Source organism: Pseudomonas sp. Irchel 3A5 (genome assembly GCF_900187575.1).
Classification (GTDB): Bacteria; Pseudomonadota; Gammaproteobacteria; order Pseudomonadales; family Pseudomonadaceae; genus Aquipseudomonas; species Aquipseudomonas folii.
Map to the genome: position 1 here is coordinate 57,181 of NZ_FYDU01000018.1, position 57,671 is coordinate 114,851.

The following is a 57,671-nucleotide window of genomic DNA, read 5'->3' on the forward strand; positions in this document are numbered from 1 at the left end:
CAGTTAACTTTGTCCAAGGAGATACACCATGTCTAATCGCCAAACTGGTACCGTTAAGTGGTTCAACGATGAAAAAGGCTTCGGCTTCATCACTCCACAATCCGGTGACGACCTGTTCGTGCACTTCAAAGCTATCCAATCTGACGGCTTCAAAAGCCTGAAAGAAGGCCAACAGGTCTCTTTCATCGCTACCCGCGGTCAGAAAGGCATGCAAGCTGAAGAAGTTCAAGTTATCTAACTTGTACTTATTCGCTTAAAGAACCCCGCTTCGGCGGGGTTTTTTTATGCCTGTAGGAAATGCCTGCTGATTTCCGTAGGACCGGCTTTAGCCGGGAGGGCGGCAGTGCGGCCGATATAATTGCATTGCGTACCGGCTCCCTCCCGGCCAAAGCCGGTCCTACAGCATAATTAGAGCGCTACATGCTAATCGTCGCTGACAGAAATACTCGGCATCGCCGGGCTGGCCGCTTCCTGCAGCACAATCCGTGCACCTACATGTCGCGCCAGTTCCTGATAGACCATCGCGATCTGACTTTCCGGCTCAGCAATAACCGTCGGCTTACCACCATCGGCCTGCTCGCGGATCAGCATCGACAACGGCAATGAGGCCAGCAGCTCAACGTCATACTGCGAGGCCAGCTTCTCGCCACCGCCCTCACCGAACAAATGCTCAGCGTGACCGCAGTTCGAGCAGATGTGTACAGCCATGTTTTCCACGACGCCAAGCACCGGAATATTGACCTTGCGGAACATCTCGACGCCTTTCTTCGCGTCCAGCAGTGCAAGATCCTGAGGCGTGGTGACGATCACAGCACCTGCGACCGGGACTTTCTGGGCCAGCGTCAGTTGTATATCACCGGTACCCGGCGGCATGTCGATGACCAGGTAATCCAGATCATTCCACGCCGTTTGCGTAATCAACTGCAGCAATGCACCGGAAACCATAGGACCGCGCCACACCATCGGCGTGTTGTCATCGGTCAGAAAGGCCATGGACATCACTTCGACACCGTGGGCCTCGATCGGCACGAACCATTTCTGATCCTTGATCTTAGGCCGCGTACCTTCTGCAATACCGAACATCACGCCCTGACTCGGACCATAGATATCAGCATCCAGAATGCCGACCCGCGCACCTTCGCGAGACAACGCCAACGCCAGATTCGCCGCCGTGGTGGATTTGCCAACGCCGCCTTTGCCGGACGCTACGGCGACAATGTTCTTCACATTGGCCAGACCCGGGATCTGCCCTTGCGCCTTGTGCGGCTCGATCACGCAGGTGATATCCACTTTGGCCAAGGTCACACCCTCCAGGCCTTCAATGGCAATTTGCAGCATCTGCGCCCAGCCACTTTTGAACAGACCGGCCGCGTAACCCAGTTCAAGCTGGACACTCACGCGCTCGCCGTGAACCTCAATGGCACGCACGCACCCGGCGGTGACGGGGTCCTGATTCAGATAAGGATCGGTATATTGGCGAAGAACGGCTTCCACCGCTGCGCGATTAACAGCGCTCATGGGCTACTCCCGAATAAAGACAGACTAAAACAGGCGGCTATCCTAACGCTTCTGCGCGCCACCGGCATGGTTTCGCTGGAATCATCATTCCCGTAGGAGCGCACTTGCCCGCGATAGCGTCAGACCGGGCGGTAATATTTCGACTGAAATACCGCAATCGCGGGCAAGCGCGCTCCTACAGGCGATGCGCAAGGATTCAAAGCGCACATTCCTACAGTCAGCACAGGATGAAAAAAATCACTCAGACCTTTATAGTGGCCGACCTCCGTTTCACTTCAAGTAGCCGAGCCCCATGTCCGAGCCACGCAAGATCCTCGTTACCAGCGCCCTGCCCTATGCCAATGGTTCGATCCATCTTGGCCATATGCTTGAGTACATCCAGACCGATATGTGGGTGCGCTTCCAGAAGCACCGCGGCAACCAATGCATTTATGTCTGCGCGGACGACGCTCACGGCTCGGCAATCATGCTGCGCGCAGAAAAGGAAGGCATCACCCCGGAACAACTGATCGACAACGTCAAGGCGGAACACAGCGCCGACTTCAGTGATTTCCTGGTGGACTTCGACAATTTCCACTCGACGCACTCGGATGAAAACCGCGAGCTGTCGAGCATGATCTACACCCGCCTGCGCGATGCCGGGCATATCGCTACTCGCTCTATCACCCAGTATTTCGACCCGGAAAAGAAAATGTTCCTGGCCGACCGCTTCATCAAGGGCACGTGCCCGAAATGCGGCACTGAGGATCAGTACGGTGACAACTGCGAAAAGTGCGGCGCGACCTACGCCCCCACTGACCTGAAGGACCCGAAATCGGCGATTTCCGGCGCTACGCCTGTCTTGAAAGACTCGAAGCATTTCTTCTTCGACCTGCCAGCCTTTGACGCCATGCTCAAAAGCTGGACACGCAGCGGCACCTTGCAGGATGCCGTGGCAAACAAGATTGCCGAATGGCTGGATGCCGGCCTGCAGCAGTGGGATATCTCCCGCGACGCGCCTTACTTCGGCTTCGAAATCCCTGATGAGCCGGGCAAGTACTTCTACGTATGGCTGGACGCTCCTGTCGGTTACATGGCCAGCTTCAAGAACCTTTGCGCGCGCCGTCCGGATCTGGATTTCGATGCATTCTGGGCCAAGGATTCGACCACCGAGCTGTATCATTTCATCGGCAAGGACATCGTCAACTTCCACGCCCTGTTCTGGCCAGCAATGCTTGAAGGTGCTGACCTGCGCAAGCCGACCGGTATCAACGTACACGGCTACCTGACCGTCAATGGCCAGAAAATGTCGAAATCGCGCGGCACGTTCATCAAGGCCCGCACCTATCTGGATCAGCTGTCGCCGGAGTACCTGCGTTATTACTACGCAGCCAAGCTCGGCAAGGGTGTGGACGATCTCGATCTGAACCTCGACGACTTCGTACAGAAGGTCAACTCGGACCTGATCGGCAAGGTCGTGAACATTGCCAGTCGTTGTGCCGGCTTCATTCACAAAGGCAATGCCGGTGTCATGGTGGCTGAAAATGCAGCCCCGGAATTGACCGACGCATTTCTGGCCGCAGCGCCTGGTATCGCGGAAGCCTATGAGGCACGCGACTTCGCCCGCGCGATGCGCGAAATCATGGGTCTGGCGGACCGGGCCAATGCCTGGATTGCCGACAAGGCTCCCTGGTCGCTGGCCAAGCAGGAAGGTAAACAGGATGAAGTGCAGGCGGTTTGCGCACTGGGCATCAACCTGTTCCGGCAATTGGTGATTTTCCTCAAGCCGGTATTGCCACTGCTGGCTGCCGACGCCGAGAAATTTCTCAACGTTGCGCCACTGACCTGGGATGATCACAAGACGCTGCTGAGCAATCATCAGCTCAACCCGTTCCAGGCCCTGATGAGCCGCATCGATCCAGCCAAGGTTGAAGCCATGACTGCCGCTTCGAAAGAAGACCTGACGGCCAGCGCAACCGATACCGGTGCAGCCCCCGAGGGTAACGGTGAGCTCGTCAAGGATCCGCTGTCTGCCGAGATCGATTTCGATACCTTTGCGGCAGTTGACCTGCGAGTCGCCCTGATCCTCAAGGCTGAGCATGTTGAAGGGGCAGACAAACTGCTACGCCTGACGCTGGATATCGGTGACGAGCAGCGCAACGTGTTCTCCGGCATCAAAAGCGCCTACCCGAACCCGGCCGAGCTTGAGGGTCGTCTGACCATGATGATCGCCAACCTCAAGCCGCGGAAAATGCGCTTCGGCATCTCGGAAGGCATGGTGATGGCCGCAGGCCCGGGTGGTGAAGAAATTTACCTGCTTAGCCCTGATAGCGGTGCCAAACCCGGCCAGCGCATCAAGTAAGACATGAGCCTTACCCGATAACAGCCTTGTATGCTGTTATCGGGTTTATGCTTTTTGCAGTAACCGAACGCTCGTCAGAGAGCGCTTTACCCACTTCATTGCTCACCGCCTGTTCGCCTATTCGCCTATTCGCCTATTCGGCAAAACCATGAACCTCATCCAAAGCATCGACGCCCTGCTGCCCCAGACCCAATGCGGAAAATGCGGGCATCCCGGCTGCAAGCCTTACGCAGAAGGAATAGCCCAGGGCGAGGCGATCAACAAATGTCCGCCGGGTGGCGATGAGACCGTTGCGGCTCTGGCGCAGTTGCTCAGCGTTCCCGCCCTGCGCGTCGATCCGCAGCGGGGTTCGGCGCCAGCACAAGTCGCGTTTATCCGGGAAGCTGAATGCATTGGCTGCACCAAGTGCATTCAGGCCTGCCCGGTCGACGCTATCGTCGGCGCAGCAAAGTTCATGCACACCGTCATCGTCAACGAATGCACCGGTTGCGACCTGTGTGTCGCCCCCTGCCCGGTGGATTGCATTGACCTGCTGCCGCTGCCTTCTACCGTCATACCTATCGTCAGCGGGCACGCGACGACTGTGCCAGAGCAAGAGAATCGCAGCCACAAGCGAAACCAGGCACGACGTCGCTTCGAGTCCCGCAACGCGCGGCTGCGACGTGAAGAGGAGCGTCGGCACGCTGAGCGACTTGCGCGTACGCAAAGGGCAACAGCAGCGCCTGACGCATCTCGCTTACCCGTGCATTCAGCAATGGAGCGCACAAACACGCAAAGCGTTGCCGTCGATGACGAAGCATTGAAAAAAGCCCGCATCAACGTGGCAATGAGCAGGGCTCAACTCAATAAATCCCTGAAGGCATTCGGTCACCCTCCCATCGCCGAGCAGGCAGCACGTCTGGTTCAACTGCAGCAGGAATACGAAACGGCCGAACAAGCGCTTAACAGCCTTCAATCCGCGCAGCCAGGCCCAATCGCGACTCCAATGCCGCGGATGGACAACAGCGGGGTCAAACGTGCAAAAATCCAACTGGCCATGGCCCGCGCTGCCTTGAAAAAAGCGCAAACGAGCGAGGCCTCTTCAGAGCAGATCGCGAGCCTGACGACTGAGCTTCAACATGCCGAACAGGCGCTTGAGACCGCAGAACAGAGTCTGTCGGCCAACCCGCAAGCTATCGCCCCCAAGGAAAACCCCGGTTCATGAATGCTGCAAAACGTCAGGAAATCTTTCGTCGCCTTCACGAAGACAACCCGGATCCAAAGACTGAACTGGCCTACACCACGCCATTTGAACTGCTTATCTCTGTGATCCTTTCAGCACAGGCAACCGATGTCAGCGTGAACAAGGCCACCGCACGGCTTTATCCTGTCGCCAACACCCCACAGGCGATCTATGACCTTGGCGTGGAAGGTTTGTCCGAGTACATAAAAACCATCGGTCTCTACAACAGCAAGGCTAAAAACGTTATAGAAACGTGCCGAATGCTCATGGAGTTGCACGGTGGAGAAGTGCCACAGACACGCGAAGCACTTGAAGCCTTGCCCGGCGTCGGGCGCAAGACAGCCAATGTGGTGCTCAATACCGCATTTCGCCAAATTGCCATGGCGGTAGACACTCACATATTTCGTGTCAGCAATCGTACCGGCATCGCACCAGGTAAAAACGTGGTTGAGGTAGAAAAGCAGTTGATGAAGTTTGTACCCAAAGATTATTTGCTGGATGCCCACCACTGGCTGATCCTGCTCGGCCGCTACGTTTGCCAGGCTCGAAAGCCACGCTGCGGCAGCTGCATGATAGAAGACCTGTGCGATTACAAGCACAAGACCTCGGACGATTGAGCGATAGGGCCTCGAACGACTGATCGATTGAAAAAATCTTTTTTACCCGCTCGCAGATACTCGCTATAAGGTGCGCCAACGACAGCCTAAGTCTGGAGTCACCTTATGAGCACCGACAAAGAGCAATTGGACGTAGACGACGATTTCATTGCGGTTGAATCAGATGATGCAGAACCTGCACCTGTTGAACCGGCCAAGACCAATCTCAGCAAACGGCGCACGATCGACAACATGCTTGAAGAAAGACGCCTGCAGAAGCAACTGGCTGATTACGACTACGATCTTTGATCGCTACGACCGCGTCACCCGCCATTCAAAGCCTCTCATGTGCGAGAGGCTTTAGAGCTCAGCGCCAAACGCGGTGGCGCAATGTCATGATTCCCTCCCGACGAAAACCGCAAAGCCCCCTCAGACCAGACCATTACGCTGAGCAAGCTCGATAAGATCGACCAGCGAATGAGCATTCAGCTTGAGCAGCAGCCGAGTTTTGTAGGTGCTGACTGTTTTATTGCTCAAAAACATTCCATCTGCAATTTCCTTATTGGTTTTGCCTCGAGCCAATTGCTGCAACACCATCATTTCCCGACCAGAAAGACGATCGACCATGTCAGCTTCGCTGGCATTGCCCATGCTTGAGCGAACGGTATGCAGCGCCTGGTTAGGGAAATAACTGTAGCCCGACAATACGGCCTTGATCGCACTCAACAATTCGGTGAGGTCTTGCTGCTTGCACACATATCCAGCTGCCCCGGCCTGCATGCAGCGCATTGAGAAATGCCCAGGTGCCTGAGAAGTAAGGATCAGCACCTTGAACGGCAGCGTCATGGCAGACAGACGCGCAATGACTTCAAGGCCATCCAGCTTTGGAATGCCTATGTCGAGAATCACGATATCGGGCAAATGCTCACGAGCCAGTTGCAGGGCATCCACTCCATTATCCGTCTCCGCAATGACCTCATAGCCATGGCGCTCCATCAGCATACGAACAGCAAGGCGAATGACGGGATGATCGTCCACGATCAGCACTTTATTCATGGGCAGTCCAATTTTCGCTTTTCGAAGTTTCAGAGTCAGCACAATAGCTTAGTCGTTTAGTGCTTTGCATGGCGCACCCCCCTTGGGACTGACAGCCAAAGACCATTCCCACAACCACAGCAGAAGTTTCCTACAAATATGAGTCTAAATGACGCTACATAAGAGGCCATCACAAGTCTGCCTGCGCTGAAAAAGAGAAATTAACTGCTTTGTACAAAATAGAGATAAAGGAGCGTGAATCAACTAATAGAATTATTATGTTCGGGTCAAGCATTTTTCAAATATCCCTTTGGACTAATAAACATGCGTTACACCGGTTTGGTCGATCCTGAAGCCATCGACAACTGTGACAAGTGGTCGAGCGCTCAGTCTAGATAGCTTCTAGCCATCACCAGAAACGATGCTTTGATACTCCCTTCATACGTCCCCGAAATTTCCGGGCCTCACGAGCAAAAAATATACTGTTACATTGCTGATACACAGGCCCTGCGCATCGGCGACGGCATCCAATATGTCAGAACACCGGCACATTAAGCGTCAAGGTTGTGCCAACAGAATATTTCAGGCGCCCCCTCCGCGACGTTTAAAAAATACACACTTTGCGGCGTTCATTTTGTAAATATATATATTTTGCGAAAATTCCTACTTAGGTTTCGGAAACGACTGAACTCTCAAGAAAGCTTGACCGCCTTGCTCATTCAAATGTGCGGTATTCATGCACCGCACAACTCATAAAAGCAGATAACCTGAACTCAATGGAAAAATCTACAAATAGTGCATGACTTTTCTGACGGAGACTGGTTCAAGGCAGCCAACCGGCTGAAAGCTAATACTATATCCCCGCTCAAATCCATACACCCTTGCCCAAAGAGGAAATGTACTACAACACTAACAGACGCTGAAAATTGCCATGTAAGAAAAGTAATTGCGTCATAAATCAATCCATCTAGCTAAAGCTTTTTTACTTGCAAATTTTATTACCAGTCGTTACTTTTTCAAGAGCCCTTCCACTAATCACTCATAAAAACATGCAGGACTACATGAAACCCACTTAACAAATGATGCCAATTTGACCATCCAGAAAGCGTAGCTTTATATGGACCCTCCCTCACTAAAGAGCCGAAGGGATTCGGGCAGCATGAACATGACCCATCCGGACTAGTCTTCGCTGACCGCGCCCTGATAAGGACCGACGATTCTTTTTGAATGGGCCCTGTGTAAAACCATGTTCAAAAAGGGATATATCATGAACAACAAAATCTCCAGTGCCTGCCCTCAAGATGCAGACTCTCTGGATCTTGCGGCAGCCGTTGAACACTTCGTGGCTCAGGGCGGCGTTATTGACATCGTCTCGCACACTGCACATCAGGCAGCCACATTGAACACCCCCAGTGCAAAGTCAGAGTCTGAAATTGCAGCATTTGAAAAGCCTGGAAAGTTGGAAACTCTGAAGGCGCTGGTGGCGAAAGGTGCCGGAATTAATGCACTGCAGTACTCGCTGAGGATGAACAGGAAAGATATCAAACAGATGGCCTCGGAACACGGTGTGAAAATCGCGTTCAGCCGCCCTGTCGGCGACACTGGCAAGGCCTACCGCTCTGAAATGTCAGACATTGATGACACTGTGGCCGGGCATGCAATGCATTATTCAAGCCTTGGATACTCCGCCCACGAGATTGCCAACATTCTGGGTTTGAGCGTTCGCCAAGTGTGGAACATAGGAAAAGCGTATCGGTTCGAATTCAAAATAAACGAAGGTGACCCCTCCCCCTGAAACAATCAGAAGAAGCAAACTAACCCCAACAGAAGATTAACGAACTTTCCAGCTGTACTGCACAGCTTCGAAAGTCCGCAAAATCTACCCTCTCACTCCATTAAAGGTCTTATTTGAGAAGAACACCATGAAACTACTACCGCGTCTTATCAACCCCATTAGCATCATTGCGATGTTTGCCGCCCTGTGCGAGGCATCAGCAACAACGGTACTCCCTCACCTTGACGACGAGAACCGTCAAATCTATATATGGTTTCTTATTGCGTTTCCCTCTGCGCTCGTCGTGTTATTTTTCCTGACGCTCAATTTCAACAGTCGGGTTCTTTACCCTCCTGTCGAACCCACAGAGAAATAGCCTGAATGTTATCAAGGCGTTAGGAACCTCATAATATGCCCGCACCTGCCCGGCCTTCCCGGTAAAGCCAGTAGTGGCCACAACGGTCCAGACAAACTTTTGCCGGTTTAACCATTCGGTCGATTATTGAATGCAGAACTTATGAGGGAATTGAATCAAAAAACTCATGACGCTTTTGAAACGTCACAACAAAACACTGGCAGATTCATCCTTGCGTGAAAGGCACCACCGCATTTATACGGCACCTGTGGCGGCCGGTAAGCCACCTGAACGGGCTGCAGGAGCGCTATGCAGGCAGCAAGTCTCAGTCTTATTTCAGATGCAGCACCCGAAAGGTGCTGCATCTTCATTTCAGAACGCGTAATTAAAACAGTTTACGGCCCTTGTTAGCAGCAATGCGCATGCGCAGCGCATTGAGCTTGATGAAGCCTGCTGCGTCTGCCTGGTTGTAAGCGCCGCCATCTTCCTCGAAGGTCGCAATGTTGGCATCAAACAGGGACTCGTCTGACTTGCGACCGGTTACGATCACGTTGCCTTTATACAGTTTGAGACGCACAACACCATTCACGTGAGCCTGGGAAGCGTCAATCATCTGCTGCAGCATCTGACGCTCAGGGCTCCACCAGTAACCGGTGTAGATCAGGCTCGCGTACTTAGGCATCAACTCATCCTTGAGGTGAGCAACTTCGCGGTCCAGAGTGATCGACTCGATGGCGCGGTGAGCGCGCAGCATGATGGTGCCGCCTGGCGTCTCGTAGCAGCCGCGGGACTTCATGCCCACGTAACGGTTCTCGACGATGTCCAGACGACCAATACCGTGTTCGCCACCGATACGGTTGAGCGTTGCCAACACAGTGGCAGGCGTCATCTCAACGCCGTCCAGTGCAACGATGTCGCCGTTGCGGTAAGTCAGTTCCAGGTATTGTGGGGTGTCCGGAGCCTTCTCGGGGGAGACGGTCCAACGCCACATGTCTTCTTCATGCTCGGTCCAGGTGTCTTCCAGCACGCCGCCTTCATAGGAGATGTGCAACAGGTTGGCATCCATGGAATACGGGGACTTCTTCTTGCCGTGGCGCTCGATCGGGATCGCGTGCTTCTCGGCGTAGTCCATCAGCTTCTCGCGGGACAGCAGGTCCCATTCGCGCCAAGGGGCAATCACTTTCACGCCAGGCTTGAGCGCATAGGCGCCCAGTTCGAAACGAACCTGATCGTTACCTTTGCCGGTAGCACCGTGGGAAATGGCATCAGCACCGGTTTCGTTGGCGATTTCGATCAGGCGCTTGGCAATCAGCGGACGAGCGATGGAAGTACCCAGCAGGTACTCGCCTTCGTAGACAGTGTTGGCGCGGAACATCGGGAACACGAAATCACGCACGAATTCTTCGCGCAGGTCATCGATGTAGATTTCTTTGACGCCCATGGCTTTTGCCTTGGCGCGTGCGGGTTCGACTTCTTCGCCCTGACCCAGGTCAGCGGTAAAGGTCACTACTTCGCAGTTATACGTATCCTGCAGCCACTTGAGGATTACCGAAGTATCCAGGCCACCGGAATACGCGAGAACTACCTTGTTTACGTCCGCCATGCCATCACTCCACCGGGTTGTACGGAAAACCGGTGATTCTACCGCTCAAACGGTGGGATTTACAGTAGCGCGACAGCTTCTGACGATGAAGCGACAGATTATGTCGATCTGGCGACGGGTGGCGAGCCTTCGTCAGATCTTCGCGGGAGCCGTGTTCAGCGCAACAGGAGCGGGCCTTTCATCCGGCGCAATGCGCTCCAGATGGATGTTTACCCGACGGTTGCGTGCACGGTTGGCGTTGTTGGTATTAGGCACCAGCGGATAGCGTTCACCGTGGAAGCGCAGCGTGATCTGCTCTTCGGGAATGCCTTGAGCCTTCAGAAAATCCATGACAGCCAGTGCGCGACGTCGAGACAAGTCACGATTGGTCAGGCGATTGCCACTGTTATCTGAATGCCCGTCCAGTTCAACATGATTAACCGTGGGATCGGCCTTGAGGTAGGCCACGATGGTCTGCAAACGAGCCTTGGCTTGCGCATCCAGATCGATGCCACCGCCCGGAAAACCGACTTCACCCTGCTTGACCTGATCGTAATTCATCGGCAACAGCTTGCTGACACACTGCTGATAGTCACCGAAGGCTTTGTTGAATTTGACGGGTAACAGGCGCACTTCGGTGGTCCCGGCAGCATCACGAGAGTAATGGCGTATCACCGGGCTGCGGCCTTCCATCAGACCGCTGATCAGCCGACCGGCCTGGACCTGCGAGCTGCTGAACGGAAATTCACCGTTATTGACTTTGACTGAACCCAGATTGATATCGCCGCGCCCCGGCTGCCAGGGTGCAGCCGCCGCCAATAACGTCGCCGAGCCTCCGCCCGTCATGCCACCGGCCGACTTGATCCGGAATGTAGCCTGCTCACCCGCACGGCGCACAAACTCACCCGCACCAAAATCGGTGATGGGTTGGCTGAGGCGACACTCGAACTGATCGCCTTCCACTTTCCATTCAATGCTTTCCAGACGGGTCTGAAAAGTCATGGCCATGGCAGGGAAGCTGGCGAACACGCTGAGCAGGGCTAGATATCGCTGGCGCACGGGAGGCTCCACTAAAAAAATGACCGCATAACAAATGACTTCCTACAACGGGCTATCGGTAACTTCCTACAAAACTTGATAGCGGGTGCCTGAGAGAGTCTTTTCCGGTAGCATTCCCAGCGAGTTTGACCCGCCTGGAATCCCCAATGTCCGACCTCCTGACCCTTTTGCGTCCCGACGACTGGCACATACACCTCCGCGATGGAGCTGTTTTGCCCCACACCGTTGCTGACGTTGCGCGCACTTTTGGCCGCGCAATCATCATGCCTAACCTGGTACCGCCCGTTCGCAATGCTCAGGAAGCCGACGCTTATCGTCAGCGCATCCTGGCAGCTCGCCCGTCCGGCAGCCCATTCGAACCGCTGATGGTGCTTTACCTCACCGACCTGACACAGCCGCAAGATATCCGCACGGCCAAGGCCACAGGCTTTATCCATGCTGCCAAGTTGTACCCGGCCGGAGCGACCACCAACTCCGACTCGGGCGTGACCAGCATCGACAAGATCTTCCCGGTTCTGGAAGCCATGGCCGAAGTCGGCATGCCGCTGCTGGTACACGGCGAGGTGACCCGCGGCGACATCGACGTCTTCGATCGCGAGAAAATCTTCATTGATGAACACCTGACGCGTGTCGTCGAGCGTTTCCCGACGCTCAAAGTGGTGTTTGAACACATCACCACCGCCGAGGCCGTGCAGTTCGTCAATCAGGCTTCGGCCAACGTCGGCGCCACGATCACCGCGCATCACCTGCTCTATAACCGCAACCACATGCTGGTGGGCGGGATTCGTCCGCACTTCTATTGCTTGCCGATCCTGAAGCGCAATACGCACCAGACCGCTCTGCTCGATGCAGCGACCGGCGGGAGCACCAAGTTTTTCCTCGGCACCGACTCGGCACCCCATGCCCAGCATGCAAAGGAAAACGCTTGTGGCTGTGCAGGCTGCTACACCGCCTATGCCGCGATCGAGATGTACGCTGAAGCTTTCGAGCAACGTAATGCACTGGACAAGCTGGAAGGCTTCGCCAGCCTTCACGGTCCGGCGTTCTACGGCCTGCCTGCGCCTCAAGACACCATTACGCTGGTCCGTGAAGAATGGACCGCGCCCACCAGTCTGCCGTTTGGCGAGCTGTCCGTAATACCGCTGCGCGCCGGTGAAAAACTGCGCTGGCGTCTGCTGGAGAAACATGCGTGAGTGAAGATCATTTCGACGACGAACAGGAAGGTCAAGGCGGCGGTTCGCGTCACCCCATGGCGGCCCGTTTTCGCGGCTACCTGCCTGTCGTCATCGATGTAGAGACCGGTGGCTTCAATTGCGCTACCGACGCCCTGCTGGAAATTGCGGCAGTGACCATCGGCATGGACGAAGACGGTTTCGTGTTCCCGGAGCACACGCACTTCTTCCGTGTGGAGCCGTTCGAGGGTGCCAACATCGAGGCGGCTGCCCTTGAATTCACCGGTATCAAACTTGATCACCCATTGCGTATGGCAGTCAGTGAAGAAACCGCACTGAATGACATCTTCCGTGGCGTTCGCAAGGCGCTGAAGGCCAATGGCTGCAAGCGCGCGGTGCTGGTCGGCCACAACGCCAGCTTTGATCTGGGCTTTCTGAACGCAGCGGTCGCGCGACTCGACATGAAGCGCAACCCGTTTCACCCCTTCTCCAGCTTCGACACCGCGACGCTGGCCGGGCTTGCTTACGGCCAGACCGTTCTCGCCAAGGCCTGTCAGGCAGCCGGCATCGACTTCGACGGCCGTGAAGCGCACTCAGCGCGCTACGACACCGAGAAAACCGCCGAGCTGTTCTGCGGCATCGTCAACCGCTGGAAACAGATGGGCGGTTGGGAAGACTTCGGCGATTGATGACGTGGGACCGGCTTTAGCCGGGAAGGCGGTATTTCTGCAGATAAAGATTCAGCGTCTGTTCCGGCCTTTTCCCGGCTAAAGCCGGTCCCACGTCAGCGTTTCCTTTGGAAGGCTTGCCCGCGAAGGACACCCCATAACTAACGCCACATCTCACATCGCCCACCGTCGCTTAGTGTATTTTTGCCACTCGTCGGTCCCGAGAGAAACCTTCTCAATGAGTTTTGACAAGCATTCTCATTAACATTAGTATCCCCGGCAACGAGAAATTACAGCGACGGTTCTCATTTATGTATGTCTGCCTCTGCCAAGGTGTTACCGACGGTCAAATCCGAGATGCAATCTTCGAGGGTTGCTGCAGCTACAAAGACGTTCGTGAAACGCTGGGTGTCGCCACCAAATGTGGTAAATGCGCCTGTCTAGCCAAGGAAGTGGTACGCGATACCCTTACCGAATTGCAAAGTAGCCAGGCTGCACTGGCTTATCCGGCAGATTTTTATCCTGCCTGATTTAACAGAATTTGAAGAACCGGACCTCGCGTCCGGTTTTTTTATGCCTGTAATTCAAACGCTTAGCGTCAAGATGCGGAACACAAACATTCTTATTCCTATTTAATTTCACTTATTATTCAATAACTTAGGTTTGACAGACTAATACGCGCAGCTCAAACTCGCGTTTTATATATACAAGCCATTGGCAGGACCTCAAAAATGAAAGGCGACATTACAGTCATCCAGCATCTCAACAGGATCCTCGGAAACGAGCTGGTCGCGATCAATCAGTACTTCCTGCATGCCCGCATGTACGAAGATTGGGGCCTGAACAAGCTGGGCAAGCACGAGTATCGCGAATCCATCGACGAGATGAAGCACGCTGACAAGCTGATCAAGCGCATCCTGTTCCTGGAAGGCCTGCCTAACCTGCAAGAGCTGGGCAAAATCCTGATTGGCGAACACACCAAGGAAATGCTTGAGTGCGACCTGAAGATCGAACACAAAGGCCTGGTCGACCTCAAAGCCGCCATCGCTCACTGCGAAGTCATCGGTGACTTCGGTAGCCGCGAAATGCTGGAAGACATCCTCGAGTCCGAGGAAGAACATATCGACTGGCTGGAAACCCAATTGGGCCTGATCGAGAAAATCGGTATCGAGAATTACCTGCAATCACAGATGGGCGAAGACTGATTCGTCTGATCTGCTGATAACAGAAAAGCCCCGCTTTCTCCCGAAAGCGGGGCTTTTCTTTGTCGCTACGCTTATGCGGTATGCACATCAACCGGCAGGAGCGAACTTGTTCGCGAGGCGTCAGGTCAGGCAACACATCTGCCAACCGATCAACCGCTTCGCCAACAAGTTGGCTCCTACCGTGCGCGGCTCGTATCAGGCTTCGGTGTTACCCGCAGCAGCCTTGGCAGCAGCGCCTTTCACCAGCTCTTGCAACGAGCCGTCAGCCTGCATTTCGGTGATGATGTCGCTGCCGCCGACCAGCTCACCGGCCACCCACAGCTGTGGGAAAGTTGGCCAGTTGGCGTACTTTGGCAGGTTGGCGCGGATTTCAGGGTTTTGCAGGATATCGACATAAGCGAATTTTTCGCCACATGCCATCAATGCCTGGGAAGCTTTTGCCGAAAAGCCGCACTGCGGGGCATTCGGAGCACCTTTCATGTAAAGCAGAATGGTGTTGTTGGCAATCTGGTCTTTGATCGTTTCGATGATATCCATGGAGCACCTCGGCTTAACTTTTCCGACTCAGTTGTCGACACGGTGGCGCATTGTAACGGAAACCCGAGCGCTACGCTCAGCCTTACCATACGCCGACAATCATGCCGCAGCGACCTGAACGCTTACGCCATTGAGCACCGCGTTACCGGAAAGGCTATCAAGTTCTCGCTCATCGGTCAGGTCGTTGGCGCTCTCTCCAGGCTGCTGCGCGGCAATGTCCATCCGCACACCGGGCTTTTTATGCCCCCAACCATGAGGCAGGCTGACCACGCCAGGCATCATGTCCAGACTCGCTAAAACCTGCACCTCAATAACGCCCACTCTGGAACTCACCCGCACTCGCTGACCGTCGCTCAAGCCGCGGCTCACCAAATCATCAGGATGCATCAACAGATGATGACGAGGTTTACCCTTAACCAACCGATGATAGTTATGCATCCACGAATTGTTGCTACGGACGTGGCGGCGGCCGATGAGCATTAACTCACCCGCGACTGGCGCGCTAACCTGCGCAAACCGCTCCAGATCAGACATGACAACGTCGGGCGCCGCCTGAATGCGACCATTGGCGGTTTTCAGCCGCGGGGCGAGATTAGGCTTCAACGCGCCCAGGTCCAGACCATGGGGATGCTCCCGCAAGGTATCCAGCGAAAGCTTGTAGTCCGAACCATCGCCGTACCGTCCGGCGCGCAGGCCACGATCAATCATCTGCGCCGGCGGCATCGTCGGCTTCAACTCTCGCCCCGCCCTTTCGGCGAAGGCCTTCGCCAGCCCGACGAAGATTTCCCAGTCGTGCAGCGCACCCTCGGGCTTGGCCAGAATGGCCCGATTGAAGCGCGTGACATTCCGCACTGCAAAGGTGTTGAACGTCGTGTCGTAATGATCATTTTCCAGCGCCGAGGTGGACGGCAGAATCAGATCGGCATGGCGCGTGGTTTCATTGATGTAAAGGTCGATGCTGAGCATGAACTCCAGCCCCTCAAGCGCCCGATCAAGTTGGCGGCCATTGGGCGTCGATAAAACCGGATTGCCTGCGACCGTCACTAAAGCCTTGATCTGCCCTTCCCCTTCACTGAGCATTTCTTCAGCCAATGCCGCGACCGGCAGCTCACCGGCGTATTCCGGCAATCCTGAAACGCGACTTTGCCACTGATTGAAATGGCCACCCGACGTTGCGCCCACCAGATCCACCGCAGGCTCGGTACAGAGCACGCCGCCCACCCGATCGAGATTGCCTGTGACCAGATTGATCAGCTGCACCAGCCAATGACACACCGTGCCGAACACCTGAGTGGAAATACCCATTCGCCCGTAACACGCAGCCTTGTCAGCAGCGGCGAAGTCTCGGGCCAATTGGCGGATTTGCCCGGCAGGCACCCCGCAACGGGGGCTCATGGCTTCAGCACTAAAATCGGAGATAGCGACCCGCACCTGATCCAGACCGTCCACCGGCAAGTGACTGTCGCGGGTGAGGCCTTCCTCGAACAACGTATTCAGCAGACCAAACAGTAAAGCTGCGTCTCCACCGGGTCGCACGAACAAATGCTGATCGGCGATCGCAGCTGTTTCAGTGCGCCGAGGATCCACTACGACTACTTTTCCGCCGCGGGCCTGAATAGCCTTCAGGCGTTTTTCGACATCCGGCACCGTCATGATGCTGCCATTGGATGCCAGCGGATTCCCGCCCAGAATCAGCATGAAATCGGTGTGATCAATATCAACGATGGGCAGCAGCAAACCATGGCCATACATCAGGAAACTGGTCAGGTGGTGGGGAAGCTGGTCGACAGAGGTGGCGGAGTAGCGATTGCGGGTCTTCAGCAAACCCAGAAAGTAGTTGCTGTGGGTCATCAATCCGTAATTGTGCACGCTCGGATTGCCCTGATAAACCGCGACAGCGTTCTGCCCGTGGCGCTGCTGGATATCCAGCAACCGCTCGGCGACCAGGTCAAATGCCGCCTGCCATTCAATGGGCCGCCACTGATTGCCCACGCGCTGCATAGGCTGGCGCAGCCGGTCAGGATCATTCTGGATGTCTTGCAGCGCTACCGCCTTGGGGCAGATATGGCCGCGGCTGAACGAGTCCAGCGGATCGCCCTTGATCGAAGTGATCGACACCTGATTTTCGGCACTGGTGGTGGTTTCGATGCTCAAGCCACAGATGGCTTCACAAAGATGGCAGGCACGGTGATGGAGGGTCTTGGTCATGGCCAGCCTCATATTTTTGTCATGACGACCTGAAGCGATCGCTCAAACGAAACTATGGGGCGTGGCTCGCGACTGCGCCAGAGACGTTCGTCTCATGAATCGGCAGGCATCAAGCGGGCCGATGACGAAAAAAGATCAACCGCCGATAGGGGTGATTTTGCGCTGCAGCTGGATTTCATGGACCGTTTCGATCTGCTCTTGAGCCAGATGGACGCCGGTCAACTCACCGATCAGACGCCAGTGCTCGTCGAGGCCGGAACTGATTGTCGCCATTCGGTCGATCATGTGCCGCCCGGCAGCCCGGGTGACTTCATCATTGCTGCGCAACAGCTCGAAGGACATGGACGTCATCGAAGCCGTCAGGTGCGTAAGGGTACGAGCCGTGAGCCCGAGTAATTCCGTCAGCTGCTTTTCTTTAGATTCCATTCCCCACCCCCTCATACGCGATGCGCAGTTATAACCTACGGCGATTATTTATGGAACGGGCTAACAGCGCACCGCGTGAAGCAGATCGCATAAGCCAACGATATGACCGCTCGAAAGTAAAACTGTTGCAGAAACCGCACCAATTGCAATGTCATATCACGGCAGTGTACAAATACCTGCCTCAGGTGTCCGGAAATGGCCAGTTGCCGCCACCTAGAGCATTGTCTGTCTGTAAGGTCAGCCAAACTCTCAATGCAAAAAATGCCTGTGTTGCGAATAAAAAACATTCGACCATGAGCATCCTGTTGGTAAGAAGCGACATTTTTTTATACCATCGCGCCTTTCCTATTCGTCGCCCCGTGCGGCCTCCGCCGCAGGTCTCGCCCGTTTTCCCGATAAAACCCGGCTTTGAGCATCTGCGGTCTGTTGCAAAAAAGGTAGTTAATAATGAACGCCAGGCACTTTCTCTCGATGATGGATTACAAGCCAGAAGAACTCCTGCGCTTGATCCGTCGAGGCGTAGAGCTCAAAGACCTGCGAAACCGAAGCGTGCTTTTCGAACCGTTGAAAGGTCGGGTTCTGGGCATGATCTTCGAGAAATCTTCGACTCGGACCCGTGTTTCGTTCGAAGCCGGCATGATCCAGCTGGGCGGTCAGGCCATCTTTTTATCACCTCGCGACACCCAATTGGGTCGTGGCGAGCCGATTGCCGATTGCGCGAAAGTGCTTTCGAGCATGCTTGATGCCGTGATGATCCGTACGTTTGCCCACAGCAATCTGACCGAGTTCGCCGCCAATTCCCGTGTGCCTGTCATCAATGGCCTGTCCGATGACTTGCACCCCTGCCAATTGCTGGCCGACATGCAGACCTTCCTTGAGCATCGCGGCTCGATCAAGGGCAAGACCGTTGCCTGGATCGGCGACGGCAACAACATGTGCAACAGCTATATAGAAGCGGCGATCCAGTTCGACTTCCAGTTGCGCGTGGCTTGTCCTGAAGGCTATGAGCCAAATCCGGAATTTCTGGCGCTGGCGGGTGATCGCGTGACTGTCCTGCGTGACCCGCGGGCGGCAGTGGCGGGCGCGCATCTGGTGAGCACTGATGTGTGGACCTCCATGGGCCAGGAAGAAGAAACCGCCAAGCGCATTGCCTTGTTTACCCCGTTCCAGGTCACCCGCGCCCTGCTCGATCTTGCCGACAAGGACGTGTTGTTCATGCACTGCCTGCCAGCACATCGCGGCGAAGAAATCAGCGTTGACCTGCTTGATGACCCGCGCTCGGTCGCGTGGGACCAGGCTGAAAATCGTCTGCACGCACAGAAGGCGCTGCTGGAGTTTCTGGTTGCGCCCTCCTGCCAGCCCGCATGAGTTCGCCACTGCTGCTGAACCTGCGCAATCTGGCCTGTGGGTATCAGGAACAACGCGTGGTGCAGGATCTGAACCTGCACCTCAACGCAGGTGATATCGGCTGTTTGCTGGGTTCATCGGGCTGTGGCAAAACCACGACCTTGCGCGCGATTGCCGGGTTTGAGCCGGTTCACGCCGGGGAAATCACCCTGGCTGGCGAAGTCATCTCCAAACCGGGATTTACCCTGCCTCCTGAGAAACGCCGGATCGGCATGGTGTTCCAGGATTACGCACTTTTCCCGCATTTGAGCGTTGCCGAGAATGTCGCCTTCGGCATTCGCAAACATCCACGCCTCAAGCAAGTGACCGATGAGCTATTGGAGCTGGTCAATCTGGGCGCTTTAGGCAAACGCCTGCCCCATGAGTTGTCCGGCGGCCAACAGCAACGCGTCGCGCTGGCACGAGCCTTGGCACCGGAGCCGCAGCTGCTGCTGCTCGACGAACCGTTTTCGAACCTGGATGGCGAATTGCGCCGCCGCCTCAGCCACGAGGTGCGCGACATCCTAAAAGCCCGAGGCACCAGTGCGATACTGGTTACCCACGATCAGGAAGAAGCCTTCGCGGTCAGTGATCATGTGGGTGTCTTTAAGGAGGGTCGCCTGGAACAATGGGACACGCCCTATAACCTGTATCACGAACCGCTGACGCCTTACGTCGCCAGCTTTATCGGTCAGGGGTATTTCATCCGCGGCGTGATGATCGATCCACAGACAGTCCAGACTGAGTTGGGCGTTCTGCAAGGCAACCGCGCTTACTCCAGCACCAAAGGCAGCGCAGTAGACGTGCTGTTGCGACCGGATGACATCGTCTTCGACGCCAATAGCAATCTTAACGCCCGCGTCACCAGCAAAACCTTTCAGGGCGCAGCAACGCTGTATCGCCTGCAGCTGCCGACCGGCAGCCAACTGGAAGCAGTCTTCCCCAGCCATGCGGACTATCAACCCGGCGAACAGGTGGGTATTCGGGTGTTGGCAGAGCATCTGGTGCTGTTCCCGGCGGCAGGTAGCGTGGCGGTGCAGCAGGCGGTTTAGCCTGGATGAATGTGGGAGCGGTGCTTGCCCGCGATAAGGCTGGACGCGATCTAAAGTGAATCGCGTCCAGCCTTATCGCGGGCAAGCACCGCTCCCACATAAGATCGCATTCCAACTGGAGGCCGCATGATTCAGCCCAGGCTAACCATCAACGTCCCGCTCGCCACCAGCGTGGCATGCCCGCCTATCTTCACCCGATCCCCTTCCAGCCGACAGAACAACGCGCCGCCTCGTTCAGAACATTGATAAGCATTGAGCACATCCTTGCCCAGTCGCCCGGCCCAGTACGGAATCAAAATACAGTGCGTCGACCCGGTTACCGGATCTTCGGGAATGCCAATTGCCGGAGCGAAATAGCGCGAGACGAAGTCAGCGTGCTCACCCTTGGCAGTCACGATGACGCCAGGCCAAGGCAACCGCGCCAGTGCCGCCATGTCAGGCTTGCACTCACGCACCGCCTGTTCGGACTCAAGCACCACCATCAACTCCGCCGACCCCAGCGCATCAACAATACTGGTGTCCAGGGCACGCTCGAGTTCAACGGTAACGCCCACTTCATGAGGGATCATCGCCGGGAAATCCAGCAGCAAAAGGCCCTCCTCACGCGTGACGCTCAGAGCACCTGACTTGCTGAAAAAATCGAGCTGCTCCGAAGGCTCGCTGAACACAGTAAACAGCACATGGGCAGCAGCCAGCGTCGCATGCCCGCACAAAGGGACTTCAGTCCTGGGCGTGAACCAGCGAATGTGCCAACCGTGCGCTTCACGAACCACGAACGCGGTTTCCGCGAGATTGTGTTCGGCGGCAATGCGCTGCATCAACTCGTCAGCCAGCCATGCATCAAGACGGTAAACCATCGCCGGATTGCCACTGAACGGGTGGTCACTGAAGGCGTCGACCTGATGGAATTCGAGATACATAAGTGATGCTCCAGTGCGATTGATGCATTGCACAATGCCTGCCTGCAGCCGTGTTCACCAGAGACAGATGGCCCGATAACCGACCATACATCCACAGCGCAAGACGAAAGGTTTGATCCTTTCAAACAAAACGCGCTCTTCCGATATGGCCCAAATCCTGTAGGAGCTCACCGAGGTTACGAGGCCAGCGATCGCGGAGTGTCAGACAAACCGCTATCGCGGCCTCGCGGTGCTCGTGCGCTCCTACAAATCCAATGTTTGCTGCGAGACAGCGCGCAGCTTTCAGCCTCGTCCCACCGGCGCAAACATCGCGCCGGTATGTTCAGCAAGTACCGTCGGCGCTAGCTCTACCTCAAGACCACGACGTCCGGCGCTGACGTAAATCGTCGTGAATTGCTCAGCGCTTTGATCAATAAAAGTACGCAGTCGCTTCTTCTGGCCTAACGGACTGATGCCGCCCAGCAAGTAACCAGTCGAACGTTGCGCTGCAGCCGGGTCAGCCATTTCGGTTTTTTTGGCCTTCGCAGCGGTCGCCAGCGCCTTGAGGTCCAGGGTGCCGACAACCGGCACCACGGCGACCAGTAACTCACCTTTTTCGGTACTCGCCAGCAGTGTCTTGAAGACCTGCGCCGGTTCGAGCCCCAACTTTTCCGCCGCCTCAAGGCCGTAGGAGGCAGCTTTCGGGTCATGTTCGTAACTGTGTATACGGTGTTCAGCGCGAACTTTTTTCAATAGATCCAGTGCAGGTGTCATGCAGCGCTCCAAGGCCAAAGCGACCAATCCAGGTGGATTATTCTAGGCGATCAACCGTCTGTACACCCCGTCTTTACCGGGCAAAACGTGAAGCGCTGAAAAAAACCAAAGAAGGTGTACACAACATCGATCAATCCGCGTAAAAAGCCCTGCGCCTTGCATCGCCTGCAGGTTCGCTTCCACTATCAACCACATTCGTTCCTGTTTATTTTTTTTCGTTTGCGAATATTCACTGGAACTTTAGTTCCATTTAAGGTCGAATCCAGAGGTCGAGGATGGGGTTTCCTCGAGCTCGTTAAAAGACGCGCACTGGTGGATTTCACACAGAGCCGCACAAGAACAAAAAAGAGGTTTCCATGACAAATGCACTGCAAGAACCAACGCTGAAAGGTCAATGTGTGGCCGAATTCCTGGGCACTGCCCTGATGATTTTTTTCGGTACCGGCTGTGTCGCAGCGCTCAAGGTTGCGGGTGCCACGTTCGGACTTTGGGAAATCAGCATCATCTGGGGTCTGGCAGTCGCCATGGCCATCTATCTGAGCGCAGGCGTTTCCGGGGCGCACCTCAATCCGGCCGTCAGCATCGCGCTGAGTATCTTTGCCGGTTTTGAAAAACGGAAATTACCCTTCTACATAGCCGCACAAATCGCAGGAGCCTTCTGTGGTGCCGGTCTTGTTTATCTGCTGTACACGAGCCTGTTCTTCGAATTCGAACAAACGCACCAGATGATTCGTGGTTCAGTTGCCAGCCTCGAACTCGCATCAGCATTTTCCACTTACCCCAACCCGGCCATCTCCGTAGGTCAGGCTGCGCTGGTGGAGTGTGTCATCACCGCGATTCTGATGTGCGTCATCATGTCCCTGACTGACGACAACAACGGCCTGCCACGGGGCGCGCTCGCGCCACTGCTGATCGGTTTGCTGGTTGCACTGATCGGCGCATCGACTGCCCCACTGACCGGTTTCGCAATGAATCCAGCTCGTGATTTTGGTCCTAAACTGATGACATTCCTTGCAGGCTGGGATGAAGTCGCGTTTACCGGTGGCCGTGACATACCGTATTTTCTGATTCCGATTTTCGCGCCGATTCTCGGTGCGTGCCTCGGTGCCGCTGGCTACCGCGCGCTGATTGCGCGCCATCTGCCACGCGCCGTTCCTGCTGTAGAGACTGTGGCTGTAAAAGACGCTGACGTTGTTCCAGGCAAAGCCCAGATTTCATCTTGAATCTCGCGCGTCTGCTTTTAACTTCACCCATTAGCACAAGGCAATCGACATGACCGACTCACAGAACAAGAACTACATCATTGCCCTCGATCAGGGCACGACCAGCTCTCGTGCAATCATCTTTGACCGCGACGCCAATGTGGTCAGCACCGCGCAAAGCGAATTCGTTCAGCATTACCCGCAAGCGGGTTGGGTTGAACATGATCCTATGGAGATCTTCGCCACTCAAACCGCGTGCATGACCAAAGCACTGGCTCAGGCTGATCTACACCACAATCAGATTGCCGCCATCGGTATCACCAACCAGCGTGAAACCACGGTTATCTGGGAAAAGGACACCGGTCGCCCTATTTATAACGCCATTGTCTGGCAGTGCCGTCGCAGTACCGAAATCTGCCAGCAGCTCAAGCGTGACGGCATGGAAGAATACATCAAGGACACCACCGGCCTGGTGATCGACCCGTACTTCTCGGGCACCAAGGTCAAGTGGATCCTCGACCACGTGGAAGGCAGTCGTGAACGCGCCCGCAAAGGCGAGCTGATGTTCGGCACCATCGATAGCTGGCTGATCTGGAAATTCACTGGCGGCAAGGTGCACGTCACCGACTACACCAACGCATCGCGCACGATGCTGTTCAACATCCATACCCTGGAATGGGATCAGCGCATGCTCGACGTGCTGGACATTCCTCGTGAGATGCTGCCGGAAGTGAAAAGCTCTTCCGAAGTTTATGGTCAGAGCAAAAGCGGTATTCCGATTGCAGGTATCGCAGGCGACCAGCAAGCTGCGCTGTTCGGTCAGATGTGTGTTGAGCCAGGCCAGGCGAAAAACACTTATGGCACCGGCTGCTTCCTGCTGATGAACACCGGCAAGAAAGCCGTGAAATCCGCTCACGGTATGTTGACCACCATTGGTTGCGGTCCGCGTGGCGAAGTGGCGTATGCCCTTGAAGGCGCTGTTTTCAACGGTGGCTCAACGGTGCAATGGCTGCGTGACGAGCTGAAAATCATCACTGATGCCGTCGACACCGAATACTTCGCGGGCAAGGTCAAAGACAGCAACGGTGTTTACCTGGTCCCGGCATTTACCGGTCTGGGTGCTCCGTACTGGGACCCGTATGCCCGTGGTGCATTGTTCGGTCTGACACGCGGCGTGAAAGTCGATCACATCATCCGCGCAGCGCTGGAGTCCATCGCTTACCAGACCCGCGACGTTCTGGACGCCATGCAGCAGGATTCCGGCGAACGCCTGAAATCGCTGCGGGTTGACGGCGGCGCAGTGGCCAACAACTTCCTCATGCAGTTCCAGGCCGACATCCTCGGCACGACGGTTGAACGCCCGAAAATGCGTGAGACGACTGCGTTGGGTGCCGCCTATCTGGCCGGTCTGGCCATTGGTTTCTGGAGCAGCCTGGACGAGCTGAAGAATAAGGCGGTTATCGAGCGCGAGTTCGAGCCGCAATGTGCCGAAGAAGAGAAGGAAAAGCTCTACGCCGGTTGGCAGAAGGCCGTCGCACGTACCCGCGACTGGGAACCGCACGACAACAACGAGTAACCGCCACGCTCGCGACGGGGCGCAGGATCATGGGGGAGTGAGTTTCCGGCTGACAGGCACTACACGCCTGCGGCATCATGGGCCGCATTTGGCAGCCTGAAGGACACTCCCTAATAATGAACCTGCCTCCCCGTCAGCAGCAGATCCTCGAACTGGTCCGCGAACGCGGCTACGTCAGCATCGAGGAAATGGCCACGCTGTTCGTCGTGACCCCGCAGACCATCCGCCGCGATATCAATCAGCTTGCGGAATCGAACCTGTTGCGCCGCTACCATGGCGGCGCAGCTTATGACTCAAGCATCGAAAATACCGCTTACGCCATGCGTGCGGATCAGATGCGCGACGAGAAACAGCGCATTGGCGAAGCCATCGCCGCGCAAATCCCGGATCACGCTTCGATATTCATCAATATCGGTACGACGACCGAGTCGATCGCCCGCGCCCTTCTCAACCACAACAACCTGAAAATCATCACCAATAATCTGCACGTCGCTTCGATGCTCAGCGCCAAAGAGGACTTCGACGTCCTGCTGGCGGGCGGCAACGTGCGCCGCGACGGCGGTGTGATGGGTCAGGCCAGCGTGGATTTCATCAACCAGTTCAAAGTCGACTTCGCACTGGTGGGCATCAGCGGGATTGACGAGGACGGCAGCCTGCTGGATTTCGATTATCAGGAAGTACGCGTCTCCCAGGCGATCATCGCCAACGCCCGGCAAGTCATCCTGGCCGCCGACTCCAGCAAGTTCGGCCGCAATGCCATGGTGCGCCTCGGCCCGATCACCCTGATCGACTGCCTGGTAACGGATCAAGCCCCCGCTCCGGCGCTGGTGCAGTTGCTGGCGCAGAACAAGATTCGGTTGGAAGTGGTTTAGTTAACTTTCCTGAAAACACACATTTCCTTGTGGGAGCGGTGCTTGGTCTGGGCGGCATTCCGACGATAAGGCTGGACGCGATTCACTTCAGGTCGGGGTGTTCTTATCGTCGGAATGCCGCCCAGACCAAGCACCGCTCCCACAGGAACAGCGCCTCCCTTCCCCTCCGCGCACCTCATCATGTTCACTTTTGTTCCTTTCTCTCTTCCCAATCAGTATTTTCAATGACAACTGACTGGAAGGCCCTGCGTTATTGAGCTATGATTTTCGGAAATGAACATTAATGTTCGAATTCGTTATCCGAACAATAAACTCAGGAGGCCACCGATGCCCCATTCCAACGTGTCTACACCGCCACTTTCCGAGGTCTACGACATCGCCGTTATCGGTGGTGGGATCAATGGTGTCGGGATCGCAGCGGATGCCTCCGGTCGCGGCCTGTCGGTTTTCCTGTGTGAAAAAGACGACCTGGCCAGCCACACCTCTTCTGCCAGCAGCAAATTGATTCACGGTGGCCTGCGCTACCTGGAACATTACGAATTCCGTCTGGTGCGTGAAGCATTGGCAGAACGTGAAGTGCTGTTGGCCAAGGCACCGCACATCGTCAAACCGATGCGCTTTGTCTTGCCACACCGCCCACACCTGCGCCCCGCGTGGATGATCCGCGCCGGTCTGTTCCTTTATGACCACCTGGGCAAGCGCGAGAAGCTGCCGGGTTCCCGCAGTCTGCGTTTTGGCAGTGACAGCCCGCTGAAATCGAACATTACCCATGGTTTCGAATACTCCGACTGCTGGGTCGACGACGCCCGCCTCGTGGTGCTCAACGCCATGGCTGCTCGTGAGCAAGGCGCGCACATCCATACTCAGACGCGCTGCCTGAATGCCCGCCGTACCAACGGCCTGTGGCACCTGCACATGGAGCGCGCCGACGGCACGCTGTTCTCGATCCGCGCCAAGGCGCTGGTCAATGCTGCCGGTCCATGGGTGGCCAAGTTCATTCGCGATGATCTGAAGCTGGATTCGCCTTACGGCATTCGCCTGATTCAGGGCAGCCACTTGATCGTGCCGAAACTGTACGAGGGTGAAAACGCGTTCATCCTGCAGAACGAAGACCAGCGCATTGTGTTCGCGATTCCTTATCTGGAACGCTTCACCATCGTCGGCACCACGGACCGCGAATATCAAGGCGATCCGAACAAAGTCGAAATCACCGACGGCGAGATGGACTACATGCTCAAAGTGGCCAACGACCACTTCAAGAAGCAACTGAGCCGCGATGACGTTCTCAGCACATGGTCCGGTGTTCGTCCGCTGTGCAATGACGAGTCTGACAACCCTTCCGCCATCACCCGCGACTACACCTTGTCGCTGTCCGGTGGCGGTGATGAAGCACCGATCCTTTCGGTATTCGGCGGCAAGCTGACCACCTATCGCAAGCTGGCAGAGTCGGCGATGGCGCAACTGGCTCCATTCTTCAAACAGATGAAGCCGAGCTGGACAGCCAAAGCCAGTCTGCCAGGTGGTGAAGACATGACCACCCCGGCCGAACTGGCTAACCAATTGACCAGCCGCTTTGCCTGGCTGCCTGGCGAAATCGCACAACGCTGGTCTCGCACTTACGGGAGCCGCACCTGGCGCCTGCTGGAAGGCGTACAGAGCATTGCCGACCTGGGTGACAATTTGGGCGCAGGCTTGTACACCCGGGAAGTCGATTACCTGTGCAGCACTGAATGGGCGACGACTGCCGATGACATCCTGTGGCGCCGCAGCAAGCTCGGCCTGTTCATGACCGCTGAAGAGCGCGAAGGCGTTCAACGGTATCTGGACACCGTAACCCATAATAAAGGCGCGTTCGCAGCGGCTTGATAAGCGCTTTCTGTTTTTTGCTTGTTGGCGAAGCGTTATATCTGTGTACGCAGGTTTAACGTCTCGTCACTCTCATTAACCAGCATGCAAACTACAGGATTGAAATGCATTTTCTGTAGGAGCTGCCGAAGGCTGCGAATCATTTATCCTGACACACCGTGATCGCAGCCTTCGGCAGCTCCTACAGTTGCTATGTTTGCCACGCGACAGAGCGGTGCCAATTGCGACGCGGTTTCAAAACCCAGAGACTTCGCCCCATTCGGATTTCCGAACACCCCTCCCCCATTAGTTCGGCATCCCGGACGCCAGCCACTACCCCGCCAAACACGACGCCTTGTTAAAACCTTACAAATCAAGACGTTAACCCCCAATAAACAGCTTGGCACGCCTCCTGCTCTGTAATAAGCAGTCGATCGCTTTGACCGTAGCCTGTTTCCTGTCGGCCGCTGTTGGAGCATGGACCGAAGAGGCGGCCGCCAGGTAGCAGGCCCCATAAAAAAAATAATCCGAGGTATAACCGATGCGCATCGTTCCCCATCTTCTGGGCGCAGCAATTGCTGCTGCTCTGATCAGTTCTCCAGTTTTTGCCGCCGAATTGACCGGTACCCTGAAGAAAATCAAAGAGTCCGGCACTATCACCCTCGGTCACCGCGACGCTTCGATCCCCTTCTCCTACATCGCTGACGCTTCCGGCGTGCCGGTTGGCTACTCCCACGACATCCAGCTGAAAATCGTCGAAGCCATCAAGAAAGACCTGGACATGCCGGACCTGAAGGTCAAGTACAACCTGGTCACTTCGCAAACCCGTATCCCGCTAGTGCAGAACGGCACTGTTGACGTTGAATGTGGCTCGACCACCAACAACGTTGAGCGCCAGCAACAGGTCGACTTCTCGGTCGGCATTTTCGAGATCGGTACCCGTCTGCTGTCCAAAGCGACTTCGGAATACAAGGATTTCGATAACCTGAAAGGCAAGAACGTCGTGACCACCGCGGGCACCACGTCCGAGCGCATCCTCAAGTCCATGAACGCTGACAAGCAAATGGGCATGAACGTGATCTCGGCCAAAGACCACGGTGAATCCTTCCAGATGCTGGAATCGGGTCGCGCAGTAGCGTTCATGATGGACGACGCCTTGCTGGCCGGTGAAATGGCCAAAGCCAAGAAGCCGACTGACTGGGCTGTCACCGGTACGCCTCAGTCGTACGAGATTTACGGCTGCATGGTGCGTAAAGGCGATGAGCCGTTCAAGAAAGCCGTCGATGACGCCATCGTTGCGACCTACAAGTCGGGCGAGATCAACAAGATCTACGAAAAGTGGTTCCAGGCTCCGATCCCGCCAAAAGGCTTGAACCTGAACTTCCCGATGAGCGACGAGCTGAAAAAACTGATCGCTGAACCGACTGATAAAGCGGCTGACGACAAAAAGGCTTAATCGCCAATAACCTAATCGTCAATAAAAAAGCCTGAGACCGCAGCGCGCGGTTTCAGGATGCCGTGCATGCATCTGGATCGATCAGAGGGGAGACCCTGATGAATTACAACTGGGACTGGGGCGTATTCTTCAAGTCCGCTGGCGTTGGCAACGAAACCTATCTGGACTGGTTCATCTCGGGTCTGGGCTGGACTATCGCCATTGCTGTCGTTGCCTGGATCATTGCCCTGCTGCTGGGCTCCGTGCTCGGTGTCATGCGCACTGTGCCGAACCGTGTGGTGGCTGGCATTGCCACGGTCTATGTGGAAATCTTCCGTAATGTGCCGCTGCTGGTGCAGCTGTTCATCTGGTACTTCCTGGTACCGGACCTGCTGCCTGAAGGTATGCAGGAGTGGTACAAGCAAGACCTGAACCCGACGACCTCCGCATTTCTCAGCGTAATCGTTTGTCTGGGTCTGTTCACCGCTGCACGAGTGTGTGAACAAGTGCGCACCGGTATCGAAGCGCTGCCTCGCGGCCAGGAGTCTGCGGCCCGCGCCATGGGTTTCAGCCTGCCGCAGATCTACTGGAACGTGCTGTTGCCACAGGCGTACCGGATCATCATTCCGCCGCTCACCTCCGAATTCCTCAACGTGTTCAAGAACTCGTCGGTGGCATCGTTGATCGGCCTGATGGAATTGCTCGCGCAGACTAAACAGACCGCCGAGTTCTCCGCCAACCTGTTCGAAGCCTTCACCCTGGCGACACTGATCTATTTCACCCTGAACATGAGCCTGATGTTGCTGATGCGCCTGGTCGAGAAGAAAGTCGCTGTGCCCGGACTGATCTCCCTGGGGGGCAAATAATGGATATGGACTTCTCTGGAGTCGTTCAAGCCATTCCCGGCATGTGGAACGGCATGGTCATGACCCTGCAATTGATGGTCATGGGGATCATCGGCGGTCTTGTGCTGGGCACCATTCTGGCCTTGATGCGCTTGTCATCGAGCAAGTTGCTGGCCAACGTGGCCGGTGCCTACGTCAACTACTTCCGCTCCATTCCGCTGCTGCTGGTCATCACCTGGTTCTATCTGGCGGTGCCGTTCGTGCTGCGCTGGATTACCGGCGAAGACACGCCCATCGGCGCGTTCACCTCCTGCGTCATTGCGTTCATGATGTTCGAGGCAGCCTACTTCTGCGAAATCGTCCGCGCCGGTGTGCAGTCGATTTCCAAGGGCCAGATGGGTGCAGCCCAGGCGCTGGGCATGACCTACGGGCAGATGATGCGGTTGATCATCCTGCCTCAGGCCTTTCGCAAGATGACCCCGTTGCTGTTGCAGCAAAGCATCATCCTGTTTCAGGACACCTCGCTGGTTTACACCGTAGGCCTGGTGGACTTCCTCAACGCCTCGCGGGCCAGTGGCGACATCATTGGCCGCGCCAATGAGTTCTTGATCATCGCCGGTCTGGTGTACTTCACGATCAGCTTTGCCGCCTCGTTGCTGGTGAAGCGTCTGCAAAAAAGGTTCGCCGTATGATTTCCATCAAAAACGTTAACAAGTGGTATGGCGACTTCCAGGTGCTGACTGATTGCAGCACCGAGGTCAAAAAAGGCGAAGTGGTCGTCGTCTGCGGCCCGTCGGGCTCCGGCAAATCGACCCTGATCAAGTGCGTGAACGCCCTGGAACCGTTCCAGAAAGGCGACATCATTGTGGACGGCACTTCGATTGCCGACCCGAAAACCAACCTGCCGCAATTACGCTCCCGGGTTGGCATGGTGTTCCAGCATTTCGAACTGTTCCCACACCTGAGCATCGTTGAAAACCTGACGATTGCGCAGATCAAAGTGTTGGGGCGCAGCAAGGAAGAAGCGACTGAAAAAGGCCTGAAGCTGCTGGATCGCGTCGGTCTTTCCGCCCACGCCAACAAGCATCCCGGCCAACTGTCCGGCGGTCAGCAACAGCGTGTGGCGATTGCCCGCGCACTGGCCATGGACCCGATCGTGATGCTGTTCGACGAACCGACCTCGGCACTCGATCCGGAAATGGTCAACGAAGTCCTCGACGTGATGGTGCAACTGGCTCAGGAAGGCATGACCATGATGTGCGTGACCCACGAAATGGGCTTCGCTCGCAAAGTGGCCAATCGCGTGATCTTCATGGATCAGGGCCAGATCGTTGAAGACTGTGAGAAAGAAGAGTTCTTCGGTGATGTCAGCGCCCGTTCCGAACGTGCGCAGCAGTTCCTCGCCAAAATCCTTCAGCACTAAAAGCGACACCTGGCGGCGGCCCGGTGCTTTGACGCATCGGGCTGCTGTTCGGCTCAGGACGACTGTGATGAAATGCGACCCCAATCTTTATCGCGCCGCGCCGCCATCACTTGCCGTGAAACCCCGTCTGATTCGTCACCTGTTTCTGCCGCCGTTGATCATCGTGCTGATGTTCGGACTGGGCTACGTCGCCTATTTGATCAGTGAACACTACGGCATCAAGACCCTGAGCGAGAGCGGCGAACGCCAGCTTGAGCTGCACGCCCGCACCCTCGAAAGTGAAATCAACAAATACACTTATTTGCCCAGCGTGCTGGAGCTGGAGTCCAGTGTTTCAGCACTGCTCAACGACCCAACGCCCGAGCTGCGCAGTGAGGTCAACGATTACCTCGAAGGCCTGAACCGCCGCAGCCGTAGCCGGGCAATTTACGTACTCGATACCTCTGGCCGGGTACTGGCCACCAGTAACTGGCGCGATGCCGACAGCTATCTGGGTGAAGACCTGTCATTCCGCGCCTATTTTCAGGATGCCGTGCGCGGCTTGCCGGGACGCTTCTACGGTATCGGCAGCACCACCGGTGAACCTGGTTATTACCTGGCGCACGGCCTGGAAGAGAAAGGCAAGATCGTCGGCGTGGCGGTGATCAAAGTGCAGCTCGAAGCCTTGGAGCAACGCTGGCAACGTGCGCGACTGGAGGCCTTCGTCAGTGACGAGAATGGCATCATCATTCTCTCCAGCGACCCGGCCCGCCGTCTGAAATCGGTACGCCCGCTCACGCCGGAAATCAAAGAGCGCTTGGCCCGCAGCCTGCAATATTACTGGTGGCCACTCAACGAACTGGTGCCGCTGGAGCGCGAGTTGCTTTCGGAGGGAGTGGAGAAGCTGACCTTCCCCGCCAACGTCAGCGTTGACCTTGAACACAAACAGGTCAGCTATCTGGCCCAGACCCGCCAGCTCAGCGATACACCCTGGCACCTGACATTGCTGACGCCCCTCGAAGACCTGCGCCGCGAAGCCGGTAGCCAGGGCATGCTGGTCGCAGTGGCCTGTGCATTAGTCGCGTTCCTGCTGATCGCCTGGAATGAGCGTCGCAAAGTCCTTTCGACGCGACTTGCCGCACGGGAAGCGCTGCAGGCGGCCAATGACGAACTGGAGCGCAAGATTGCCGAACGCACCGAGCATTTGCGCGCCAGCAACGAACGCCTCAAGGGTCAGATTCGCGAACGTCGGCAGGCTGAAGACACCTTACGCAAAGCTCAGGACGAGCTGGTTCAGGCTGGCAAGCTGGCGGCGATCGGGCAGATGTCCACCAGCATTGCCCACGAGCTGAACCAGCCGCTCGCCGCGCTGCGCACCTTGTCCGGCAATACCGTGCGCTTCCTCGAACGGGGCGCGCTGGATACCGCCAGCACCAACTTGCGCACCATCAACGATCTGGTCGACCGCATGGGCCGCATTACCGCCAGCCTGCGCGCATTCGCCCGTCGAGGCGATGACAAGGGCCAGGCGAAGCTGAGCAAAGCTATCGATGCGGCGCTGCAACTGCTGGCGCCCCGCCTGGAAAACTTTTCTCTTGAATTGCACCAGCTGTGTGCCGACGCCGAGCTGATGATTGACCAGACCCGACTTGAGCAGATACTGGTCAACCTGATCGGCAACGCCCTGGACGCCATGCACGCGCAGCCTTTGCCGGAGATCTGGCTTGAAGGCTCAGTGATCGAAGGTCGTTACTGCCTGCGGGTCCGGGACAACGGCCACGGCATAGATGACGAAACCCGCAAGCATCTGTTCGAACCGTTCTTCACCACCAAACCCGGCGAACAAGGTCTGGGACTGGGCCTCACCCTCTCCGCCAGCCTCGCTGCAGCAACCGGTGGCAGCCTGAGCGCTGAACAGCCGGAGAGTGGCGGTACCGAGTTTGTGTTGTGGTTGCCGGTGGTGGCTGGATGATCGCCGCGAACCTGTGGGAGCGGTGCTTGCCCGCGATAAGTACGCTGCGGTCCAAAGTGAATTGCGTCCAGCCTTATCGTCGGAATGCCGCCCAGACCAAGCACCGCTCCCACAGGGCATCATTCCAATCAAAAATTTTCGTCGCGCCTGATGAGACCTTCAAATGACCACTGACCTGACCGTACTCATCGTCGAAGACGACCCTCACGTCTTGCTTGGCTGCCAGCAGGCGCTGACGTTGGAGGACATTCCCAGCGAAGGCGTGGGCAGTGCCGAAGAAGCATTGGCACGGATCGGCGATAACTTTGCCGGAATTGTGATCAGTGATATTCGTCTGCCGGGCATCGACGGACTGGAGCTGCTCAGTCGTCTCAAGGCCCGCGACCGCAGCCTGCCGGTGGTGTTGATCACCGGTCATGGCGATATCTCCATGGCAGTAAATGCCATGCGCGACGGCGCTTACGATTTCATGGAGAAACCCTTCTCCCCTGAACGCCTGGTAGAGGTCACCCGGCGCGCCCTTGAGCAACGGGGTCTGGCGCGGGAAGTCTGGTCCCTGCGCAAGCAACTGGCCGAGCGCGATTCCCTTGAAGGCAAAATCATCGGCCGCTCCCCCGCCATGCAGAATCTGCGCGCCTTGATCGCCAACGTTGCCGATACCTCCGCCAACGTGCTGATCGAAGGTGAAACCGGCACCGGTAAGGAACTGGTCGCCCGCTGCCTGCACGATTTCAGTCGTCGTCATCAGCAACAGTTCGTCGCACTCAACTGCGGTGGTCTGCCGGAAACACTGTTCGAGACGGAAATCTTCGGCCACGAATCCAATGCCTTCACAGGCGCGGGCAAGCGGCGCATCGGCAAGATCGAACACGCGCACAACGGCACGCTGTTTCTCGATGAAGTGGAAAGCATGCCGATCAACCTGCAGATCAAGTTGCTGCGGGTGTTGCAGGAGCGAACGCTGGAACGTCTCGGCTCCAATCAGAGTGTCGAAGTGGATTGCCGGGTGATCGCTGCCACCAAATCCGATCTCGATGAGCAAAGCAAAGCGGGACAGTTTCGCAGCGACCTGTATTACCGGCTGAACGTGGTCACGCTGGAATTGCCGCCGTTGCGGGAGCGTCGTGAAGACATCCTGCAACTGTTTGAACATTTCCTGCAGTTGTCGGCGTTGCGTTTTGATCGCGAGACACCGGAGCTGGACCCGCATACGTTATCGAGCCTGATGAGCCACGACTGGCCGGGCAACGTGCGGGAATTGCGTAACGTCGCCGAGCGCTACGCCCTGGGGTTGCCCGCTTTCAAGAAACCCAGCGCCAACCCGGAAGAACCTCAAAGCCTGGGCTTCGCCGAAGCCGTGGAAGCCTTCGAGAAAAACCTGCTCAGCGAAGCCCTGCAACGCAGCGGCGGCAACCTGAGCCAGGCCAGTCAGGAACTGGGTATGGCCAAGACCACGCTGTTCGATAAGGTCAAGAAATATGGGCTGGGGTAAATCGCTTCGGTAGGTGCCGCCCCGGTTTCATGTGGGAGCGGTGCTTGCCCGCGATAAGGCTGGACGCAATCTAAAGTGAATCGCGTCCGGCCTTATCGCGGGCAAGCACCGCTCCCACATGAATCGCAGCTGTTCAATGACTCTATGTTGTCTCCTACAGGGACTGCATTTCAATCTAAGAAAGAGAAATTTGTGGACCTGTTGTTCAAAGCCCTGATCGGCGCAGCCGTCGTGGTCATTCTCGCCGCACTGGCCAAGACCAAAAATTACTACATCGCAGGCCTGGTGCCGCTGTTCCCGACCTTCGCCTTGATCGCTCATTACATCGTTGGCAAAGGCCGCTCACTGGACGACCTGAAGACCACCATCCTGTTTGGCATGTGGTCGATCATTCCCTACTTTATTTATCTGGGCACTCTGTATCTGCTGGTCGACCGCTGGCGGCTGGAGGTTTCCCTCGCGCTGGCCGCCGTTGCGTGGCTGGTGGCGGCGACGTTGCTGGTGACGTTATGGGTAAGATTTCACGGTTGAACACACATGTGGGGTGCATGTCGTGGGACCGGCTTTAGCCGGGAAGAGGCCAGTACAGTCACTGCATTTTCATCATCAGAAATGCCGCCTTCCCGGCTAAAGCCGGTCCCACGTCCGTTTACCCGGCCCTCACCAACGCCTCCACTTCCTGCGCATCCGGCGATGTCGCCGGCCCCCAGCGAGTCACAGCAATTGCCGCCGCAGCATTAGCTCGCAATGCCGCCTGCTCCCACGAACAGCCCGCCGCCAGATTGGCAAGTAACACGCCTGCATGGGCATCACCTGCGCCATTGGTGTCGATGGCCTGAACCGGGAAACCGCCTACATGCCGCGTCTCCCGATGCTGGCGAACCCAGCAGCCTTTCGGCCCGTCGCGGACCACGATCAACGCGTCATCCGGCAGTAGCTCATCCAGCCGGTCAAGCGCCTGTGCAATGTTTTCGCACTGAGTGAAACGCAACGCCTCTTCGCAATTGCTGCTCCACAAATCAAGCCGAGGCAGCAACGCCCTGACCTGCGGCGCATCGGGCGAATGCACCAGCGGGCCGGGATCGAACGCCACGGTCACACTGGTCGGCAACGACCCCAGCCAATCCAGCAGGCTCTGCACCTTGCCTTCGTGCAACAAGCTGTAGCCACTGACGTAAACATAGTCATCGGCTTGCACCATCACGTTGTTCAAATCCTGCGCCGACAAGCCGCCCTCGGCCCCCACATAAGAAATGAATGAGCGCTCAGCCGACGGCTCGATCAGCGCCACAGACAGCCCAGTGTCCTGTTCCTCGCTGCACGGAGCGCTGAACTGAATACCTTCAACTGTCATGGCCTGACGTGCCAGGTCACCGAACTGGCCTTTGCCATGGCGACCCAGATAGATCACCGGCATGCCGTTGCGACGGGCCGCAGCCATGACGTTGAAACCACCACCGGCTTCGAACCGCGCGGAACTGGCCAGCACGTCGCCGCCCGAGGCGGGCAGCTTATCCAGCGCCATGACCAGGTCGACGACGACCTGGCCGGTGTGCAGCAATCTAGCGGGCATGTTGGGCCTCTTCGGAAAACATTCGGCGATCTCGGGCACCGCCCAGGACGGCGTAAACACCACCCGCCACCAGGAAGGTCACGATCCAGCCCAGGCCGTTATGACCCAGCCATGAATCGGAGATGAAACCGGTGAACAACACGTTGTCCGCGGTAGTGGCGACGGTGGTAAAGCTGAAGCCCAGCACGATGGCCAATGCCCACGCCCCCAGCGCACGCCACTCCACGCCGCCGTTGTACCAATAGGCACTGCTCGGCGAGACATCCATCAGGTCTTTGCCCGAGTACACCTGGCGATGGATCAGGTCGACAATGAAGATCCCGACCCAAGCCGTGATCGGCACTGCCAGCAGCGAGATGAAGGTAATGAACGGGCCGTAGAAACTCTCGGCGATGAGCATGAAATAGATCGAGCCGATGAAAATCGCGACGATATCGACGATGACCGCGTGAACCCGTTTGACCTTTAAACCCAGAGTCAATGTGGTCAGACCCGCCGAGTATACAGAGAGGTTATTCGACAGCAGCAGGCCACCAAACGCAGTGATCAGGTACGGTACCGCCATCCAGTTCGGCAACAGTTCGCGGATCGCGATGATCGGGTCGGTGGCCGAAGCCAGATGATCATTACCCACAGACAACAGACCGCCAAGGGTAATCAGCAACACCAGCGGAATGCCTGCACCAAACGCCGCCGAAGCCACCAATCGCGTGGCTTTGACGCTACGGTGCTGATAGCGGGACATGTCCGCACCGGCGTTGGCCCAACCAATACCGGTGCCCGCCGCCATGATACCCACGCCAATGATCATCGCACTCAGCGGTGCAGGCGCCGCACTGAACACGGCGTTCCAGTCGATATGGGCAATCAGGAATCCGCCGACCACCACGTTCAACGCGCCAAAGATGTACGTCGCCCATTTCTGAATGACCAGCAACGTAGCGTGGCCAAGACCGGAAACGCACAGCGTCATCAGCACGAAGATGGCGATAAACACTAGGGTCAGGGCCGGGGTGTTTTTCGCTTCAACCGGAGTACCGAACAGGATCGCGGACAGCGACAGCAGCACAAAGGCTGCCGTGGTGGTGTTGACTGTTTCCCAACCCAGGCGCGACATCAGCGACACAATGGTCGGGCCGATATTGCCGCGTACGCCGAAGATGGCGCGAGACAGGGTCAGGCTGGGCGCACGTCCACGGCGACCGGCGATGGAGATCACCCCGACCACGGCAAACGAACCCGCCGCACCGAGAATCGCCACAATGATTGCCTGCCAGATCGACAAGCCTCGAAAGGCCACCAACGTCGCACCCAATGGCAAGCCGAGAATGCTGATGTTGGCGGCAAACCACACCCAGAACAGCTGCAACGGATGACCATTGCATTCGCTTTCGGGGACCGGCTCGATGCCGCGTGTTTCCAGTTGTCCTGCGCTTTGTGTGCTGTTCGATGAAGTCATGAGCCTAGCTCCAATGCCGGTTATTTTGGTTGTGGGCAGTGCGGAATCAGTAACACGTCCGTGTCATGTGTGGCCGTCGGGACAGCCGGATGCCTGGCACCACGACGGTTACCCGCGTGGCGTCAGCATTCTTCACATCAACAAGCTCAGGCTGAACGCAAGGCCAGCAATCCCTCGACCAGAGCTGTCAGCTCCAGCCCGTTGACACGTTTGACCTGATCAATCAGCGCCGGTGGCCAGGCTTGCAAGCCCTGACTGGCCCCCAGAATCGCGCCTAGAATTGCCGCGATAGTGTCGGTGTCGCCGCCCAGGCTGGCCGCCATGCACAGCGCGTCAAATGCCGACAAACGATCCGCCGCGACCTGTTGAACCAGAGCGAAGGCCGCGACCACCGACTCCTGCGATGCGACGGACGTGCCGATGACGTCATAGAGCAAATCCGGCAGTGCCTCGTTAGCGCAATCGGCGCACAACTGCTGCGCCCACTCGATACGTGCGCCGATGCGCCCGCCCGCCACCCAATGGCCGTGCTGTTCGCCCAGTTTGGCGGCGACGATGCCGAGCTTGAGCGCATCGCTCAGGCTCGCACCGTTGATCCCGGCGGAAACGGCACCGGCCACAGCAGCTGCACTGGAAATGCCCAGGGTGGTGTTGTGGGTGACCTGACAGGCTTGGACTACCGAAGCAATAAATCGCTGCGGGTCGGCGATGTCGGCAGCAATGCCTACCGGGGTGATGCGCATGGCGGCACCATTGGTGGTGCCGAATCGACCAGACTCTTCAGGGCTGTGGCCAGCGAGGATCATTTCGATAGCACGCTTGGTGGAAGGACCGAGCAAATCCTGTGACCCCTTGGCCTGCATCACCGCCTCCCAGTCGATCAGGCTTTGAGCCAGATCAGAAGGGTTGATGCGCCCTGCCCCGGCCACCAGCAATTCGCCGACCAGCACCGCCTGCTCGGTGTCATCGGTGATGGACCCGGCTGGCATGTTCGGCGCAATGGGTTGATCAGCATCGGCGGCCATCAACGTCAGGATTCGACCGAAACGCGCCTGGATCTGTGCACGATTCAACGACTGGGTCGGCATGCCCAAGGCGTCGCCCAAGGCCAGCCCGTAGAACGCCCCCAAGGCACGATCGGTTTTGTCGACAACAGTCATGACTGACCTCCGAACGCCAGATGCATCCGGAAATGCACCGGGTCCAGCAGACTTTCCACGTGCTCCATGAAGCGCTCATGGCGATCGTAAGTCGTGCGGATGGCTTTGAGAAAAACGCTGCCAGGCTTGCGCATCATCAACAATGCATCGTCAGCGCTGAGCGGCTCGGCGCCGATCCATTGATCTCCGCGATCACCGACGAAGCCGTGAGCGGCCAAAGTGATGGTCAGGGAATCTTCGATCAAACCAATGTCAGGCAGGTTTTCCAGCCCTTCGATGGCCGGGATCAACGCCCGCTCAAGGGAAACCACACTGCCATCGGAAGCACTGCGGCGGCGATCGATGGCGATGAAATGGGCGGTACCGAAACGGCTGTGCAGGTCTGCCCGCTCGACCTGCTGGATGCGCAGGATTTCGGTGGTAACCCTCGCCCCGGTATCGGCCAACGCCTGCGCCCAGCCGCTACGCTGATCGAGGCTGATGCCGTCGTAGGTCACAATCGAACCGACACCGGATTGGGTGGCGATGTAATTGCGTCGTTTGAGTTCGGCGAGGGCTTCACGCAACGTGCCGCGGCTGACATCGAATTCCTGCGCCAGCAGATGCTCGCCCGGCAACAGATTGCCCGACTCCAGCTGGCCACATTCGATGCGTCGTGCAAGCTCATCCACCACGCGTTGTTTTTTATCAAATCGGACATGTCTAATCATGTACAAATTGATAACCGATAGTGGCCTCACTCAGCAACATATATTTCAATGAAGAAGCAGTGAGCAATTGTGGGAGCAGAGCTTGCTCGCGATAAGGCTGGAATCAATTCACCTTAGATTGCATGGGTCTTATCGTTGAAATGCCGCTCAGACCAAGCTCTGCTTTCACAGGAATCGCTGATGACGGGAACGGCCGGGCGGCGTTCCATTTCAGCCGGAAGAGGCCCGCACGGACGCTAAATTTTCTTCTGCAGAAACACCGCCTTCCCGGCTGAAGCCGGTCCCACGTCGTCAATCAGCTTGCGGACAACATAGAGTCTCCCACTGGAGGTCAGCAAAAGGACGGGGGGGTTATTTCCCCTCACCCAATATCTGACGAATGGCACCCACAAACACTTCAACCGGCTGCCCACCCGACACTGCATATTGGTCGTTGAAAACGATGGTCGGCACCGAACTGATGCCCCGTGAGACCCACAATTGCTCCTGCTCGCGAACTTCGGCTGCAAACTGATCGGTGCTCAGAATCGCTTCTGCACGCACTCGATCAAGGCCGACTTTTTGCGCAACATCCGCCAACACGCGATGGCTGGAAGGATCGGCAAGGTCTGTGAAATAAGCCGCAAATAACGCTTCCTTCAACGCCTTTTGCTTGCCTTCAAGCTCAGCCCAATGTAGCAGCCGATGGGCGTCAAATGTGTTGTAAATACGACGGTCACCCTGGGTAAAAGTGAATCCCAGCTCGGCCCCGCGCTGACGAATGTTTTCCCGGTTGGCGGCAGATTGCTCAGGCGTCGAACCGTATTTCTCGAAGATGTGCTCGTTCAGGTCCTGCCCTTCAGCAGGCATGTTCGGGTTCAGCTCAAAAGGCTGGAAATGAATCTGTGCGCGCACTTCATCGCCCAGCTCAGCCAACGCCTCGTTCAAAGCCCGCAGGCCGACCACACACCAGGGGCAGGACACATCGGAAACGAAATCAATTTTTAGCGGAGTGCTCATGACAGGCTCTCTCTGGATAAAGAAAGCCACCACGATACGCCTAAGTTGGAACGTTGTTCAAAGCTGAGCCATGTTCCGGCCGTCGTCGTGCTGCGCTCGGAGGTATGGCAACACGGCCGCCAGCAAGGGCGCTTTGAAGGCCTCCTGAAAACGGTGCGCCAGGCCCGGAATCAGCCGCAACTGGCTACCCCGAATATGCGCCGCCACATGCACACCGTGCATCACCGGCAACAGGGGATCGGCGGTGCCATGCACGACCAGCACCGGCAAACGAAGACGGTCGAGCAATTCCACACGACTCGGCTCGGCGAGAATCGCCAGGATCTGACGCTTTACGCCCTCAGGATTGAACGCCCGGTCGTAGGAAGCGGCGGCCTGTTGCAGCAGCATGGCACGATCATCTTTGACTTCCGGGCTGCCCAGCGCGGCGAGCAGGTCAGCCTGTTGTTCCAGCGCGGCTTCGCGATTAGGCGCACCGCGCTTGGCCAGCAACTGCAGCAACGCTGGACTGGGCATCGGTAAACCCTGTGCTCCAGAGCTGGTCATGATCAGGGTCAGGCTTTCAATGCGCTGCGGCGCGAGATCCGCCAGATGCTGCGCAATCATGCCGCCCATGCTCGCGCCCAAGACATGAAACTGGCGAATCTGCAGAGCATCCATCAACCCAAGCGCGTCATCCGCCATGTCGGTCAATGAATACGGCGCGGACACTTGCAAGCCAAGCTTGTAGCGCAGCACTTCATAGGCGAGATTGGCGTTGGCTGGCGGAGCGTTCCAGGTAGACAGACCGACGTCACGGTTGTCATAGCGAATGACCCGATAACCTTGCTGACACAGCGCCGCCACGACTTCGTCAGGCCAGTGAATCAACTGACCACCCAGCCCCATGACCAGCAGCAACGCAGGGTCGGATTCATTGCCGATACTCTGATAGGCCAGCCGCACTTCTTTGAGCGCGGCTATCTGCACAGGAACATTGACATCACATTTGGAGGCCGCAAAAGACGGCAAGCCGCACAAGAGTGCGGCCAGAAAAAGAAGAACGCGCATTGAAAAACACCGACAAACAGATCCCCAGTAGGCAGCGAGTGTGATGAAGTTTTGCAAAGCGCGCTGCCACAGTTGCGTGACAGTTTGATGAAGGGGGCTGAGCGGTCGTTTTCAGGTTGCCGCTGACGTGGGACCGGCTTTAGCCGGGAAGAGGCAATGACATCCAATGCATTTGTTGCGTCAGACATGCCGCCTTCCCGGCTGAAGCCGGTCCCACGAGGTGTGCGGAGCTTGGCTTATGCCAACTCGCTGCGCAGAGCCCGCGCCGCGGCCACCATATTCACCAGTGCCGCCTCGGTCTCGGGCCAGGCTCTGGTTTTCAGGCCGCAATCCGGGTTGACCCACAACCGCTCGGCAGGCACGTGTTGCACGGCTTTGCTCATCAATCGCACCATCTCATCCGTGCCCGGCACTCGTGGCGAGTGAATGTCGTAAACCCCGGGGCCGATGTCGTTCGGGTAGTCGAAGGCTTTGAAGGCTTCCAAAAGCTCCATGTCCGAGCGCGAGGTTTCGATAGTGATCACATCGGCATCCATCGCCGCTATGGACTCGATCACATCGTTGAATTCGCTGTAGCACATATGGGTATGGATCTGCGTTTCGTCCCGCACACCGCTGGCACACAAGCGAAAGGCTTCAACCGCCCAATCCAGATACTCCTGCCATTGCGCCCTGCGCAGCGGCAAGCCTTCGCGGAAAGCGGCCTCATCAATCTGCACGATTTTGATTCCTGCTGCTTCCAGGTCCACGACCTCATCGCGAATCGCCAGTGCCAGTTGTTGCGCCTGCACTTTGCGAGACACGTCTTCCCGTGGGAATGACCACATCAACATGGTCACCGGACCGGTCAGCATGCCCTTCATCAATTTGTCAGTCAGGCTTTGCGCATAGCTGATCCAGTCCACGGTCATGGCCTGCGGGCGGCTCAGGTCGCCGAAAATCACCGCCGGTTTGACGCAGCGAGAACCATAGCTCTGCACCCAGCCAAAGCGGGTAAAGGCATAACCGTCCAGTTGCTCGGCGAAGTATTCGACCATGTCGTTACGCTCGGCCTCACCGTGTACCAACACGTCCAGCCCCAGACGCTCCTGGATCTGCACGGCATGGCGGATCTCATGGCGCATCGCGTCATGGTAATCATTGGCGGACAGCTTGCCCTGTTTGAAAGCCTGTCGCGCCAGACGAATCGACGCAGTCTGTGGGAATGAGCCAATAGTTGTCGTCGGAAACGCAGGCAAATTCAAACGCTGGCGTTGCCGCTCGATACGTTCGGCAAAAGCGGACTGGCGCCGGCTGTCCTGCGCCGTGATCGCAGCGATACGCGCCTGAACCTCGGGCTTGTGAATGCGCGGCGATTGCAGGCGGCTGGCTTGCACGGCACGGCTTTCGGCCAACGCATTTTTTATACTGTCTGGATCATTCAAAGCGTTGGTGAGCAGCGAAATTTCGTCGCATTTCTGCACGGCAAACGCCAGCCAGCTCTTGAGTTCGGCATCGAGCTTGTCTTCACGGCTCAGATCAACCGGGCTGTGCAACAAGGAGCAGGAACCGGCCACCCAAAGATTGTCGCCAAAACGCTGCTGCGCTTCACGCAATTGATCCAGCGCTTGCTCAAGATCACAGCGCCAGACATTGCGCCCGTTAACCACACCCAGAGACAGCACTTTATAAGTCGGCAAGCGATCCAGCACCGCAGCCAGTTGGTCCGGCGCACGCACCAGATCAATGTGCAGACCGTCCACCGGCAAAGAAGCCGCCAGCCCGAGATTGTCTTCGAGGCCACTGAAGTAAGTCGCGATGAGCTTTTTCAGCGGCGAATATTGCAGGCTGTGATAAGCGCGCTCGAAGGCATTTTTCCAGTCCTGGGGCAGATCCAGCGTAAGGATAGGCTCGTCGATCTGTACCCATTCCACGCCCTGCCCGGCCAGACGACCGAGGATTTCGCCGTACACCGGTAGCAGGCGTTCCAGCAGCTCCAGCTTGTCGAAGTTGTCGCCTTTGGCCTTGCCCAGCCACAGGTAGGTCAATGGCCCGATCAATACCGGCTTGACCTTGTGGCCCAGAGCCCTCGCTTCGTCCACTTCTTCGAACAACTGCTCCCAGCTCAGCTGGAAGCGCTGATCCTGGGTAAATTCCGGGACCAGATAGTGGTAGTTGGTATCGAACCACTTGGTCAGTTCCTGAGCATATTGCTGCTGACCATGACCATGACCATGACCAAGAGCACCGCAGCAGCTTTCAGCACCACGAGCCATGGCGAACAAGGTATCCAGCGTCGGCAAACCACGGAAATCCCGGGTATCAGCAAAGCGCTCAGGCACTACGCCGAACGCCAGCGAGTGGCCCAATACCTGGTCGTACCAGGCAAAGTCGCCCACTGGCAGCAGGTCGATACCGGCATCTTTTTGCAACTGCCAATGCACGGCCCGCAGATCCCGACCTACCGTACGCAGACCATATTGATCAAGGTCGCCCTTCCAGTACGCTTCCAGCGCTTTTTTAAGTTCACGGTCAGCGCCGATGCGCGGGAAACCAAGATTGTGGGCCAAGGCCATGATGAAGCTCCTGTCGAAATATGACGCTATTGTCGACAGCCGGACCAACGTGAGACAAACTCATTGTTTTCGTGTTGATCACAAAATTCATTCATGGAGCGCAGATTGACCTGCGAGACGAAATGCTTGAGATACGCCATCTGAAAACCCTGCATGCCTTGCGCGAGGCTGACAGCCTTGTGGAGGCCGCCGAGCGCCTGCATTTAACGCAATCAGCGCTGTCCCACCAGTTCAAGGAACTAGAGGAGCGGATGGGCATGCAGTTGTTTGTGCGCAAAACCAAACCGGTTCGTTTCACCAGCGCCGGGCTGCGCCTGCTGCAACTGGCGGACTCAGTGCTGCCACAATTGCGTGGCGCTGAACGAGACATTGCAAGGCTGGCAGGCGGTACCGCCGGACGTTTGCACATGGCGATCGAGTGCCATAGCTGTTTTCAGTGGCTGATGCCAACCATCGACCAATTCCGCGACGCCTGGCCGGAAGTTGAACTGGACCTGGCCTCCGGCTTTGCCTTCGCCCCCTTGCCAGCCCTGGCCCGTGGCGACCTGGATCTGGTGGTGACTTCCGATCCGCTGGAACTGGTGGGCATCACCTACGTGCCGTTGTTCACCTATGAAGCGATGCTGGCGGTTGCCAATCAGCACCCATTGGCCAGCAAGCCCTACATCGTGCCAGAAGACCTGATCAAGGAGACCCTGATCACTTACCCGGTGGAGCGTGATCGGCTGGACATCTTCACTCGCTTCCTGGAGCCCGCCGACATCGAACCGGCGCAGGTTCGCACATCGGAGCTGACTGTGATGATGATGCAACTGGTCGCCAGCGGCCGCGGCGTCTGTGGCATGCCCCACTGGGCGCTGCATGAATACAGCTCGCGGGGCTATGTGAAAGGCAAGCGCCTGGGCGAAAAAGGATTGTTCGCTACACTCTATGCCGGAGTGCGAACCGACATGCTGGACGCGCCCTATATGCGGGACTTTTTGCTCACCGCCAAGGACACCTCGTTCTCGACGCTGGATGGGGTGAGTGCGGTGCGGTAGCGATAGGGGCAAACAAGCTCTCACCTTGGTAATGCGATCCTGTGGGAGCGGTGCTTGCCCGCGATAAGGCTGGACGCGATTCACACTAGATCGCACCCAGCATTATCGCGGGCAAGCACTGCTCCCACAGGGGACTGTTGAGCACCACCCTCGTCCGTATCGAAACCAATACACCGTAACGATTTCAATACGACATTGGCATATCCCCAGCCGCCAAGGCTTTGATCCACCGAGAATTTGTAATCTGATACATGCCGTATCGATTTCGCTACAGGGAAACGCAAAGCAGCTTTCCGGAAGCCTATCAACCAATTGATTTATAAAGAAAATAAATTATTGGCCGCATATTTGCTAAGTGATTATCATCAATGATCGCGCCTGTCGCGAGCGTTACATCACCTTAGGAGTATTTATGAGCGAGTTGCGATTCACTGTCGATCACGAATGGCTGCGAGCCGAAGCCGATGGCAGTGTCACTGTAGGCATCACGCCCTATGCGCAAGAATCTCTGGGTGATGTGGTTTATGTGCAACTCCCTGAACTGCAGACCTACGCCAAAGACGCCGAAGCTTCTGTGGTGGAATCGGTAAAAGCAGCCAGCAGCATCAACATGCCGCTCGATGGCGAAGTGGTTGAAGTCAACCAGGCCCTCGACGCCACTCCAGAACTGGTCAATGAAGACGCCCTCGGCGCTGGCTGGTTCTTCCGCTTCATTCCCCAAGACGCCAGCGCTATCGATAGCCTGCTTGATCAGGACGCCTACGACCGCCTGATCAAAGCCAACGCCGAAGCCTGAGGAGCAGACCATGACTGACCGCATTCAACTGAGCACCGCCAACGAATTCATCGCCCGTCACATCGGCCCACGCGCCGCTGACGAGCAGGCCATGCTGCAAACCCTGGGCTTTGATTCGCTGGAAGCCTTGAGCGCCAGCGTCATCCCGGAAAGCATCAAAGGCACCAGCGTACTGGGCATGGAGCCCGGCCTGAGCGAAGCCGATGCACTCGCGTCGATCAAAGCCATCGCCAGCAAGAATCAGTTGTTCAAGACCTACATCGGCCAGGGCTACTACAACACCCACACGCCTGCGCCGATCCTGCGCAACCTGCTGGAAAATCCGGCCTGGTACACGGCCTATACGCCTTATCAGCCAGAAATTTCCCAAGGCCGTCTGGAATCGCTGCTGAACTTCCAGACCCTGATCAGCGACCTGACTGGCCTGCCGATCGCCAACGCCTCGCTGCTCGACGAAGCCACCGCTGCTGCCGAAGCCATGACCTTCTGCAAACGCCTGAGCAAGAACAAGAGCAGCCACCAGTTCTTCGCGTCCAGCCACTGCCATCCGCAAACCCTGGACGTGCTGCGCACCCGCGCCGAACCACTGGGCATTACCGTCGTAGTGGCTGACGAAGCAGAGCTGACCGATGTCAGCCCGTTCTTCGGCGCTCTGCTGCAATACCCGGCCAGCAATGGCGACCTGTTTGATTACCGCGAACTGGTTGAGCGCTTCCACGCCGCCAATGCACTGGTGGCTGTAGCGGCCGACCTACTGGCGCTGACTTTGCTGACCCCACCCGGTGAATTTGGCGCAGACGTCGCCATCGGCAGCGCCCAGCGTTTTGGCGTTCCACTGGGTTTCGGCGGCCCGCATGCCGCTTACTTCTCGACTAAAGATGCGTTCAAGCGCGACATGCCGGGCCGTCTGGTGGGTGTTTCCGTGGACCGTCATGGCAAGCAGGCCTTGCGCCTGGCGATGCAGACCCGCGAACAACATATCCGTCGCGAGAAAGCCACCAGCAACATCTGCACCGCCCAGGTGCTGCTGGCCAACATCGCCAGCATGTACGCTGTTTATCACGGCCCGCGCGGCCTGACGCAAATCGCCAACCGCGTGCATCAGTTGACGGCCATTTTCGCCAAAGGCCTGAGCCAGTTGGGCTTGAACGTCGAGCAGCAGTACTTCTTCGACAGCGTGACCGTGAACACCGGCGCCGATACCGCAGCGCTGCATGCCAAGGCTCGCGCCAAGCAGATCAATCTGCGGGAAATCGACGCTCAGCGTCTTGGCCTGTCGCTGGACGAAACCACCTCGCAAGCATCGGTCGAAGACCTGTGGGCGATCTTCGCCGGTGACGGGCAAACCCTGCCGGACTTCGCAGCACTGGAACAAAATGCTGAATCCCGCCTGCCGCAAGCACTGTTGCGTGAGTCGGCGATCCTCAGCCACCCGGTGTTCAACCGCTATCACTCTGAAACAGAGCTGATGCGCTATCTGCGCAAACTGGCCGACAAGGACCTGGCGCTGGATCGCACCATGATCCCGCTGGGCTCGTGCACCATGAAACTCAACGCTGCCAGCGAAATGATCCCGGTGACCTGGGCTGAATTCGGTAACCTGCACCCGTTCGCTCCTGCCGAACAAAGCGCGGGCTATCAGCAACTCACCGACGAACTGGAAGCGATGCTCTGCGCGGCGACCGGTTACGACTCGATCTCGCTGCAGCCTAACGCTGGCTCCCAAGGCGAATACGCCGGTCTGCTGGCGATCCGTGCCTATCACCAGAGCCGTGGCGACGAGCGCCGCGACATCTGTCTGATCCCGCAATCGGCTCACGGCACTAACCCGGCCACCGCCAACATGGCTGGCATGCGCGTTGTTGTGACTGCGTGCGATGCCCGTGGCAACGTCGACATCGAAGACCTGCGCGCCAAAGCCATCGAGCACCGCGATCATCTGGCCGCGATCATGATCACTTACCCGTCGACTCACGGCGTATTTGAAGAAGGCATCCGTGAAATCTGCGCCATCGTTCACGACAACGGCGGTCAGGTTTACATCGACGGCGCCAACATGAACGCCATGGTCGGCCTCTGCGCACCAGGCAAGTTCGGCGGTGACGTTTCCCACCTGAACCTGCACAAGACCTTCTGCATCCCTCATGGCGGTGGCGGCCCGGGCGTTGGCCCGATTGGCGTCAAGTCGCACCTGACCCCATTCCTGCCGGGCCACGCCACCATGGCACGCAAGGAAGGCGCGGTCTGCGCAGCGCCATTCGGCAGCGCCAGCATCCTGCCGATCACCTGGATGTACATCAGCATGATGGGCGGCGAAGGCCTCAAACGCGCTTCGCAACTGGCGATCCTCAACGCCAACTACATCTCTCGCCGCCTGGAAGAACACTATCCAGTGCTCTACACCGGCAGTAGCGGTCTGGTGGCTCACGAGTGCATCCTTGACCTGCGTCCGTTGAAAGAAACCAGCGGCATCAGCGTTGATGACGTCGCCAAACGCCTGATCGACTTCGGCTTCCACGCGCCAACCATGTCTTTCCCGGTTGCTGGCACCTTGATGATCGAGCCGACCGAAAGCGAATCCAGAGAAGAACTGGACCGTTTCTGCGACGCCATGATCAAGATCCGCGAAGAGATCCGTGCAGTGGAAAGCGGCGTACTGGACAAGGAAGACAACCCGCTGAAAAACGCCCCGCACACCGCGGCGGAAATCGTCGGCGAATGGACCCACCCGTACAGCCGCGAGCAGGCGGTGTATCCAGTTGAGTCCTTGATCGATGGCAAATACTGGCCACCGGTTGGCCGCGTCGACAACGTGTTCGGCGACCGCAACCTGATCTGCGCCTGCCCGTCCATCGAGAGCTATCAAGAGGCGTGATTCATTAACAGGGAATCGTCGTGGGACCGGCTTTAGCCGGGAAGAGGCCAGTACATCCTGTGCATTTATTGCGTCAGGAATGCAGCCTTCCCGGCTAAAGCCGGTCCCACGTCCCGGGCATCAGCGCCATCTATTCAAAGGAATCGATCATGACAACCGAACAACTTCTCACCACCCCGCTCCACGGCCTGCACCGTGAACTCGGTGCCAGGATGGTGCCTTTCGCGGGCTACGACATGCCGGTGCAATACCCGGCTGGCGTGATGAAAGAACATCTGCATACCCGTGAAAAAGCCGGGTTGTTTGATGTATCGCACATGGGCCAGATTCGCCTGACGGGTGCCGATGCAGCCAAAGCACTGGAAGCTCTGGTGCCGGTGGACATCATCGACTTGCCCGTCGGCATGCAGCGTTACGCCATGTTCACCAATGAAACCGGCGGCATTCTCGACGACTTGATGGTCGCCAACCTTGGCAATGATCAACTGATGCTGGTGGTCAATGCCGCCTGCAAGAACGACGACCTGGCTCACCTGCAGAAACACCTGGGCAGCCACTGTGAAATACAGCCCCTGTTTGAAGAACGCGCCCTGCTCGCCCTGCAAGGTCCGCAAGCGGTAACGGTGTTGGCGCGTCTGGCTCCGGAAGTCGCTGAAATGACCTTCATGCAGTTCGCCAGCGCGCAGTTGCTGGGTATTGACTGCTACGTCAGCCGCTCAGGTTACACCGGCGAAGACGGCTACGAAATTTCCGTTCCGGCTGATCAGGCTGAAACACTGGCCCGACGCTTGTTGGCCGAACCGGAAGTGGCCCCGATTGGCCTGGGTGCACGTGATTCACTGCGTCTGGAAGCAGGCTTGTGCCTGTACGGCCACGACATGAATACCGAGACCACGCCTGTCGAAGCCAGCCTGCTGTGGGCAATTTCCAAGGTTCGGCGCGCAGATGGCGCACGAGCGGGTGGTTTCCCGGGCGCAGAGCAGATCTTCGCTCAACAGCAGACAGCCCCCGCCCGCAAACGCGTTGGCCTGCTGCCACAGGAACGCACCCCGGTGCGCGAAGGCACAGACATCGTTGATGCCGATGGTAACTCCATTGGCACTGTATGCAGCGGTGGCTTCGGACCCAGCCTTGGCGGTCCTTTGGCGATGGGTTATTTGAACAGCGCGTTTACAGCACTGGGCACTCAAGTCTGGGCGGTAGTGCGCGGCAAGCAAGTACCGATGCTTGTCAGTAAAATGCCTTTCGTTGCACAACGTTACTATCGCGGGTAAGTGACGGTCGCGGCAGAAGGACGAAAGTGGCTGATTAACGGCGTCAAAAAAACAGGGCGGCTGACACCGAGTTCGGCCGCCTGTATTACACGCACTAAACAGCAGCGTAACAGCTAAAATAGCGCACTCGAAGAGTGCGCTTAACAGTAAAAAACTATCGATTCACAGTAAGTGGTAAATATTTTAAAACGCCGCAAAACCTCCTGAATACGGGCGCCAGACAGGGGCTTGTGTTTGTAACAAGAGTTAGCGTAGAGTTTCCCAACTGTGTTTGCATGGGTCGCTGAATCGGGACCTGGGCAGTAGCGCCAAGTTTGCTACAACCCGCTCTACGCTTCTTAAATTCCTGCAACCAGCCCAGTACTCTTTCATGTGAAAGAGGCTGTCATCAATTCAAGTTCCAGGGAATAAGAAAATGGCTGAACGTCAGAGCGGTACCGTCAAGTGGTTTAACGACGAGAAAGGTTTTGGCTTTATCACTCCAGAAAGCGGTCCGGATCTGTTTGTACACTTCCGCGCTATTCAGGGTAATGGCTTCAAGAGCCTGAAAGAAGGTCAGAAGGTGACTTTCGTTGCTGTGCAAGGCCAGAAAGGTATGCAGGCTGACGAAGTTAATCCCGAAGCGTAAGCCTTGGAACATGAAAAGCCCTCTGGTATTGATATCAGGGGGCTTTTTTGTGGGCGCGAGTCAGTAACATGCGCTCTTTCAATGACTGAGAGCCGCTGCCATGCCCCGACACATGCTTAGCCCGTCAGGTGACTTCCCGCCCGCGAGCCTGGGCCGCCGCTTCGCTGCGATCTGCTATGACGCGCTGCTGTGCTTTGCTCTGCTGCTGGTGACGGCGTTTGTCTACAAGCTGGTGTTGATGGCGTTTATTGGCGAGGCTCGGCTGAAGGCGCTATCGGAATCAGGCTCGCTGGACGGCGACCCTTTCCTGTCTACGATTTTGCTGCTGGTAATATTTGGATTCTTCGCCAAGTTCTGGACTCACTCAGGGCAAACGCTGGGCATGCAGGTATGGGGTATCCGCGTGCAAAACGCCGATGGCAGCGGAATCAGCCTGCTGCAAGCGCTGCTGCGCTTCATGGTGTCCATCGCATCGTGGCTGTGTTTAGGCCTGGGGTTTATCTGGGCGTTGTTTGATAAGCAGAATCGCAGCTGGCATGACCTTTATTCCAACAGCCAGTTGGTGCGGGTGCCGAAGCAGAGGTAGAACAGCTCATCTTTGCGGCTGGGTGGTGCCATTAGATCCTACAGCTGGATCGCGGTCCGGTAGGAGGCAACTTGTTGGCGAACGGGGCTGACGCGGTTATTCAGGCACACCGCCTCGCGAACAAGTTCGCTCCTACCCGCTGCTGCGTGGGCTTTACATCGTCATCGCGGGCGCTCTCCTACAGCTGGATCGCGGTCCGGTAGGAGGCAACTTGTTGGCGAACGGGGCTTGATGCGGCAATTCAGGTTGACCGCCTCGCGAACAAGTTCGCTCCTACCCGCTGCTGCGTGGGCTTTACATCGCCATCGCGGGCGCTCTCCTACAGCTGGATCGCGGTCCGGTAGGAGGCAACTTGTTGGCGAGAGGGCTTGATGCGGCAATTCAGGCCTGACGCCTCGCGAACAAGTTCGCTCCTACCCGCTGCTGCGTGGGCTTTACATCGTCATCGCGGGCGCTCTCCTACAGCTGGATCGCGATCCGGTAGGAGGCAACTTGTTGGCGAGAGGGCTTGATGCGGCAATTCAGGCCTGACGCCTCGCGAACAAGTTCGCTCCTACCCGCTGCTGCGTGGGCTTTACATCGTCATCGCGGGCGCTCTCCTACAGCTGGATCGCGATCCGGTAGGAGGCAACTTGTTGGCGAGAGGGCTTGATGCGGCAATTCAGGCCTGACGCCTCGCGAACAAGTTCGCTCCTACCCGCTGCTGCGTGGGCTTTACATCGCCATCGCGGGCGCTCTCCTACAGCTGGATCGCGATCCGGTAGGAGGCAACTTGTTGGCGAGAGGGCTTGATGCGGCAATTCAGGCCTGACGCCTCGCGAACAAGTTCGCTCCTACCCGCTGCTGCGTGGGCTTTACATCGTCATCGCGGGCGCTCTCCTACAGCTGGATCGCGATCCAGTAGGAGGCAACTTGTTGGCGAGAGGGCTTGATGCGGCAATTCAGGCCTGACGCCTCGCGAACAAGTTCGCTCCTACCCGCTGCTGCGTGGGCTTTACATCGTCATCGCGGGCGCTCTCCTACAGCTGGATCGCGATCCGGTAGGAGGCAACTTGTTGGCGAAAGGGGCTGACGCGGTTATTCAGGCACACCGCCTCGCGAACAAGTTCGCTCCTACCCGCTGCTGCGTAGGCTTTACATCGTCATCGCGGGCGCTCTCCTACAGCTGGATCGCGATCCGGTAGGAGGCAACTTGTTGGCGAGAGGGCTTGATGCGGCAATTCAGGCCTGACGCCTCGCGAACAAGTTCGCTCCTACCCGCTGCTGCGTTGGCTTTACATCGTCATCGCGGGCGCTCTCCTACAGCTGGATCGCGATCCGGTAGGAGGCAACTTGTTGGCGAAAGGGGCTGACGCGGTTATTCAGGCACACCGCCTCGCGAACAAGTTCGCTCCTACCCGCTGCTGCGTAGGCTTTACATCGTCATCGCGGGCGCTCTCCTACAGCTGGATCGCGATCCGGTAGGAGGCAACTTGTTGGCGAGAGGGCTTGATGCGGCAATTCAGGCCTGACGCCTCGCGAACAAGTTCGCTCCTACCCGCTGCTGCGTTGGCTTTACATCGTCATCGCGGGCGCTCTCCTACAGCTGGATCGCGATCCGGTAGGAGGCAACTTGTTGGCGAGAGGGCTTGATGCGGCAATTCAGGCCTGACGCCTCGCGAACAAGTTCGCTCCTACCGGCTGCTGCGTGGGCTTTACATCGCCATCGCGGGCGCTCTCCTACAGCTGGATCGCGATCCGGTAGGAGGCAACTTGTTGGCGAAAGGGCTTGATGCGGCAATTCAGGCCTGACGCCTCGCGAACAAGTTCGCTCCTACCCGCTGCTGCGTGGGCTTTACATCGCCATCGCGGGCGCTCTCCTACAGCTGGATCGCGATCCGGTAGGAGGCAACTTGTTGGCGAGAGGGCTTGATGCGGCAATTCAGGTTGACCGCCTCGCGAACAAGTTCGCTCCTACCGGCTAGCGCAGTAATGTAGGAGCTCGCTTACCCGCGATAGCCTTGGTATGTCCGCCACGGTACTTTACAGCGCACACAAAAAAGCCGACACGAAGTCGGCTTTTTCACAGCAGTAGAACCTTACCCGGCCCTGCGCAACAACAGCACCCCGGCCAGCGCACAGACGCCCGCTGGCACCAGCACTGCAAACAACGGCGAGAAGCCAAACACAAGGCTCGATGGCCCCAGCAGGTCCTGCACGATGCGGAAGGTGAAACCCACCAGCACGCCGGTAAACACCCGTTGGCCCAGCGTCACGGACCGCAGCGGACCGAAGATGAAGGAGATAGCCATCAACACCAGCGCGACCGTTACCAGCGGCTGCAGAACCTTGGTCCAGAATGCCAGCCAGTAACGACCGTTGCTCAGCCCCTGATCAGCCAGGTAGTGCGCGTATTGCCACAAGCCGGTAATCGACAGCGAGTCCGGCGGCATCACGACCGTGCTGAGCAACTGCGGGCTCAACGCAACGTCCCAACGCTCGTCAGCTGTCTTGATCACCTCAGTGCTGCCATCGCGGAAGAAGGTGGTGGAGATGTCGCTCAGCGACCAGTGATCTTCGTTGAACTTGGCCTGCCTGGCGAAGCTGGCGCTGAGCATGTGACGCTCATTGTCGAAGCGATAACGGGTCACGCCGTACAGAATGCCGTTAGGTTGCACCGAGTTGATGTGAATGAACTCATCGCCCTGACGGTGCCACATACCATGGCGAGCACTTTGTGCATCACCACTGCCCTGCGCCAGAGAACGGTTGGCCTGGGCCTGGTTCTCGGCTGCCGGGGCCACATACTCGCCAATCAGCACACCGGCAATCATCAGCACCAGCATCGGCTTCATGACCGCCCAGACGATACGTCCAATGGACACACCCGCAGCACGCATGATGGTCAATTCGCTGCTGCTGGCCAGGCTACCCAGGCCGATCAGGCAGCCAATCAGCGCAGCCATCGGCAGCATTTCATACACACGCCGTGGCGCGGTCATCAATACGAAACTGCTGGCGTCCAGCAAGGTGTAGCTGTCGCTGACGTCACCCATTTCATCGATAAAGGCGAACAACGAAGCCAGACCGAGAATGATCCCGAGAACCGCCAGGATGGCAACGAAAACGCTTTTACCAATGTAACGATCGAGCTTAACCATGAGCCACCTCCGACGCGGTGCGGCGACTCGCCATCTTCAAGCGCAGCGGCTCCCAGTACAAAAGACCAAGGCCGATCAACAGAAACAGTACATGTACCCACCAGATACCGAGCGCCATGGGCAGCTTGCCTTTCTCAAGTGCACCGCGCACCGCGATCAGCATAGTGAGGTAAGCCATATAAAGAAGGATCGCAGGCAGCAGTTTCAGATAACGGCCCTGACGCGGATTGACCCGGGAAAGCGGCACGGCCATCAAGGTCACGATAAACACCAGAATCGGCAGCGAGATACGCCACTGCAGTTCGGCTTTGTTGCGCAGGACATCGCTGCCGAACAGCTCGGACGTCGGTATGGCTTCGCGGTCAGTGATTTCGTCGCTGATGTCAGGCTTGGGCAGCATCGCGCCGTAAGTGTCGTACTTGATCGCTCGATAGTCGGCCTCACCCGGATTGCCGTCGTAGCGATAGCCGTTTTCCAGGATCAGGAAGCGGTTACCGTCAGGCTTGATCTCCTGGTGACCTTTTTCTGCCACCAGAACGGTAATCCCGCGATCCTTGCTCTTGTCGGAAGAAACGCGCTTTTCCGAAATGAATACACCGCCCAGATTCGAACGATCATCAGAAAGCTCTTGGGTATAAGTGACACGAGTACCGTCGCGCAGGGCCTGGAAGCGGCCTGGCACCAACGTATCGAATTCAGTCATCGCGTCCTGCTTGTTGATCAGCAGGGAAAACTGCGTCGCGCCCTGCGGTGCCAGGCTGAAGCTCAGCCAGGCAACCAGCAGCGCCACCACGGTCGCTGGCGCCATGGTCATCCACAGCAAACGCTGCTGGCTCATGCCGGTGGCGGCAAGCACGGTCATTTCGCTTTCGAGGTAAAGCCGACCGTAAGCCAGCAGAATCCCCAGAAACAGACCCAGCGGGAGGATCAGTTGCAGGAAGCCGGGCATACGAAAGCCCATGATCATGAACAGAACGCCCGGATCCAGCGCCCCGGACGCGGCCTGCGCGAGGTACTTGATGAAGCGTCCGCTCATGATGATTACCAACAACACAGCGCTCACAGCGCTCAAGGTAACCAGCACTTCTCGGGACAGATAACGAAAGACGATCAAACCAGACACTCCAGGGTCGCCAGGCTCAGGCAGCCAGACAAGAAAAGGTACTAGCAGTGGCGGCAGATTCAACACGGGTCTGCCAAAAAATATGCGGCATTATCCTGTGAATGAGGTCCTCTGTCACTGCGTCACCCGGATAGTTCTCTCGGAAACGTCCTGCACAGAGCCACACTCACATGTTTTCCGGGGTTGTCAGCGGTCCCGTGGCGGGGTCAAACTGCGGGCCTTGTCGTTGGCATGTTGATGCGAAACACACGCTCCCTGCCGCGCACGTCATTCATTTCGCGATAGCTCATCGTTTATTCGGGGACCCCGACATGGAATTGGTTGTTAAAAGCGTAAGCCCAGAAACCTTGAAAACCGCGACCCTGGTAGTCGCCGTAGGCGAAGGTCGCGCGCTCAGCGATGCCGCAAAAACCGTGGACGCCCTGAGCGGCGGTGCCATCAGCGCAGTGCTGAAACGCGGTGATCTGATCGGCAAAGTGGGGCAAAGCCTGCTCCTGCACAACCTGCCCAATTTGAAAGCCGAGCGCGTTTTGCTGGTCGGCACTGGTAAAGAGCCCGAATTGTCTGACCGTCAATTCAAGAAAATCATCAGCGCCGTGCTGTCGACTCTTAAAGGTCTGGGCGGCAGCGACGCCGCCATCGCTCTGGATCAGGTCGTCGTCAAAAATCGCGACACTTACGGCAAGGCACGCTTGCTGGTGGAAACCCTGGCCGACGGCGAATATGTTTTTGATCGTTTCAAGAGCCAGAAAGCCGAAGCCAAAGCGCTGAAAAAAGTCACCCTGCTGACCGACAAAATCAGCGTCGCCGATGTAGAGCGTGCAGCGACTCACGCTCAGGCCATCGCTACCGGTATGGCCTTGACCCGCGATCTGGGCAACATGCCGCCGAACATCTGCCACCCGACTTATCTGGGCGAACAAGCCAAGGCGTTGGGCAAAGCGCACAAAAACCTCAAGGTTGAAGTTCACGACGAGAAAAAACTCGCCGAACTGGGCATGGGTTCGTTCCTTGCCGTGGCACAGGGCAGCGCTCAGCCGCCACGCCTGATCGTCATGAACTACTCCGGCGGCAAGAAAAGCGAAAAGCCTTTCGTACTGGTCGGTAAAGGCATCACCTTTGATACCGGCGGCATCAGCATCAAACCTGCTGCGGGCATGGACGAGATGAAGTTCGACATGTGTGGCGCTGCCAGCGTGTTCGGTACCCTGCGCGCCGTGCTGGAACTGCAACTGCCGATCAACCTGGTGTGCGTCATCGCCGCAGCCGAGAACATGCCGAGCGGCACCGCGACTCGTCCTGGCGACATCGTCACCACCATGAGCGGGCAGACGGTGGAAATCCTCAACACCGACGCCGAAGGCCGTCTGGTGCTGTGTGATGCGCTGACCTACGCCGAGCGCTTCAAGCCTCAGGCCGTGATCGACATCGCCACCCTGACCGGCGCTTGTGTCGTCGCATTGGGCGGTCACACGTCCGGTCTGCTGGGTAACAACGATGCGCTGATCAATCAATTGCTCGACGCGGGCAAGTTTGCCGACGACCGTGCATGGCAGTTGCCGTTGTTCGATGAATATCAGGAGCAACTGGACAGCCCGTTTGCGGACATCGCCAACATTGGTGGCCCGAAAGGCGGCACCATCACCGCAGCCTGCTTCCTGTCGCGCTTCACCAAAACCTACGAATGGGCGCACCTGGACATCGCCGGCACAGCCTGGCTGAGCGGCGGCAAGGACAAGGGCGCCACTGGCCGTCCGGTTCCATTGCTGACCCAATACCTGCTGGACCGCGCAGGCGCATAAGGAAAACCGGGGCGGTTGCAGTCATATGGAAAAAAACGCAGCCCTGTAGGAGCTCACGAGCAACGCGAGGCAGCGATGGCGGTTTTCCTGATACACCGCTATCGCGGGCGTCGTAACCTCCGTGCGCTCCTACAGGGATATGCATTTCAAATCCATGATTGATGTGATGTTGATGAGAAACAAGCGCCCCGCGACCTGGAACCTACATGACACAAGTCGACTTCTACATTCTCCCCAGCCCGGATCCTTCGGCACGTCTGGATTTCGCCTGCAAGCTCACGGAAAAAGCCTGGCGTATGGGTCACCGGATTTACCTGCATTGCAGCGATGCCGCGCAGCGTGAAGACCTGGATGCCCGGCTGTGGCGCTTCAAGGGTGAAACCTTCATTCCCCACGGTGACGCCGAAGACGATCAGGTCGCGCCTGTGGTGCTGGGCCTGGGTGAAGACCC

General features: G+C 57.2%; 49 protein-coding genes (1 of these 49 running past the window's edge). 31 read left to right on the forward strand and 18 right to left on the reverse strand.

Annotated elements, in window-relative coordinates; all coding sequences use genetic code 11:
• The first annotated feature begins 28 nt into the window (after positions 1 to 28).
• Entirely contained in the window at positions 29 to 238 is a 210-nt protein-coding gene (locus CKW31_RS25455; RefSeq protein ID WP_002554837.1) for a cold-shock protein, read from the forward strand.
• A 185-nt stretch (positions 239 to 423) separates the two neighbouring features.
• On the opposite strand, the gene apbC is transcribed toward CKW31_RS25455, so the two are convergent.
• Positions 424 to 1,518, reverse strand: coding sequence for an iron-sulfur cluster carrier protein ApbC (gene apbC, locus CKW31_RS25460; RefSeq protein WP_095101272.1), 1,095 nt, complete (start codon positions 1,516 to 1,518; stop codon positions 424 to 426).
• A 292-nt stretch (positions 1,519 to 1,810) separates the two neighbouring features.
• On the opposite strand from apbC, the gene metG reads away from it, so the two are divergent.
• From metG to CKW31_RS25480, 4 genes are all read left to right on the forward strand, one after another.
• Positions 1,811 to 3,859, forward strand: a complete 2,049-nt coding sequence (metG, locus tag CKW31_RS25465) for a methionine--tRNA ligase (protein WP_095101274.1) — start codon at positions 1,811 to 1,813, stop codon at positions 3,857 to 3,859.
• A 109-nt stretch (positions 3,860 to 3,968) separates the two neighbouring features.
• Entirely contained in the window at positions 3,969 to 5,063 is a 1,095-nt protein-coding gene (gene rsxB, locus CKW31_RS25470) for an electron transport complex subunit RsxB (protein WP_256582730.1), read from the forward strand.
• Positions 5,060 to 5,698 carry an endonuclease III gene (gene nth / locus CKW31_RS25475; RefSeq protein WP_095101278.1) on the forward strand — a complete coding sequence of 213 codons (639 nt, stop codon included), beginning with the start codon at positions 5,060 to 5,062 and terminating at the stop codon, positions 5,696 to 5,698. Before rsxB ends, nth begins: the two co-directional genes overlap by 4 nt.
• A 105-nt stretch (positions 5,699 to 5,803) precedes the next feature.
• The gene (locus CKW31_RS25480) at positions 5,804 to 5,986 is read left to right on the forward strand and encodes a PA3496 family putative envelope integrity protein (protein WP_027898442.1); all 183 of its coding nucleotides are present in this window, start codon (positions 5,804 to 5,806) and stop codon (positions 5,984 to 5,986) included.
• Positions 5,987 to 6,106: 120 nt separating this feature from the next.
• On the opposite strand, the gene CKW31_RS25485 is transcribed toward CKW31_RS25480, so the two are convergent.
• On the reverse strand, positions 6,107 to 6,733 hold the full coding sequence (locus tag CKW31_RS25485; RefSeq protein ID WP_025261490.1) for a response regulator transcription factor: 627 nt from the start codon (positions 6,731 to 6,733) through the stop codon (positions 6,107 to 6,109).
• 1,246 nt (positions 6,734 to 7,979) lie between these two features.
• Here CKW31_RS25485 and CKW31_RS25490 point away from each other — a divergent pair.
• A complete protein-coding gene (locus CKW31_RS25490) occupies positions 7,980 to 8,507 on the forward strand; it encodes a hypothetical protein (protein ID WP_095101280.1) in 528 nt (175 codons plus the stop codon).
• A 719-nt stretch (positions 8,508 to 9,226) separates the two neighbouring features.
• Here the strand turns inward: CKW31_RS25490 and CKW31_RS25500 are convergent.
• Together CKW31_RS25500 and CKW31_RS25505 are read right to left on the reverse strand one after the other, a co-directional pair.
• Positions 9,227 to 10,444, reverse strand: a complete 1,218-nt coding sequence (locus CKW31_RS25500; protein ID WP_027898440.1) for an argininosuccinate synthase — start codon at positions 10,442 to 10,444, stop codon at positions 9,227 to 9,229.
• Between the two features lie 132 nt (positions 10,445 to 10,576).
• Positions 10,577 to 11,482, reverse strand: coding sequence for an OmpA family protein (locus tag CKW31_RS25505; RefSeq protein ID WP_095101284.1), 906 nt, complete (start codon positions 11,480 to 11,482; stop codon positions 10,577 to 10,579).
• A 146-nt stretch (positions 11,483 to 11,628) separates the two neighbouring features.
• Between CKW31_RS25505 and pyrC the strand changes: the two genes are divergently transcribed.
• The 4 genes from pyrC (at position 11,629) to bfr (ending at position 14,527) form a co-directional block, all read left to right on the forward strand.
• On the forward strand, positions 11,629 to 12,675 hold the full coding sequence (pyrC, locus tag CKW31_RS25510) for a dihydroorotase (protein ID WP_095101286.1): 1,047 nt from the start codon (positions 11,629 to 11,631) through the stop codon (positions 12,673 to 12,675).
• A complete protein-coding gene (rnt, locus tag CKW31_RS25515) occupies positions 12,672 to 13,343 on the forward strand; it encodes a ribonuclease T (RefSeq protein ID WP_027898437.1) in 672 nt (223 codons plus the stop codon). Before pyrC ends, rnt begins: the two co-directional genes overlap by 4 nt.
• 290 nt (positions 13,344 to 13,633) lie before the next feature.
• A complete protein-coding gene (locus tag CKW31_RS25520) occupies positions 13,634 to 13,852 on the forward strand; it encodes a bacterioferritin-associated ferredoxin (RefSeq protein WP_095101288.1) in 219 nt (72 codons plus the stop codon).
• Between the two features lie 201 nt (positions 13,853 to 14,053).
• Positions 14,054 to 14,527, forward strand: coding sequence for a bacterioferritin (gene bfr / locus CKW31_RS25525; protein WP_027900754.1), 474 nt, complete (start codon positions 14,054 to 14,056; stop codon positions 14,525 to 14,527).
• Between the two features lie 195 nt (positions 14,528 to 14,722).
• On the opposite strand, the gene grxD is transcribed toward bfr, so the two are convergent.
• From grxD to CKW31_RS25540, 3 genes are all read right to left on the reverse strand, one after another.
• A complete protein-coding gene (gene grxD, locus CKW31_RS25530) occupies positions 14,723 to 15,064 on the reverse strand; it encodes a Grx4 family monothiol glutaredoxin (RefSeq protein ID WP_087269113.1) in 342 nt (113 codons plus the stop codon).
• Between the two features lie 99 nt (positions 15,065 to 15,163).
• A complete protein-coding gene (locus CKW31_RS25535; RefSeq protein WP_095101384.1) occupies positions 15,164 to 17,272 on the reverse strand; it encodes a molybdopterin oxidoreductase family protein in 2,109 nt (702 codons plus the stop codon).
• Positions 17,273 to 17,407: 135 nt separating this feature from the next.
• Complete coding sequence (locus tag CKW31_RS25540) at positions 17,408 to 17,698, reverse strand: hypothetical protein (protein ID WP_027900758.1); 291 nt, start codon at positions 17,696 to 17,698, stop codon at positions 17,408 to 17,410.
• A gap of 447 nt (positions 17,699 to 18,145) precedes the next feature.
• Here CKW31_RS25540 and argF point away from each other — a divergent pair, with 447 nt between their 5' ends.
• Both argF and CKW31_RS25550 read left to right on the forward strand, forming a co-directional pair.
• Positions 18,146 to 19,066, forward strand: a complete 921-nt coding sequence (argF, locus tag CKW31_RS25545; protein WP_095101290.1) for an ornithine carbamoyltransferase — start codon at positions 18,146 to 18,148, stop codon at positions 19,064 to 19,066.
• A complete protein-coding gene (locus tag CKW31_RS25550; RefSeq protein WP_095101292.1) occupies positions 19,063 to 20,136 on the forward strand; it encodes an ABC transporter ATP-binding protein in 1,074 nt (357 codons plus the stop codon). Before argF ends, CKW31_RS25550 begins: the two co-directional genes overlap by 4 nt.
• A gap of 131 nt (positions 20,137 to 20,267) precedes the next feature.
• Here CKW31_RS25550 and CKW31_RS25555 read toward each other — a convergent pair whose 3' ends face one another.
• The gene (locus CKW31_RS25555; protein WP_095101294.1) at positions 20,268 to 21,056 is read right to left on the reverse strand and encodes a PhzF family phenazine biosynthesis protein; all 789 of its coding nucleotides are present in this window, start codon (positions 21,054 to 21,056) and stop codon (positions 20,268 to 20,270) included.
• 282 nt (positions 21,057 to 21,338) lie between these two features.
• On the reverse strand, positions 21,339 to 21,809 hold the full coding sequence (ybaK, locus tag CKW31_RS25560) for a Cys-tRNA(Pro) deacylase (protein WP_095101296.1): 471 nt from the start codon (positions 21,807 to 21,809) through the stop codon (positions 21,339 to 21,341).
• A gap of 356 nt (positions 21,810 to 22,165) precedes the next feature.
• Here ybaK and CKW31_RS25565 point away from each other — a divergent pair, with 356 nt between their 5' ends.
• From CKW31_RS25565 to CKW31_RS25620, 11 genes are all read left to right on the forward strand, one after another.
• Positions 22,166 to 23,032: an MIP/aquaporin family protein gene (locus tag CKW31_RS25565; protein WP_095101298.1), complete on the forward strand. Its 867-nt coding sequence runs from the start codon at positions 22,166 to 22,168 to the stop codon at positions 23,030 to 23,032.
• 49 nt (positions 23,033 to 23,081) lie between these two features.
• Entirely contained in the window at positions 23,082 to 24,587 is a 1,506-nt protein-coding gene (gene glpK / locus CKW31_RS25570; RefSeq protein ID WP_095101300.1) for a glycerol kinase GlpK, read from the forward strand.
• 116 nt (positions 24,588 to 24,703) lie between these two features.
• Positions 24,704 to 25,459 carry a DeoR/GlpR family transcriptional regulator gene (locus CKW31_RS25575; RefSeq protein ID WP_027900765.1) on the forward strand — a complete coding sequence of 252 codons (756 nt, stop codon included), beginning with the start codon at positions 24,704 to 24,706 and terminating at the stop codon, positions 25,457 to 25,459.
• Positions 25,460 to 25,786: 327 nt separating this feature from the next.
• On the forward strand, positions 25,787 to 27,325 hold the full coding sequence (gene glpD / locus CKW31_RS25585) for a glycerol-3-phosphate dehydrogenase (protein ID WP_095101304.1): 1,539 nt from the start codon (positions 25,787 to 25,789) through the stop codon (positions 27,323 to 27,325).
• Positions 27,326 to 27,845: 520 nt separating this feature from the next.
• Entirely contained in the window at positions 27,846 to 28,760 is a 915-nt protein-coding gene (locus CKW31_RS25590; protein ID WP_095101306.1) for a glutamate/aspartate ABC transporter substrate-binding protein, read from the forward strand.
• A gap of 98 nt (positions 28,761 to 28,858) precedes the next feature.
• Positions 28,859 to 29,605: an amino acid ABC transporter permease gene (locus CKW31_RS25595; RefSeq protein ID WP_095101308.1), complete on the forward strand. Its 747-nt coding sequence runs from the start codon at positions 28,859 to 28,861 to the stop codon at positions 29,603 to 29,605.
• Positions 29,605 to 30,276 (forward strand): amino acid ABC transporter permease, encoded by a 672-nt coding sequence (locus tag CKW31_RS25600; RefSeq protein WP_049826995.1) that lies wholly within the window; start codon positions 29,605 to 29,607, stop codon positions 30,274 to 30,276. The genes CKW31_RS25595 and CKW31_RS25600 overlap by 1 nt, the downstream gene beginning before the upstream one ends.
• On the forward strand, positions 30,273 to 31,007 hold the full coding sequence (locus CKW31_RS25605; RefSeq protein ID WP_087269085.1) for an amino acid ABC transporter ATP-binding protein: 735 nt from the start codon (positions 30,273 to 30,275) through the stop codon (positions 31,005 to 31,007). Before CKW31_RS25600 ends, CKW31_RS25605 begins: the two co-directional genes overlap by 4 nt.
• A 67-nt stretch (positions 31,008 to 31,074) precedes the next feature.
• Positions 31,075 to 32,958: a sensor histidine kinase gene (locus tag CKW31_RS25610; RefSeq protein WP_095101310.1), complete on the forward strand. Its 1,884-nt coding sequence runs from the start codon at positions 31,075 to 31,077 to the stop codon at positions 32,956 to 32,958.
• A gap of 163 nt (positions 32,959 to 33,121) precedes the next feature.
• Positions 33,122 to 34,450 (forward strand): sigma-54 dependent transcriptional regulator, encoded by a 1,329-nt coding sequence (locus CKW31_RS25615; protein ID WP_095101312.1) that lies wholly within the window; start codon positions 33,122 to 33,124, stop codon positions 34,448 to 34,450.
• A gap of 201 nt (positions 34,451 to 34,651) precedes the next feature.
• Positions 34,652 to 34,981, forward strand: coding sequence for a GlpM family protein (locus CKW31_RS25620; protein WP_176469987.1), 330 nt, complete (start codon positions 34,652 to 34,654; stop codon positions 34,979 to 34,981).
• A 118-nt stretch (positions 34,982 to 35,099) separates the two neighbouring features.
• Here CKW31_RS25620 and CKW31_RS25625 read toward each other — a convergent pair whose 3' ends face one another.
• The 7 genes from CKW31_RS25625 to metE all read right to left on the reverse strand — a co-directional run bounded on the left by CKW31_RS25625 (position 35,100) and on the right by metE (position 43,956).
• Positions 35,100 to 36,023, reverse strand: coding sequence for a PfkB family carbohydrate kinase (locus tag CKW31_RS25625; RefSeq protein WP_095101316.1), 924 nt, complete (start codon positions 36,021 to 36,023; stop codon positions 35,100 to 35,102).
• Complete coding sequence (locus CKW31_RS25630; protein ID WP_095101318.1) at positions 36,013 to 37,482, reverse strand: cytosine permease; 1,470 nt, start codon at positions 37,480 to 37,482, stop codon at positions 36,013 to 36,015. The genes CKW31_RS25625 and CKW31_RS25630 overlap by 11 nt, the downstream gene beginning before the upstream one ends.
• A 146-nt stretch (positions 37,483 to 37,628) precedes the next feature.
• Positions 37,629 to 38,642 carry an ADP-ribosylglycohydrolase family protein gene (locus CKW31_RS25635; RefSeq protein WP_095101320.1) on the reverse strand — a complete coding sequence of 338 codons (1,014 nt, stop codon included), beginning with the start codon at positions 38,640 to 38,642 and terminating at the stop codon, positions 37,629 to 37,631.
• The gene (locus tag CKW31_RS25640; RefSeq protein ID WP_095101322.1) at positions 38,639 to 39,352 is read right to left on the reverse strand and encodes a GntR family transcriptional regulator; all 714 of its coding nucleotides are present in this window, start codon (positions 39,350 to 39,352) and stop codon (positions 38,639 to 38,641) included. Before CKW31_RS25640 ends, CKW31_RS25635 begins: the two co-directional genes overlap by 4 nt.
• 351 nt (positions 39,353 to 39,703) lie before the next feature.
• Positions 39,704 to 40,351 (reverse strand): DsbA family oxidoreductase, encoded by a 648-nt coding sequence (locus CKW31_RS25645; RefSeq protein ID WP_095101324.1) that lies wholly within the window; start codon positions 40,349 to 40,351, stop codon positions 39,704 to 39,706.
• A gap of 57 nt (positions 40,352 to 40,408) precedes the next feature.
• Positions 40,409 to 41,401: an alpha/beta fold hydrolase gene (locus CKW31_RS25650; RefSeq protein ID WP_095101326.1), complete on the reverse strand. Its 993-nt coding sequence runs from the start codon at positions 41,399 to 41,401 to the stop codon at positions 40,409 to 40,411.
• A gap of 236 nt (positions 41,402 to 41,637) precedes the next feature.
• Positions 41,638 to 43,956, reverse strand: a complete 2,319-nt coding sequence (metE, locus tag CKW31_RS25655; RefSeq protein WP_095101328.1) for a 5-methyltetrahydropteroyltriglutamate--homocysteine S-methyltransferase — start codon at positions 43,954 to 43,956, stop codon at positions 41,638 to 41,640.
• Between the two features lie 122 nt (positions 43,957 to 44,078).
• On the opposite strand from metE, the gene metR reads away from it, so the two are divergent.
• From metR to CKW31_RS25685, 6 genes are all read left to right on the forward strand, one after another.
• Positions 44,079 to 44,996 (forward strand): transcriptional regulator MetR, encoded by a 918-nt coding sequence (gene metR / locus CKW31_RS25660; protein ID WP_027900780.1) that lies wholly within the window; start codon positions 44,079 to 44,081, stop codon positions 44,994 to 44,996.
• A gap of 412 nt (positions 44,997 to 45,408) precedes the next feature.
• Positions 45,409 to 45,792, forward strand: coding sequence for a glycine cleavage system protein GcvH (gcvH, locus tag CKW31_RS25665; RefSeq protein ID WP_095101330.1), 384 nt, complete (start codon positions 45,409 to 45,411; stop codon positions 45,790 to 45,792).
• A 10-nt stretch (positions 45,793 to 45,802) separates the two neighbouring features.
• Positions 45,803 to 48,667, forward strand: coding sequence for an aminomethyl-transferring glycine dehydrogenase (gene gcvP, locus CKW31_RS25670; RefSeq protein WP_095101332.1), 2,865 nt, complete (start codon positions 45,803 to 45,805; stop codon positions 48,665 to 48,667).
• Positions 48,668 to 48,816: 149 nt separating this feature from the next.
• Positions 48,817 to 49,941 carry a glycine cleavage system aminomethyltransferase GcvT gene (gcvT, locus tag CKW31_RS25675; RefSeq protein WP_095101334.1) on the forward strand — a complete coding sequence of 375 codons (1,125 nt, stop codon included), beginning with the start codon at positions 48,817 to 48,819 and terminating at the stop codon, positions 49,939 to 49,941.
• A gap of 415 nt (positions 49,942 to 50,356) precedes the next feature.
• The gene (locus CKW31_RS25680; protein ID WP_095101336.1) at positions 50,357 to 50,569 is read left to right on the forward strand and encodes a cold-shock protein; all 213 of its coding nucleotides are present in this window, start codon (positions 50,357 to 50,359) and stop codon (positions 50,567 to 50,569) included.
• Between the two features lie 100 nt (positions 50,570 to 50,669).
• Positions 50,670 to 51,155, forward strand: a complete 486-nt coding sequence (locus CKW31_RS25685; protein WP_095101338.1) for an RDD family protein — start codon at positions 50,670 to 50,672, stop codon at positions 51,153 to 51,155.
• 2,078 nt (positions 51,156 to 53,233) lie between these two features.
• Here CKW31_RS25685 and lptG read toward each other — a convergent pair.
• Positions 53,234 to 54,295: an LPS export ABC transporter permease LptG gene (lptG, locus tag CKW31_RS25690; protein WP_095101340.1), complete on the reverse strand. Its 1,062-nt coding sequence runs from the start codon at positions 54,293 to 54,295 to the stop codon at positions 53,234 to 53,236.
• Complete coding sequence (gene lptF, locus CKW31_RS25695) at positions 54,288 to 55,409, reverse strand: LPS export ABC transporter permease LptF (RefSeq protein WP_095101342.1); 1,122 nt, start codon at positions 55,407 to 55,409, stop codon at positions 54,288 to 54,290. Before lptF ends, lptG begins: the two co-directional genes overlap by 8 nt.
• A 320-nt stretch (positions 55,410 to 55,729) precedes the next feature.
• Between lptF and CKW31_RS25700 the strand changes: the two genes are divergently transcribed.
• Both CKW31_RS25700 and CKW31_RS25705 read left to right on the forward strand, forming a co-directional pair.
• The gene (locus CKW31_RS25700; protein WP_095101344.1) at positions 55,730 to 57,220 is read left to right on the forward strand and encodes a leucyl aminopeptidase; all 1,491 of its coding nucleotides are present in this window, start codon (positions 55,730 to 55,732) and stop codon (positions 57,218 to 57,220) included.
• Positions 57,221 to 57,426: 206 nt separating this feature from the next.
• Positions 57,427 to 57,671, forward strand: partial view of a DNA polymerase III subunit chi gene (locus tag CKW31_RS25705; RefSeq protein ID WP_095101346.1) — the 5' portion only. It continues 184 nt past the right edge of the window; only the first 245 of its 429 coding nucleotides appear in the window; its start codon is at positions 57,427 to 57,429; its stop codon lies beyond the right edge, outside the window.

Bases quoted from the DNA above. Each gene is read 5' to 3' on its own strand.
- CKW31_RS25455 (WP_002554837.1), top strand. From the start codon at position 29: ATGTCTAATCGCCAAACTGGTACCGTTAAGTGGTTCAACGATGAAAAA.
- apbC (WP_095101272.1), bottom strand. From the start codon at position 1,518: ATGAGCGCTGTTAATCGCGCAGCGGTGGAAGCCGTTCTTCGCCAATAT.
- metG (WP_095101274.1), top strand. From the start codon at position 1,811: ATGTCCGAGCCACGCAAGATCCTCGTTACCAGCGCCCTGCCCTATGCC.
- nth (WP_095101278.1), top strand. From the start codon at position 5,060: ATGAATGCTGCAAAACGTCAGGAAATCTTTCGTCGCCTTCACGAAGAC.
- CKW31_RS25480 (WP_027898442.1), top strand. From the start codon at position 5,804: ATGAGCACCGACAAAGAGCAATTGGACGTAGACGACGATTTCATTGCG.
- CKW31_RS25485 (WP_025261490.1), bottom strand. From the start codon at position 6,733: ATGAATAAAGTGCTGATCGTGGACGATCATCCCGTCATTCGCCTTGCT.
- CKW31_RS25490 (WP_095101280.1), top strand. From the start codon at position 7,980: ATGAACAACAAAATCTCCAGTGCCTGCCCTCAAGATGCAGACTCTCTG.
- CKW31_RS25500 (WP_027898440.1), bottom strand. From the start codon at position 10,444: ATGGCGGACGTAAACAAGGTAGTTCTCGCGTATTCCGGTGGCCTGGAT.
- pyrC (WP_095101286.1), top strand. From the start codon at position 11,629: ATGTCCGACCTCCTGACCCTTTTGCGTCCCGACGACTGGCACATACAC.
- CKW31_RS25520 (WP_095101288.1), top strand. From the start codon at position 13,634: ATGTATGTCTGCCTCTGCCAAGGTGTTACCGACGGTCAAATCCGAGAT.
- bfr (WP_027900754.1), top strand. From the start codon at position 14,054: ATGAAAGGCGACATTACAGTCATCCAGCATCTCAACAGGATCCTCGGA.
- grxD (WP_087269113.1), bottom strand. From the start codon at position 15,064: ATGGATATCATCGAAACGATCAAAGACCAGATTGCCAACAACACCATT.
- CKW31_RS25535 (WP_095101384.1), bottom strand. From the start codon at position 17,272: ATGACCAAGACCCTCCATCACCGTGCCTGCCATCTTTGTGAAGCCATC.
- CKW31_RS25540 (WP_027900758.1), bottom strand. From the start codon at position 17,698: ATGGAATCTAAAGAAAAGCAGCTGACGGAATTACTCGGGCTCACGGCT.
- argF (WP_095101290.1), top strand. From the start codon at position 18,146: ATGAACGCCAGGCACTTTCTCTCGATGATGGATTACAAGCCAGAAGAA.
- CKW31_RS25550 (WP_095101292.1), top strand. From the start codon at position 19,063: ATGAGTTCGCCACTGCTGCTGAACCTGCGCAATCTGGCCTGTGGGTAT.
- CKW31_RS25555 (WP_095101294.1), bottom strand. From the start codon at position 21,056: ATGTATCTCGAATTCCATCAGGTCGACGCCTTCAGTGACCACCCGTTC.
- ybaK (WP_095101296.1), bottom strand. From the start codon at position 21,809: ATGACACCTGCACTGGATCTATTGAAAAAAGTTCGCGCTGAACACCGT.
- CKW31_RS25565 (WP_095101298.1), top strand. From the start codon at position 22,166: ATGACAAATGCACTGCAAGAACCAACGCTGAAAGGTCAATGTGTGGCC.
- glpK (WP_095101300.1), top strand. From the start codon at position 23,082: ATGACCGACTCACAGAACAAGAACTACATCATTGCCCTCGATCAGGGC.
- CKW31_RS25575 (WP_027900765.1), top strand. From the start codon at position 24,704: ATGAACCTGCCTCCCCGTCAGCAGCAGATCCTCGAACTGGTCCGCGAA.
- glpD (WP_095101304.1), top strand. From the start codon at position 25,787: ATGCCCCATTCCAACGTGTCTACACCGCCACTTTCCGAGGTCTACGAC.
- CKW31_RS25590 (WP_095101306.1), top strand. From the start codon at position 27,846: ATGCGCATCGTTCCCCATCTTCTGGGCGCAGCAATTGCTGCTGCTCTG.
- CKW31_RS25595 (WP_095101308.1), top strand. From the start codon at position 28,859: ATGAATTACAACTGGGACTGGGGCGTATTCTTCAAGTCCGCTGGCGTT.
- CKW31_RS25600 (WP_049826995.1), top strand. From the start codon at position 29,605: ATGGATATGGACTTCTCTGGAGTCGTTCAAGCCATTCCCGGCATGTGG.
- CKW31_RS25605 (WP_087269085.1), top strand. From the start codon at position 30,273: ATGATTTCCATCAAAAACGTTAACAAGTGGTATGGCGACTTCCAGGTG.
- CKW31_RS25610 (WP_095101310.1), top strand. From the start codon at position 31,075: ATGAAATGCGACCCCAATCTTTATCGCGCCGCGCCGCCATCACTTGCC.
- CKW31_RS25615 (WP_095101312.1), top strand. From the start codon at position 33,122: ATGACCACTGACCTGACCGTACTCATCGTCGAAGACGACCCTCACGTC.
- CKW31_RS25625 (WP_095101316.1), bottom strand. From the start codon at position 36,023: ATGCCCGCTAGATTGCTGCACACCGGCCAGGTCGTCGTCGACCTGGTC.
- CKW31_RS25630 (WP_095101318.1), bottom strand. From the start codon at position 37,482: ATGACTTCATCGAACAGCACACAAAGCGCAGGACAACTGGAAACACGC.
- CKW31_RS25635 (WP_095101320.1), bottom strand. From the start codon at position 38,642: ATGACTGTTGTCGACAAAACCGATCGTGCCTTGGGGGCGTTCTACGGG.
- CKW31_RS25640 (WP_095101322.1), bottom strand. From the start codon at position 39,352: ATGATTAGACATGTCCGATTTGATAAAAAACAACGCGTGGTGGATGAG.
- CKW31_RS25645 (WP_095101324.1), bottom strand. From the start codon at position 40,351: ATGAGCACTCCGCTAAAAATTGATTTCGTTTCCGATGTGTCCTGCCCC.
- CKW31_RS25650 (WP_095101326.1), bottom strand. From the start codon at position 41,401: ATGCGCGTTCTTCTTTTTCTGGCCGCACTCTTGTGCGGCTTGCCGTCT.
- metE (WP_095101328.1), bottom strand. From the start codon at position 43,956: ATGGCCTTGGCCCACAATCTTGGTTTCCCGCGCATCGGCGCTGACCGT.
- metR (WP_027900780.1), top strand. From the start codon at position 44,079: ATGCTTGAGATACGCCATCTGAAAACCCTGCATGCCTTGCGCGAGGCT.
- gcvH (WP_095101330.1), top strand. From the start codon at position 45,409: ATGAGCGAGTTGCGATTCACTGTCGATCACGAATGGCTGCGAGCCGAA.
- gcvP (WP_095101332.1), top strand. From the start codon at position 45,803: ATGACTGACCGCATTCAACTGAGCACCGCCAACGAATTCATCGCCCGT.
- gcvT (WP_095101334.1), top strand. From the start codon at position 48,817: ATGACAACCGAACAACTTCTCACCACCCCGCTCCACGGCCTGCACCGT.
- CKW31_RS25680 (WP_095101336.1), top strand. From the start codon at position 50,357: ATGGCTGAACGTCAGAGCGGTACCGTCAAGTGGTTTAACGACGAGAAA.
- CKW31_RS25685 (WP_095101338.1), top strand. From the start codon at position 50,670: ATGCCCCGACACATGCTTAGCCCGTCAGGTGACTTCCCGCCCGCGAGC.
- lptG (WP_095101340.1), bottom strand. From the start codon at position 54,295: ATGGTTAAGCTCGATCGTTACATTGGTAAAAGCGTTTTCGTTGCCATC.
- CKW31_RS25700 (WP_095101344.1), top strand. From the start codon at position 55,730: ATGGAATTGGTTGTTAAAAGCGTAAGCCCAGAAACCTTGAAAACCGCG.